General features: G+C 70.4%; 35 protein-coding genes (2 of these 35 cut by a window edge). 31 read left to right on the plus strand and 4 right to left on the minus strand.

Annotated features, from left to right (window positions below; genetic code table 11):
- A protein-coding gene (locus tag ACFY9N_RS02180; RefSeq protein ID WP_391476629.1) for an ECF transporter S component crosses the window boundary here: on the minus strand, window positions 1–177 show its start. Its footprint begins 369 nt before the window's first position; only the first 177 of its 546 coding nucleotides appear in the window; the start codon lies at window positions 175–177; its stop codon lies beyond the left edge, outside the window.
- 189 nt (window positions 178–366) lie between these two features.
- On the opposite strand from ACFY9N_RS02180, the gene ACFY9N_RS02185 reads away from it, so the two are divergent.
- The 6 genes from ACFY9N_RS02185 (at window position 367) to ACFY9N_RS02210 (ending at window position 6,842) form a co-directional block, all read left to right on the plus strand.
- A complete protein-coding gene (locus ACFY9N_RS02185) occupies window positions 367–2,649 on the plus strand; it encodes a carbon starvation CstA family protein (RefSeq protein WP_391476631.1) in 2,283 nt (760 codons plus the stop codon).
- Window position 2,650: 1 nt separating this feature from the next.
- Complete coding sequence (locus ACFY9N_RS02190) at window positions 2,651–2,890, plus strand: YbdD/YjiX family protein (protein WP_391476632.1); 240 nt, start codon at window positions 2,651–2,653, stop codon at window positions 2,888–2,890.
- 220 nt (window positions 2,891–3,110) lie between these two features.
- Window positions 3,111–4,301: a sensor histidine kinase gene (locus tag ACFY9N_RS02195; protein ID WP_391476634.1), complete on the plus strand. Its 1,191-nt coding sequence runs from the start codon at window positions 3,111–3,113 to the stop codon at window positions 4,299–4,301.
- Window positions 4,298–5,017 carry a LytR/AlgR family response regulator transcription factor gene (locus tag ACFY9N_RS02200; protein ID WP_391476635.1) on the plus strand — a complete coding sequence of 240 codons (720 nt, stop codon included), beginning with the start codon at window positions 4,298–4,300 and terminating at the stop codon, window positions 5,015–5,017. Before ACFY9N_RS02195 ends, ACFY9N_RS02200 begins: the two co-directional genes overlap by 4 nt.
- The gene (locus ACFY9N_RS02205) at window positions 5,014–5,388 is read left to right on the plus strand and encodes a heavy metal transporter (protein ID WP_391476637.1); all 375 of its coding nucleotides are present in this window, start codon (window positions 5,014–5,016) and stop codon (window positions 5,386–5,388) included. The genes ACFY9N_RS02200 and ACFY9N_RS02205 overlap by 4 nt, the downstream gene beginning before the upstream one ends.
- The gene (locus ACFY9N_RS02210; RefSeq protein ID WP_391476639.1) at window positions 5,385–6,842 is read left to right on the plus strand and encodes a cation acetate symporter; all 1,458 of its coding nucleotides are present in this window, start codon (window positions 5,385–5,387) and stop codon (window positions 6,840–6,842) included. Before ACFY9N_RS02205 ends, ACFY9N_RS02210 begins: the two co-directional genes overlap by 4 nt.
- Window positions 6,843–6,906: 64 nt before the next feature.
- Here the strand turns inward: ACFY9N_RS02210 and ACFY9N_RS02215 are convergent, their stop codons facing one another.
- Both ACFY9N_RS02215 and ACFY9N_RS02220 read right to left on the minus strand, forming a co-directional pair.
- Entirely contained in the window at window positions 6,907–7,824 is a 918-nt protein-coding gene (locus ACFY9N_RS02215) for a pirin family protein (RefSeq protein WP_391476640.1), read from the minus strand.
- Window positions 7,821–8,123, minus strand: coding sequence for a GNAT family N-acetyltransferase (locus ACFY9N_RS02220; RefSeq protein ID WP_391476641.1), 303 nt, complete (start codon window positions 8,121–8,123; stop codon window positions 7,821–7,823). The genes ACFY9N_RS02215 and ACFY9N_RS02220 overlap by 4 nt, the downstream gene beginning before the upstream one ends.
- Window positions 8,124–8,355: 232 nt before the next feature.
- Between ACFY9N_RS02220 and recQ the strand changes: the two genes are divergently transcribed.
- The 5 genes from recQ to ACFY9N_RS02245 all read left to right on the plus strand — a co-directional run bounded on the left by recQ (window position 8,356) and on the right by ACFY9N_RS02245 (window position 19,603).
- Entirely contained in the window at window positions 8,356–10,389 is a 2,034-nt protein-coding gene (recQ, locus tag ACFY9N_RS02225; protein WP_391476642.1) for a DNA helicase RecQ, read from the plus strand.
- 309 nt (window positions 10,390–10,698) lie between these two features.
- Window positions 10,699–15,546 carry a choice-of-anchor G family protein gene (locus tag ACFY9N_RS02230; protein ID WP_391476643.1) on the plus strand — a complete coding sequence of 1,616 codons (4,848 nt, stop codon included), beginning with the start codon at window positions 10,699–10,701 and terminating at the stop codon, window positions 15,544–15,546.
- 82 nt (window positions 15,547–15,628) lie between these two features.
- The gene (locus ACFY9N_RS02235) at window positions 15,629–16,441 is read left to right on the plus strand and encodes a DUF5819 family protein (RefSeq protein WP_391476644.1); all 813 of its coding nucleotides are present in this window, start codon (window positions 15,629–15,631) and stop codon (window positions 16,439–16,441) included.
- Window positions 16,438–17,508 carry an HTTM domain-containing protein gene (locus tag ACFY9N_RS02240; protein WP_391476645.1) on the plus strand — a complete coding sequence of 357 codons (1,071 nt, stop codon included), beginning with the start codon at window positions 16,438–16,440 and terminating at the stop codon, window positions 17,506–17,508. The genes ACFY9N_RS02235 and ACFY9N_RS02240 overlap by 4 nt, the downstream gene beginning before the upstream one ends.
- Window positions 17,509–17,542: 34 nt before the next feature.
- Window positions 17,543–19,603 carry an acyl-CoA dehydrogenase gene (locus tag ACFY9N_RS02245; protein ID WP_391476646.1) on the plus strand — a complete coding sequence of 687 codons (2,061 nt, stop codon included), beginning with the start codon at window positions 17,543–17,545 and terminating at the stop codon, window positions 19,601–19,603.
- A gap of 83 nt (window positions 19,604–19,686) precedes the next feature.
- Here the strand turns inward: ACFY9N_RS02245 and ACFY9N_RS02250 are convergent, their stop codons facing one another.
- Window positions 19,687–20,709, minus strand: a complete 1,023-nt coding sequence (locus ACFY9N_RS02250) for a hypothetical protein (RefSeq protein WP_391476647.1) — start codon at window positions 20,707–20,709, stop codon at window positions 19,687–19,689.
- Between the two features lie 117 nt (window positions 20,710–20,826).
- Between ACFY9N_RS02250 and ACFY9N_RS02255 the strand changes: the two genes are divergently transcribed.
- From ACFY9N_RS02255 to ACFY9N_RS02350, 20 genes are all read left to right on the plus strand, one after another.
- Complete coding sequence (locus ACFY9N_RS02255; RefSeq protein ID WP_391476648.1) at window positions 20,827–21,873, plus strand: NAD(P)-dependent alcohol dehydrogenase; 1,047 nt, start codon at window positions 20,827–20,829, stop codon at window positions 21,871–21,873.
- Window positions 21,874–22,031: 158 nt separating this feature from the next.
- Window positions 22,032–22,601 (plus strand): DNA-3-methyladenine glycosylase I, encoded by a 570-nt coding sequence (locus ACFY9N_RS02260; RefSeq protein ID WP_391476649.1) that lies wholly within the window; start codon window positions 22,032–22,034, stop codon window positions 22,599–22,601.
- A gap of 109 nt (window positions 22,602–22,710) precedes the next feature.
- Complete coding sequence (locus ACFY9N_RS02265) at window positions 22,711–23,844, plus strand: serine/threonine-protein kinase (RefSeq protein ID WP_391476650.1); 1,134 nt, start codon at window positions 22,711–22,713, stop codon at window positions 23,842–23,844.
- Window positions 23,844–29,804: an Ig-like domain-containing protein gene (locus ACFY9N_RS02270; protein WP_391476651.1), complete on the plus strand. Its 5,961-nt coding sequence runs from the start codon at window positions 23,844–23,846 to the stop codon at window positions 29,802–29,804. Before ACFY9N_RS02265 ends, ACFY9N_RS02270 begins: the two co-directional genes overlap by 1 nt.
- A gap of 37 nt (window positions 29,805–29,841) precedes the next feature.
- Window positions 29,842–30,831: an AAA family ATPase gene (locus ACFY9N_RS02275; RefSeq protein WP_391476652.1), complete on the plus strand. Its 990-nt coding sequence runs from the start codon at window positions 29,842–29,844 to the stop codon at window positions 30,829–30,831.
- The gene (locus tag ACFY9N_RS02280) at window positions 30,828–32,198 is read left to right on the plus strand and encodes a DUF58 domain-containing protein (protein WP_391476653.1); all 1,371 of its coding nucleotides are present in this window, start codon (window positions 30,828–30,830) and stop codon (window positions 32,196–32,198) included. The genes ACFY9N_RS02275 and ACFY9N_RS02280 overlap by 4 nt, the downstream gene beginning before the upstream one ends.
- Entirely contained in the window at window positions 32,195–34,744 is a 2,550-nt protein-coding gene (locus ACFY9N_RS02285; protein WP_391476654.1) for a transglutaminase domain-containing protein, read from the plus strand. Before ACFY9N_RS02280 ends, ACFY9N_RS02285 begins: the two co-directional genes overlap by 4 nt.
- On the plus strand, window positions 34,741–36,273 hold the full coding sequence (locus ACFY9N_RS02290; RefSeq protein WP_391476655.1) for a DUF5684 domain-containing protein: 1,533 nt from the start codon (window positions 34,741–34,743) through the stop codon (window positions 36,271–36,273). Before ACFY9N_RS02285 ends, ACFY9N_RS02290 begins: the two co-directional genes overlap by 4 nt.
- On the plus strand, window positions 36,270–37,097 hold the full coding sequence (locus ACFY9N_RS02295) for a PP2C family protein-serine/threonine phosphatase (protein WP_391476656.1): 828 nt from the start codon (window positions 36,270–36,272) through the stop codon (window positions 37,095–37,097). The genes ACFY9N_RS02290 and ACFY9N_RS02295 overlap by 4 nt, the downstream gene beginning before the upstream one ends.
- Window positions 37,094–37,819 (plus strand): hypothetical protein, encoded by a 726-nt coding sequence (locus ACFY9N_RS02300; protein WP_391476657.1) that lies wholly within the window; start codon window positions 37,094–37,096, stop codon window positions 37,817–37,819. The genes ACFY9N_RS02295 and ACFY9N_RS02300 overlap by 4 nt, the downstream gene beginning before the upstream one ends.
- Window positions 37,820–37,926: 107 nt before the next feature.
- Window positions 37,927–44,076, plus strand: a complete 6,150-nt coding sequence (locus tag ACFY9N_RS02305) for an Ig-like domain-containing protein (RefSeq protein WP_391476658.1) — start codon at window positions 37,927–37,929, stop codon at window positions 44,074–44,076.
- Between the two features lie 58 nt (window positions 44,077–44,134).
- A complete protein-coding gene (locus ACFY9N_RS02310) occupies window positions 44,135–45,106 on the plus strand; it encodes an AAA family ATPase (RefSeq protein ID WP_391476659.1) in 972 nt (323 codons plus the stop codon).
- A complete protein-coding gene (locus ACFY9N_RS02315; protein ID WP_391476660.1) occupies window positions 45,106–46,368 on the plus strand; it encodes a DUF58 domain-containing protein in 1,263 nt (420 codons plus the stop codon). The genes ACFY9N_RS02310 and ACFY9N_RS02315 overlap by 1 nt, the downstream gene beginning before the upstream one ends.
- Window positions 46,365–48,791, plus strand: a complete 2,427-nt coding sequence (locus ACFY9N_RS02320) for a transglutaminaseTgpA domain-containing protein (protein ID WP_391476661.1) — start codon at window positions 46,365–46,367, stop codon at window positions 48,789–48,791. The genes ACFY9N_RS02315 and ACFY9N_RS02320 overlap by 4 nt, the downstream gene beginning before the upstream one ends.
- Window positions 48,788–50,152, plus strand: a complete 1,365-nt coding sequence (locus ACFY9N_RS02325; protein ID WP_391476662.1) for an RDD family protein — start codon at window positions 48,788–48,790, stop codon at window positions 50,150–50,152. Before ACFY9N_RS02320 ends, ACFY9N_RS02325 begins: the two co-directional genes overlap by 4 nt.
- Entirely contained in the window at window positions 50,149–50,961 is an 813-nt protein-coding gene (locus ACFY9N_RS02330) for a PP2C family protein-serine/threonine phosphatase (RefSeq protein ID WP_391476663.1), read from the plus strand. The genes ACFY9N_RS02325 and ACFY9N_RS02330 overlap by 4 nt, the downstream gene beginning before the upstream one ends.
- Entirely contained in the window at window positions 50,961–52,460 is a 1,500-nt protein-coding gene (locus tag ACFY9N_RS02335; RefSeq protein WP_391476664.1) for an FHA domain-containing protein, read from the plus strand. Before ACFY9N_RS02330 ends, ACFY9N_RS02335 begins: the two co-directional genes overlap by 1 nt.
- On the plus strand, window positions 52,457–54,118 hold the full coding sequence (locus ACFY9N_RS02340) for a serine/threonine-protein kinase (RefSeq protein WP_391476665.1): 1,662 nt from the start codon (window positions 52,457–52,459) through the stop codon (window positions 54,116–54,118). Before ACFY9N_RS02335 ends, ACFY9N_RS02340 begins: the two co-directional genes overlap by 4 nt.
- Window positions 54,115–55,548, plus strand: a complete 1,434-nt coding sequence (locus ACFY9N_RS02345) for an RDD family protein (protein WP_391476666.1) — start codon at window positions 54,115–54,117, stop codon at window positions 55,546–55,548. Before ACFY9N_RS02340 ends, ACFY9N_RS02345 begins: the two co-directional genes overlap by 4 nt.
- A gap of 58 nt (window positions 55,549–55,606) precedes the next feature.
- Window positions 55,607–57,671, plus strand: the start of a protein-coding gene (locus tag ACFY9N_RS02350) for an FtsK/SpoIIIE domain-containing protein (RefSeq protein ID WP_391476667.1). Its footprint extends 2,450 nt past the window's final position; only the first 2,065 of its 4,515 coding nucleotides appear in the window; it begins with the start codon at window positions 55,607–55,609; its stop codon lies beyond the right edge, outside the window.

Here is a 57,671-nt window from a genome sequence, read left to right on the forward strand (position 1 = left end):
CGCGATGATGCCCGGCAGCACGTGCGAGCCGAGCACGAGGCCGTAGAGGAAGAGGAGGGGGCTCGCCAGCAGGATCGGCGTGACCCACCCGGCGATGCCGCCGATCAGACCGGTCGCGACGCCGATCGCGGCGCAGATGAGCAGCACGCGGGTCGGCAGGACAGGGTTTCGGGCCACGGTGCCAGCCTACTTGCGCCGGAGGGGCGGATGCCCCGCCCGCCAGCCGTGGATAACCCCCGCTGCTCCGGCATCCGTTCGTCGCATCGTCGATGCCGTTCGTCGCACCGACCCGCTCCGGCCCGCTGGCGACGGCGCCCGTTTCCTAGCGTGGGAAGACGCAATGACGCGCACCCCGAGGAGAACCCCATGACCGCACCTTCGTCGCGCCGCAGCGGCGCCGGAACCGTCGACGACGACCCCGTCATCGTCACCGACCCGAAACTCCCACCCGTCGCCCTCTCTGCCGAGCACGAGGAGAAGGCACGCCGCTGGACGCTCCCCAAGATCCTGATCTGGACGGCGATCGCGCTGCTCGGCGGCGTCGCCTGGGTGATGCTCGCCATCGTGCGCGGCGAGACCGTGAACGCGATCTGGTTCGTGTTCGCCGCGGTCTGCACGTACCTGATCGGCTACCGCTTCTACTCGAAGGTGATCGAGAAGTACATCACCCGCCCCGACGACCGTCGGGCCACCCCCGCCGAGGTCAAGCAGGACGGCAAGGACTACGTCCCCACCGACCGCCGCGTGCTCTACGGCCACCACTTCGCCGCCATCGCCGGTGCCGGCCCGCTCGTCGGACCGGTGCTCGCCGCGCAGATGGGCTACCTTCCCGGCACGATCTGGATCATCGTGGGCGTCGTGCTCGCGGGCGCCGTGCAGGACTACACGGTGCTCTTCTTCTCGATGCGCCGCGGCGGCCGCACGATCGGCCAGATGGCCCGCCAGGAGCTCGGCAAGATCGGTGGCACGGCGGCGATCATCGCCTCGCTGCTGATCATGCTGATCATCGTCGCGATCCTCGCGCTCGTCGTGGTCAACGCTCTCGGCGAGAGCCCCTGGGGTGTCTTCTCGGTGGCGATGACCATCCCGATCGCCATCTTCATGGGCATCTACCTGCGCTTCCTGCGACCGGGCAAGGTCACCGAGGTCTCGATCATCGGGTTCGTGCTGCTGATGGCCGCGATCATCGGCGGCGGCTGGGTCGCCGGCACCGACTGGGGGCAGGCGATCTTCCACCTCGACCGCACGACCATCGCGTGGGGCATCATCATCTACGGCTTCATCGCCGCCGTACTGCCGGTGTGGCTGCTGCTCGCGCCGCGCGACTACCTGTCGACGTTCATGAAGATCGGCGTCATCGTGATGCTCGCCGGCGCCATCATTCTCGTGCGCCCCGAGATCACCGTCCCCGCGATCAGCATCTTCGGTGAGAACGGCATGGGGCCGGTGTTCGCCGGTCCCCTCTTCCCGTTCCTGTTCGTGACGATCGCCTGCGGTGCCTTGTCGGGCTTCCACGCCCTGATCGCCTCCGGTACGACGCCCAAGCTCGTCGAGAAGGAGCGCCAGACGCGCTTCATCGGTTACGGCGGGATGCTCATGGAGTCGTTCGTCGCGATCATGGCGCTCGTCGCCGCGATCTCGATCGACCAGGGCATCTACTTCGCGATGAACGCACCATCGGCGGTGACGGGCGGCACGGTCGAGGGCGCGGTCGCCTTCGTGAACTCGCTGGGCCTGACGGGGGTGAACCTCACGCCCGAGATGCTCACCGGCACGGCCCAGGCGGTTGGCGAGGAATCGATCGTCTCGCGCACCGGTGGCGCCCCGACCCTCGCTCTCGGCCTCGCGCACATCATGCAGCAGGCTCTCGGCGGACAAGCGCTCATGGCGTTCTGGTACCACTTCGCGATCATGTTCGAGGCGCTGTTCATCCTCACGGCGGTGGATGCCGGCACCCGCGTCGCCCGCTTCATGCTGCAGGACTCGATCGGCGCGTGGTTCCCGAAGTTCCGCGATGTGTCGTGGCGGCCGGGCGTGTGGATCTGCACGGCGATCATGGTCGCCGGCTGGGGAGCGATCCTCATCCTCGGCGTCACCGACCCGCTCGGCGGCATCAACACGTTCTTCCCGCTGTTCGGCATCGCCAACCAGCTGCTCGCCGCGATCGCGCTCGCCGTGGTGATGGCGATCGTCGCGAAGCGCGGCCGCAGCTACGTCAAGTGGCTGTGGATCATCGGCCTGCCGCTCGCGTTCACCGCGGTCGTCACGGTCACCGCGTCGCTCTACAAGATCTTCTCGCCGGTGCCGGCGATCGGATACTGGGCGAACCACTTCCGCTACCTCGAGGCGCTGCACACGGGCGACACCTCGCTCGGTGAGCGCGAGGTGCTCGAGGCGGTCATCCGCAACACGGCGGTGCAGGGCACGCTCTCGATCATCTTCGTGACGCTCGCGCTGATCGTCATGATCGCCGCGGTCGTCGTCACCATCAAGGCGATCCGCAACGGCGGCGGAGAGAACACCGAAGACGCGCCGGTCGCCTCGCGACGGTTCGCTCCGGCGGGCTTCCTGCCCAACGCGGACGAGCGCCAGCTCGAGAAGCAGTGGGAGCCGATCCTGGCCGACGAGCGCAGGGGATCGAGCCACTGACATGGCGATCACACGGACGGATGCCGCGGCCTCGCCGCTGCGCACGGCGCTCGCCGCCGTCGCGCGGGTGGGCCGCGGCATCCGCTGGTACATGACGACGCTGATGGGCGACACGGCCTATGCGACCTACGTCGCCCATCACCGTCGCCATCATCCCGACGAGGAGCCGATGACCGAGCGCCGGTTCTGGCGCCAGCGGATGGACGACCAGGACCGCAACCCCGGCGCCCGCTGCTGCTGACCCTTGTGGGTTCGTCGAGACCCATCGTCCCCGTCGAAACCCACCGTCCCCGACGCTGGGGCTGATGGGTCTCGACGGGAGTGGTGGGTCTCGACGGTGCGTCACTGGATCGCTGAGCCGCCACTGGGTCGCTGAGCCGTCACTGGGTCGCTGAGCCGTCACTGGGTCGCTGAGCCTGTCGAAGCGTCCCCCCACAAGACACCCTGCCTAGGCTGATCCCATGACCGACGTCGTTCTCGCTGCCGTGCTGGGCGTGCTCGGCGGCATCGCCCTGACGGTGCTGCTGCTGCTCGCGCGGCGCCTCGCGCGCGGGGCGACCGATCTCGGCAGCGAGGGTGAGCAGGCGGCGCTCCGGGCGCTGCATCACGCCAGCCTCGCGGCGCCGCACCTGCGGGCCGGACTCTCCGCTCCCGAGGTCGTGAAGGCCGCGCGGCAGCTGCGCGTGCTGCTCGGCAGTGCCGCGGTCGCGATCGTCGCCGCCGACGACACCATCTCGTTCGACGGTGCCACCGAGGGGCTGGAGGCCGCGGCCCTGCGGATCGCGAGCCGGGTGCGCGAATCGGGCCGCCGGCAGGTCTTCCCTTCGCCGTCCGCCGACGACCATCTCGAGGGCGTCGGCGCGCCGATCACCGTTGACGGGCGGGTGATCGGCGTCGTCGTCGCGTTCGCCGCCCCGGTGCGCGCGGCGCTCGTTCGCGCCGCCGAAGAGGTCGCCGACTGGTGCGCGGCGCAGGTCGAGCTGGGCGGACTCGACGCCTCGCGCACCCAGCTCGCCGAGGCCGAGCTGCGCTCGCTCCGGGCGCAGATCTCGCCGCACTTCATCTACAACGCCCTCACGGCGATCGCGTCGTTCATCACGACCGATCCCGCCCGCGCCCGCGATCTCGTGCTCGAGTTCGCCGACTTCACCCGCTACTCGTTCCGGCGACAGGGTGAGTTCACGACCGTGGCCGACGAGCTCGAGAGCATCCGTTCGTATCTCGAGCTGGAACGCGCGCGCTTCGGCGAGCGTCTGCGCGTGACGCTGCAGATCGCGCCCGAGACGCTCGCGACGGTGATCCCGTTCCTGTCGGTGCAGCCGCTGGTCGAGAACGCGGTGCGCCACGGGCTCGAGCCGGGAGCCGACGGCGGCGAGATCCGCATCGTGTCGCGCGACGAGGGCACGCATACCGAGATCACCGTCGAGGACGACGGCATCGGCATGGATCCGGATGCTCTGCGCTCGACCCTCACGGCGGCCGACGACGGCCTGCACGTGGGGCTGCGCAACGTCGATACTCGCCTGCGCCAGCTCTACGGGGCGGACGGAGGTCTGGTCGTCGAGACGAACACCGGCGCCGGTACCCTGGTGCGCATGCGAGTGCCCAAGTCGCAGCCGCTCAACGACCCCGATGGAGAGGCGCGGTCATGATCGACGTGCTCGTCGCCGATGACGAGAGACCGGCGCTCGACGAACTCGTGCACCTGCTGCGCACCGACGAGCGTATTGGCGACATCCTCACCGCCACGACCGGCGCCGACGCGCTGCGGCAACTGTCCCAGCGTGCGGTGCGCATCGCCTTCCTCGACATCCACATGCCGGGGCTGCTCGGCACCGAACTCGCGCGCGGGTTGCTGTCGCTCGCCGAACCGCCCGCCGTCGTCTTCGTCACAGCCGACGACGCCCGCGCCGTCGAGGCCTTCGACCTGCGCGCGGCCGACTATCTGCTCAAGCCCGTGCGCGCCGCCCGCCTGCGGCAGGCCGTCGATCGGGTGATCGAGCGCGGCGATGCGCCCTCGGCCGGCGACGACGAGGTGCTGCCCGTCTCGGTCGGGTCGGCGGTGCGCTTCGTCCGTCGCAGCGACATCCGCTGGGTGCGGGCGCAGGGTGACTATTCCCGCCTGCACACCGACGGCGACGCCGGGCACCTCGTACGCATCCCGATCTCGGAGCTTGAGGCGCGATGGGCGGATGCTGGATTCCTGCGCATCCATCGCTCGACCCTGGTGCGGGCATCCGCTGTCACCGAGGCCCGGCTGTCGGGTGCCGATCCGTCGGTGTCGGTGGGGGAGACCGTGCTGCCGGTGAGCAGGCGTCTGGTGCCGACCGTGCGCGACGCGCTGATGCGCAGCGAGGGGATGACATGACCGAGGCGCCGAAGCGGGTGCGGGTGACGGCGGATGCCGTACCCCGACGCCCGACGACGGCGACGCGCGGGATCGCCCTGCCGGGCTCCCCGGTCGATGAAGCGGATGCCGTGTACGCCCGTGCGCTGATGCGCAGCCAGTTCCGGCTCGCGCTCGGCACGATCGCCGGGTTCGTGCTCGTGGTGCTGGCGATGGCGCTGACGATCGCGCTGATCCCCGAGATCGACCGGGTCGTGCTGTGGGGGCTGCCGCTGTCGTGGCTGCTGCAGGCGTTCGCGTTCTACCCGGTGATCCTTGCGTTCGCACTGTTGTACGTGCGCACCGCGGCGCGCAACGAGCGTCGGTACCGGGCGCTGCGGGACCGCGAGTGAACGCCGTCCTCGATCTCGTCGGTGTCGCGCTCGTCGTCGTCGCGACGCTGCTCATCGGTGTCTACGGTCTGCGGATCTCGCGCACCACGAGCGACTTCTTCGTCGCCTCGCGCACGGTGCGACCGGTGTGGAACGCCTCCGCGATCAGCGGCGAGTACCTGTCGGCGGGCACTTTCCTCGGTCTCTCGGGACTGGTGCTGCTCGACGGGGCGCGCGGGTTCTGGTTCCCGATCGGATACGCGGCGGGGTACCTGCTGGTGCTCGCGTTCGTGGCGGCGCCCCTGCGGCGCAGCGGTGCCTACACGATCCCCGACTTCGTCGAGGCGCGGCTCGAATCGACCGCCGCGCGACGCGTGACGAGCGCGGCCGTGCTCATCATCGGGTGGCTGTACATCGTGCCGCAGCTGCACGGGGCCGGCATCACACTCGTGGTCGTCGCGGGGCTGCCCGAGTGGGTCGGGGCGGTGACCGTGGCGGTGCTCGTGGCCGCGGCCGTCGCTGCCGGTGGCATGCGCGCGATCACCTACGTGCAGGCGTTCCAGTACTGGCTCAAGCTCACGGCCCTCCTCGTGCCGGTCATTCTCATCGCGTTCGCGCTCAGCGGCGGCCCGCACGACTTCGACCCCGCGCTCGTGTTCCCCGCCGAGGCCGGGCCCTCGGGATTCGACGCCTATGAGACGGCATCCCTCCTGCTCGCCCTGCTGCTGGGCACGATGGGCCTGCCGCACGTTCTGGTGCGCTTCTACACGAGCCCGACCGGGGTGTCGGCTCGGCGCACGACGGTGATCGTGATCGCGATGGTGAGTGCGTTCTACGCGGTGTCGAGCGGCATGGGACTGCTCGCCCGCATCGCCGCCCCCGACCTCGCGGAGCCGGGGCTCGCCGACACCGTCGTGCTGCAGTTGCCGTCGCGGGTGTTCCCGGGGCCGGTCGGTGAGCTGCTCACGGCACTCATCGTCGCGGGGGCGTTCGCGGCTTTCCTCGCGACCTCCGCGGGACTCGTCGTCTCGCTCGCGGGGGTGATCAGCCAGGACGTCTTCTCGGGTTCGGTTCGCTCGTTCCGTCTCTCGGCGCTGCTCTGCGCGCTGGTGCCGCTCGCGATCGCGTTGCTCACGGTGCCTGCGGGGCTGGTGGCGAGCGTCGGCGTGGTGTTCGTCGTCGCGGCATCCACGCTGTCGCCGGTCGTGCTGCTCGGGGTCTGGTGGCGTGGACTCACCGCGCGCGGAGCTGTGGCGGGCATGGTGAGCGGCGGGGTCGCGTGCGGGTTGGCGTTGGTCGTGCATGCGGCGATCGACGGTGTCGGCGTCGCTGCGCCGTATCTCGCGCAGCCCGCCGCCTGGACGATCCCGCTCGCCGTCGCCGTGACGGTCGTCGTCTCGGTGCTCGACCCGCGCGGTCCGTCGCCCCGCACCGATCGCTTCCTCGCCCGCGTGCACACGCCCGAGCGCGGGTGAGGGGTGGTGGGGTGAGCCGCCTGCTGGTCGCTGAGCCTGTCGAAGGGTCCCCGCCCGCGAGACCTCAGATCCTGCGGCTCCGCGGCATCAATCGAACCGGCGGCAGGGGAGGTGCAGGGATCCGTACGTCGTGCCCCTCGACCTCGCCGAAGCGGGCGGATGCCGCCTCCCACTCCTCGCGCGCCTCGGCGATCTCGTCGTGCGAGCGGCCGGCGAAGTTCCACCACATCACGATCTCGTCTTCGAACGGTTCGCCGCCGAGCACGAACAGCAGTGCGCCCTCGCAGCTCTCCACGGTCACCGCATCGCGGGAGTCGCCGAGATAGAGGGTGTCGTTGAGAGCGAGCGGATGCTCCGCCACCACCACGTCGCCCTCGACGAGCATCACGGCGTGCTCCCATTCGGGGCGCAGCGGCAGGCGCACGCGGGTGCCCGCGGGCACGACGATCTCGGCGCCGACGATCGGGGTGTGCACGGTGGCGGGTGAGCGGACGCCGGCGAACTCGCCGAGCACGACGGTGGCCGAGGCATCCGTCCCCTGCTCGGCGGGCAGAGCGAGGCCGGGCAGTGACGTGTGGCGCTCGAAGCCGGCGGCGCCGCGCCGCGCGGACTCCGGAAGCACCACCCAGAACTGCAGAGCGTCGAGGGGGATCGGGTCGTCGCCGATCGAGTACTCGGAGTGCGAGATGCCATTGCCCGCCGTCATGAGGTTGAGCTGGCCGCGGCGCAGGTCGGCGTCGCTGCCGAGCGAGTCGCGGTGTCGGATCTCGCCGACGAGCGGCCAGGTGACGGTCTGCAGTCCGATGTGCGGGTGCGGTTCGACGCGCATGCGGGTGTCGGCCGGGCCGAAGCGATCGAGGAAGCACCAGGCGCCGATCGTCGGAAGGTTGCGGTGCGGGAGGGCACGCAGCACGTTCATGCCGCGCACACCACCGAGCGGGACCTCGCGGGGCTCGAGGACGATCCGCCGTTCGCCGATCATTCGCCCGAGTGCTTCGGCCAGCGGATCTCGGCGCCCGCGATCTCGTGCGTCTCGAGGTACTTCGCGATGTAGGGGCACAGCGGCACGATCGCGTCGCCCGTGGCCGCGGCATCCGTCAGCGCCGCCTCGGCGAGCTTGCCGGCCAGGCCCTGCCCCTGGAAAGCGGGGTCGATCTCGGTGTGCGTGAAGCGGATCTGACCGTGCTTCGTCTCGAACGCGGCGAAGCCGGCGAGCTGATCGTCGGTGCGGATCTCGTAGCGCGAGGCGTCGTCGTTGCGGGTGACGTTGATGTCGGTCATCGGATGCTCCTTCGGGCGTCAAGTTCAAACCTACGCCCGCGCGAGCGGGCGGGCGGCTTCTGCTCTTCTTGCTCGGGCCTTCGGGAGGAGATCTCGCGCTCTGCAGGAGCAGATCCCCGAAACGGTCCTGCATTGCGTGAGATCTCCTCCGATACGGGGCGACTGCGACCGCCCGTGGCCGACCTGTGGAGAAGGGCGGGCCGCCGTCGGTGGGGGTCGTTACGCTGGAGGGATGCCGCAGACTCCCCGTGACCCGTACGCGGATCTGCCGTACGCCGACGAGCCCTTCGACGACGGGTGGGAGCCCGGAGAGCCGCCCGAGCCGATGGACTGGGAGCCGCAGGGCGCCGGCTTCGAGCCGCCCCTCGACTGGGGCCCCGGCCCGACGACCCCGGTCTCCCCGGCATCCGCCCCGCGGCCGAGCAACGCACCTGCCACCCGCCGCGCCACGCCGAGCCGCTACGCGACCGCGCGCGAAGCCCTGCACACGGTCTTCGGGTACGACGACTTCCGCGGTGATCAGGCCGAGATCGTCGATCAGGTGATCGCGGGCGGCGACGCCGTGGTGCTGATGCCCACCGGTGGCGGAAAGAGCATCACCTACCAGGTGCCCGCCCTCGTGCGCGAGGGCACGGGGCTTGTGGTCAGTCCGCTCATCGCCCTCATGCACGACCAGGTCGATGCGCTGCGCGCCAACGGCGTGAACGCCGCGTACCTCAACTCGACGCAGTCGCCGCAGGAGCGCGCAGAGGTCGAACGCTCGTACGTCGCGGGCGAACTCGACGTCATCTATGTCGCCCCCGAGCGCCTGTCGAACGCCCAGACCACGGCCCTGCTGCAACGCGGCACCCTCAGTGTGATCGCGATCGACGAGGCTCACTGCGTGTCGCAGTGGGGCCACGACTTCCGCCCCGACTACCTCGCGCTGGGCGACCTCGGCGAGCGGTTCCCCGGGGTGCCGCGCATGGCGCTCACCGCCACCGCCACCCGTGCCACGCATCAGGAGATCACCGAGCGCCTCCACCTCGATGCGGCGAAGCACTTCGTCGCGAGCTTCGATCGCCCGAACATTCAGTACCGGATCGTGCCGAAGGTCGACCCGCGCAAGCAGCTGGTCTCGTTCATCCGCTCGCAAGAGGCGGGTGCCGCCGGCATCGTCTACGCGCTCAGCCGCAAGTCGGTCGAGCAGACCGCCACCTATCTGGCCGCGCGGGGCCTCGATGCGCTGCCGTACCACGCGGGTCTTCCCGCCGAGGTGCGTGCCGCGAACCAGTCGCGCTTCCTCCGCGAAGACGGCGTCGTCATGGTCGCGACGATCGCCTTCGGCATGGGCATCGACAAGCCCGATGTGCGTTTCGTCGCGCACATCGACCTGCCCAAGTCGGTCGAGGGGTACTACCAGGAGACGGGCCGCGCCGGCCGAGACGGCGAACCGTCCGTCGCGTGGATGGCCTACGGGCTGGGCGACGTCGTGCAGCAGCGGCGCCTCATCGACCAGAGCCCCGGGGACCGCACCTTCAAGATGCGCATGGGGCAGCACCTCGACGCGATGCTCGCCCTGTGCGAGACCGTCGAGTGCCGTCGGCAGAACCTGCTCGGGTACTTCGGCCAGGAGTCGCAGCCCTGTGGCAACTGCGACACGTGCCTCGAAGACACCGCGACGTTCGATGGCCTCGTCCCTGCCCAGAAGCTGCTGTCGACGATCGTCCGTCTCAAGCGTGAACGCAATCAGGCGTTCGGGGCCGGACACCTGATCGACATCCTGCGGGGCGCGTCGACCGAACGCATCCGTCAGCAGGGCCACGAAGAACTCGCCACCTACGGCATCGGATCCGACCTCTCGGATCAGGATTGGCGCAGCGTCGTGCGGCAGCTTCTCGCCCGCGGGATTCTCATGGCGCAAGGGGAATATGGCACCCTCGCGCCCGGAGAGCAGGCTGCCGGAGTGCTGCGCGGAGAGACCGCGGTGCCGCTGCGCAAGGACACGATCGGGCGCGCGACGACCACGCGCGCCCGCAAGGCGACGGCCGCGGATTCGGTGGATGCCAGCAACAGGCCGCTCTTCGAAGCCCTTCGGGTGTGGCGTGCAGAAACATCACGTGAACTGGGAAGACCTGCGTACATGGTGTTCAGCGACGCCACGCTCCGCGCTCTCACCGAACGCCGCCCGACCACTCTCGCCGACCTCGACGGCATCAGCGGCATCGGCGCGAAGAAGCGCGAGGACTACGGCGACGCGGTGCTCTCCGTGATCGCCGCCAACTGACCTTCCTTCTCCGTCGCCGCATCCGATGACCTGCGGCGAAGGTGTTCTTCGCGACCCTTCATATTCTCGAAATGGAATTCACTGAACACCTAGACAACCATCCCAAACTCCCGTAGAAAATCTCTTACTTGCGCCTGACCGGTAAAGAAGCCGGTTCCTGGGGGGGCCTAGTGACGACGAACTTGGTTCGACATCACGGGAGGGCAAATGAGCGGTACACGAAGGAGGACTCTGCCCAAAAGCAGAATCCTCGCAGTAGCAGCAATCAGTGCAGTGGTGGTCGGGAGCGTCATCGCCCCGAGCGCGGCGGTGGCAGCTCCAGGGGACGAGTCTGCCTCCAGTTCGCGATTCCTCACGGGCAGTCTCCTGCTCGGTGGGCTACCGCTCGATGACGTCGTCGCCCTCCAGGGCGTGGAGACGACCAACGACGGGACGACAGGGGAGCCGACCGTTTCGACCGGGGCCCTGAACATCACGGCGTTGAACGCCCTGAGCATCGGCATCCCGGGCGGTCTCAGCGTTCCCGCGCTCTCGAACTTCCTGTCCCTCGGGGCGGTGAATCAATACTCCGTGTCGAATCCCGACGGATCGAGCCGCGCCGTGACCGGCGCTGTGGCCGACAACGGCGTGGTCGATACGACCGGCACCGGGGCCTACCCGGCGAATGCTTCCCTCAACCTGCAGGGGCTGCTCGGATCGACCGTCACCGGCGTGGTCGGCGACCTCGACGTCTCGCTCGGCGCGATCAGCGCCGAGGTGGCTCTCGCCGCCGATGGCGCTGTGACGCGTGACTACAACGTCGCGAGCGGCACCGTCACGCTGCAACTGCCCGCTGTGACCGGCCTGACGAACACGCTCGTCGGCACGAACGGCGTCGCCTCGACCGTCGATGCGGCCGTGGGCACGCTGACGGGGCCGAACGGTCTGCTGGCCGGCGCGATCGCAGGCCTCAACGCCGCGCTCGCGCCGATCCTCGGCAACCCGAACCTCAACATCACGATCACCACCCAGGTGAATCAGGCACTCAACACGCTCCTCGACACGCCCATCGGCGACGGGGTGGTGACGGTCAACCTGCGCACGGGAGTGGTCTCGGCGAACCTCGACGCGTTGCTCGCGAACACGACCGGGCGAGGCCTGAACAGTCTCAACGTCAACGAGGAAGTGCTCTCCGGTCCGGTTCTCACGAACCTGATCAATCGCGTCGGGACGGTGCTCAACACGGTTCCCAACCTCGTGCGGCAGACGCTCACCACCACGCTCAATGCGGCGGTGCTGAACATCTCGGGAACCGTCTGCGTCCTGGGCACTGGACCGAACTGCACCACCACGCCGATCGATGCCGGAACCGGCGTGACCATCGCGGTGACGAACCAGACTCTCGGCAGCATCACCGGTGCGCCGGGATCGCCGGCGCCGGCCGCAACGATCACGCTCAAGGTCGCCGGTCTGCCTGTCGCGGTGCCGCTCGGCACGCTCGTCGCGGCGCTCGCCGGCCCGATCAACAACGTGTTGCTCGGACCCGGTGGTGTGGTGAACACCGTGGTCCCCACCGTCACCACGGCGGTCGGGAACATCATCACGGCTATCGCCCCGGCGGTGAGCCTGCTCAACGGCGTCGTATCGCTGCGCGGAAACGTGCAGCCCGAGAGCGGCCCGATCTACAGCCAGGAGGCGTTCGTCCTGACGGTCGGAGCGATCGCCGGCGGAGGCGGAGTGGGCACGATCGTGCTTGCCCGAGCCGAAGCCGGGCCGAACGCGCTCGCTCCGTTGCTCGAGGCGACGAGTCCGGTCAAGCCGGGGCAGGCGACCACGCTGACGTCCAGCGGATGGCCGGCGAACACCGCCGTTTCCGTCCAGCTCGAAGATGCGGACGGCGCACCTGTCGGTGACCCGATCACGGTGACGGCCGATGGCGACGGCGCGTTCCCGGCGGGTACGACGCTCACGGTTCCGCCGACGGCGGCAGCCGGTGATTACACGGTCTCGGCATCCGCCGGTGACCAGACGGTCGAGGCGCCGTTGGTGGTCGAGGCCTACACGCCGACGGTGTCGGCGACCGGGCCGATCACTGTCGGTGAGTCCACGACGCTCACGTCCGGCGGCTGGCCCGCCGACGCCGAGGTCACGTTCGAGCTCGAGGACCCCACCGGTGCCGCTGTCGGCACCCCGGTGACGGTGACCACCGACGAGAACGGTGACATCCCCGCCGGCACGACGCTCACGGTTCCGGCCGGTTCTGCGATCGGCGACTACACGGTCGCGGGTGAGGACGAGTTCGGCAACACGGCCGAGGGCACCGTCACGGTGCTCGCCGTTCCTGGCACGCCGCAGTTGACGGCATCCGGTCCGGTGAATCCGGGCCAGACGACCACGATCGCGTCGGGTGGTTGGCCGGCCGAAGTCGACGTCACCTTCCAGATCGAGACCGAGACCGGCGATCCCGTCGGTGACCCGGTCACGGTGACGACGGATACCGACGGCAACATTCCGGCCGGCACCACGCTCACGGTTCCGATCGACACCGACCCCGGCGACTATGTCGTCGTCGGTGAGGACGAAGACGGCGCGACGGCCGACGGCCCGTTGGTCGTGGCGCCGTGGACGCCGACGATCGATGCGTCGGGTCCGGTGAAGCCGGGCCAGGCGACCGTGATCACCTCGGGCGGATGGCCGCCGGCGACGTCGGTGACGTTCCAGCTCGAGGATCCCGCCGGTGAGCCCGTCGGCACGCCGGTGACGGTCACAACGGATGCCGAGGGCAACGTGCCCGCGGGCACCGAGCTGACGGTTCCCGCGGACAGCGAGCCGGGCGACTACACCGTCGTCGGCACGGGCGTCGAGGGGATCACCGAGGAGGCGACGGTCACGGTCGAGCCGTGGACGCCGACGGTGTCGGCATCCGGTCCGGTGAATCCGGGCCAGGCGACGACGATCACGTCGGGTGGCTGGCCGCCGCTGGCGAGCATCACTTTCCAGCTGCAGGATGCCGCGGGCGACCCGGTCGGTGACCCGATCACGGTCGAGGCGGATGCCGAGGGCAACATTCCCGCAGACACGGTCCTGACCGTTCCGGTCGGCACCGAGCCCGGCACGCTGACGGTGGTCGGTGAGGATGGCGACGGCAACACCGGTGAGGGCGACGTGACGGTGGAGGCCTGGACTCCGACTGTTGAGCTCTCGGGGCCGGTGAAGCCGGGGCAGCCCACGACGATCACGTCGGGTGGGTGGCCGCCGCTGACCGAAGTCACGTTCCAGCTCGAGGACGAGAACGGCGACCCGGTGGGTGACCCGATCACGGTCACAGCGGATGAGGACGGCAACATCCCCGCGGGGACGACGCTGACGATCCCGGCCGACGCGGACCCCGGCACCTTCACGGTGGTCGGTGAGGATGCCGACGGCAACACGGGTGAGGGAGATGTCACGGTGGAGGCCTGGACCCCGACCGTCGAGCTCTCGGGTCCGGTGAAGCCGGGGCAGCCCACGACGATCACGTCGGGTGGGTGGCCGCCGCTGACCGAGGTCACGTTCCAGCTCGAGGACGAGAACGGCGACCCGGTGGGTGAGCCCGTCATCGTCACGACCGACGAGAACGGCGACGTTCCACCCGGAACGACGATCACGATTCCCGCCGATGCCGACCCCGGTACCTTCACGGTCGTCGGTACCGACGACAACGGCAACACGGGTGAGGGTGACGTGACGGTGGAGGCGTTCGCGCCGACGCTCGACGTGACCAGCCCGGTCGCGCCCGGCGCCGTGACCGACATCACCTCCGACGGGTGGCCGCCGCTGACCGAGGTCACGTTCCAGATCGAGGATGCCGCGGGCGACCCGGTGGGTGCTCCGGTGACCGTCGAGACCGACGAGAACGGTGTGGTGCCTGCGGGCACGCAGCTCACGGTTCCGGGAACGGCCGAGCCGGGCGACTACACGGTCGTCGGTGAAGACGTGAACGGCAACACTGTCGAGGCCGCCCTCGTGGTCGAGGCGACCGGTACCGACACCGATCCGGTGACGGACCCGGGAACCGACACGGACACCGATCCGGGTACGGACACGGACACGGGCACGGATACCGACACGGGCACGGATACCGATACGGGTACGGATACCGATACGGGTACGGATACCGACCCGGGGACGGACACGGATCCGGGTACGGATACGGACACTGATCCGGGTACGGACACGGACACCGGTACCGACACGGACACGGGTACGGATACCGACACCGGGACGGATACCGACACGGGTACGGATACCGACACGGGTACGGATACCGACTCGGGGACGGACACGGATCCGGGTACGGATACGGACACTGATCCGGGTACGGACACGGACACCGGTACCGACACGGACACGGGTACGGATACCGATACCGGGACGGATACCGACACGGGTACGGATACCGACACGGGGACGGACACGGATCCGGGTACGGACACGGACACCGGTACCGACACGGGTACGGATACCGATACCGGGACGGATACCGATACGGGTACGGATACCGACACGGGGACGGACACGGATCCGGGTACGGATACCGACACCGGGACGGACACGGATCCGGGAACGGATACGGACACTGATCCGGGTACGGACACGGACACCGGTACGGACACCGACACCGGGACGGATACCGATCCGGGAACCGACACCGACACGGACACGGGAACGGACACCGACACGGGTACCGACACCGGAACCGATACGGGCACGGACACCGGTACCGACACCGGAACCGATCCTGGTTCCGAGCTCGGGATCACGATCCTCTACCCGGAGCGCGCACAGGGCGAGTCCCAGTCCGCGACCGGAACCGGGTTCCGACCGGGTGAGGTGGTGACGGGCGTCATGCAGTCCGCACCGCTGAACCTCGGCTCGCAGGTCGCGAACGCGGCCGGCCAGGTGACCTTCACCTGGACGATCCCGGCCTCGCAGGATCTCGGCATCCACACCGTGACGCTCACCGGAGCGGAGTCCGGATCGGTCTCCATCCAGTTCCGAGTGACACAGTCGGGCCTGGCGATCACGGGTGCGGAATCCGGACCGTCGCTGGTCTGGGGCCTGGCGTTCCTGCTGGCCGGAGCAGCCCTCGCGGCCGGCGCACGCAGGAGGCGGATGTCGGTGACGTCGAAGACGTGACCGATCACCATCGGCGGCACCCGGGATCCCCGGGCCCGGGTGCCGCCGTACGTCTCCGCAGCACGCCGAGCAGAGGACGCAGATGACCCACACGTCGACGAGAGTGCAGCCGATTCCGAAGGCGGCGAAGGTCGCCAGCGCGGCTGCGCTTCTCCTGGCGGGGGCGCACATCGCTCTCACTGCCCTGTTCAACGTCCCGTCGACGGAGGTCAAGTACGAGGCGTTGCCGGGTGGGGCGGCGGATGCCTGGATCCGGCCGTACTTCGTGCAGGACTACCGCATCTTCGCCCCCGACCCGGCCAGCGCCGACCGCAACCTCTGGGTGCGGGCCTGGGTCGAGACGCCGGACGGCGAGCGGGTCGAGACGAAGTGGGTCGACGTCACGGCCATCGAACTCGCCGAACCGTATCGGCGCGTCCTCCGCAAGCAGCTCACGGTCATCGGCGCCGAACAGCTCATGACCTCATACGGAAAGCTCACCGAGGCGCAGAAGGCCGTCGTCGAGGAGAACTTCCACGCGAGTCCGGATCTGGCGGAGCTGAACGAGGCGCTGCTCGCGGCCGACGACGCGAACGCGGGTGACGTGCGCTCCTTCATCCGCGCCACGAACTACACGACCTCGTATGCCACGCAAGCGGCGCGGGCGCTCTGGGGCGACGACGGCGAGATCCTCGCGGTGCAGACCCGCTCGGTCTACAGCCCGGTGATCCGGTGGGACGATCGAAACGACCCGGATGCCGTACGCCCCGACTCCTCTTATACGCAGCTCGGCTGGCGGCCCGTGCTCGATTGGTCGCAGCAGAGTGAAGAGGCGTTCGCCCGCACGTTCCTGCACTGGGCCGAGGCGGCCGGCGTGACCGGCTCGCTCACGGGCGACGAGGAGGACGCCGGATGACTACTGTGACCCGCCTCTGGGACTCGCTGCTGCACTGGCTGCTCGACCGCCGCCATGCCACCTACGGCCTCGCCGTGATGCGCATCGGATTCGCGGGACTCACGATCGTCAGCATCCTGCTCTATCTCCCCGACTACTCCTATACGTTCGGCGAGGGTTCCCGCTGGGGGGAGTCGCTGTACCGGCCGAGCGGGGTGAACACCTACATCTGGCCGATCTCGATCCTCTTCTCGCGCAGTGACCCCGACTGGTTCACCTACATCAAGCTCGCCGTGCTCCTCGCGGTCGCCGTCGCGTACCTGCTCGGATGGCGGATGCGGATCATCGCCCCGCTCTTCGTGGTGCTGTGGCTCGGGTACGCGTCGACGAATCCGCTCGTGCTCAACACCGGGCACTACCAGACGTTCCGGGTGATGCTCCTCTTCCTCCTGCTCGCCGACACGTCGCGGCGCTGGTCGCTCGATGCGCGCCGTCGACGGATCACCCGCGACGAGCATCCGCTGTCAGTCCGCGGCCATGCGCTGCCGAGCTGGGTGCCCGTGCTGTCGAACAACGTCGCCGTCATCCTCATCGGCGCCCAGCTGTGCATCGTCTACATCACCAGTGCCCTCTGGAAGCTGCAGGGATCGATGTGGACCGAGGGCATCGCCGCCTACTACCCGCTGCGTCTCGAGCAGTTCATCCTCTTCCCCTGGCTGAACGAGATCGCATGGCACGTCACTCCGGCCATCTTCATCGCGTCGTGGCTGAGCGTCTACATGCAGCTGCTGTTCCCGCTGACGCTCCTCAACCGCTGGACGCGCATCTTCGGACTCATCGCCATCACCGGCATGCACGCCGGCATCGGCATCCTGATGTCGCTGCCGTTCTTCTCGCTCGTGATGATCTTCAGCGACATGATCTTCGTGCGCGACGTCACCTGGCGAAAGGTGCAGCTCTGGGTCGTGCGGAAGTGGAAGCGGCGTCGGACTGTGAGCAACCGACAACAGGATGAGGGCACGCCCCGAGAACCTATTGGAGAAGAGACACAGGTGACTTCGCCCGAAGTTGTCGGAGTCCTACGATAAGAGCACTCCACCTTCTTCTCCGAGAGGAATGCTCATGGTCGACGCCGCCGTCCGCACCACGAAGACCCCGATCGTCGAGGCCACCAGCCCCGCCATCGATGTCGCCCGCGTCAACGATCTCCTGCTGGGGACCTGGGGCGACACCCGCCGCGAAGCCCGCGAGATGATCAAGGACTCCGCCTTCTGGCGCGACGACGAGCTGGGCAAGGACGAACACCGCGAGCGTGTGCTTGGCCAACTGCACCTGCTCGTCGAGAAGAAGGCCGTGCACCGCGCGTTCCCGAAGTCGCTCGGCGGCGAGGAGAACAACGGCGCCAATATCGCCAGCTTCGAGGAGCTGGTGGTCGCCGACCCCAGCCTGCAGATCAAGTCGGGCGTGCAGTGGGGGCTCTTCGGATCGGCCGTGCTGCAGCTCGGCACCCAGGAGCACCACGAGAAGTGGCTGCCCGGCATCATGGACCTCTCGATCCCCGGCGCCTTCGCGATGACCGAGATCGGTCACGGCTCGGATGTCGCCGCGGTCGGCACCACCGCCACCTACGACGCCGCGACCGAGGAGTTCGTCATCCACACCCCGTTCCGCGGGGCGACGAAGGAGTATCTCGGCAACGCCGGCCTGCACGGCATCGCCGCGACCGTGTTCGCGCAGCTCATCACGAACGGCGTGAACCACGGTGTGCACTGCTTCTACGTACCGCTGCGCGGCGACGACGGCGTCGACCTTCCCGGCATCGGCCGCGAGGACGACGGCCTCAAGGGCGGTCTCAATGGCATCGACAACGGCCGCCTGAGCTTCGATCAGGTGCGCATCCCGCGCACCAACCTGCTCAACAAGTACGGCGACGTCGCCGCCGACGGCACCTACACCAGCGCCATCGACAGCCCCGGTCGCCGCTTCTTCACGATGCTCGGCACTCTCGTGCAGGGCCGCGTCTCGCTCGACGGCGCGGCATCCTGGGCCTCCGCCCTCGGCCTGCATATCGCGATCACCTATGCGACCCAGCGCCGCCAGTTCGACGGCGTCGACGGGCAGGAGGTCGTGCTGCTCGACTACGGAAAGCACCAGCGCCGCCTGCTGCCGCGCCTCGCCACGACCTACGCGCAGATCTTCGCGCACGACGAATTCCTGCGGAAGTTCGACGGGGTCTTCTCGGGCCGCACCGATACCCCCGACGACCGCGAGGATCTCGAGACGCTCGCCGCGGCCCTCAAGCCGCTGTCGACCTGGCATGCGCTCGACACGCTGCAGGAGGCGCGCGAAGCCTGCGGCGGCGCCGGGTTCATGTTCGAGAACCGTCTCGTCGGGTTGCGCGCCGACCTCGACATCTACGTCACCTTCGAGGGTGACAACAACGTGCTACTGCAGCTCGTCGGCAAGCGTCTGCTCACCGACTACGCGAAGCAGTTCACGGGCAAGGATGCCGCGGCCCTCGCCAAGTACGCGGTCGGGATGACCGCTGGCAAGCTCTTCCACGGTGCGGGACTGCGCCAGTTCGGGCAGTCGGTCGCCGACCTCGGGCAGGTCTCCCGCTCGGTCGAGAACGGCCTGCGCGAGGAGCAGCAGCACCAGTTGCTCGCCGACCGAGTGCAGCAGATGGTCGCCGACATCGCGAACCGGCTGCGTCCCGGCGCGAAGGACAAGGCGCTCGGTGCCCGGCTGTTCAACGAGAACCAGGTCGAGCTGATCGAAGCCGCGCGCGCACACGGCGAGCTGCTGCAGTGGGAGGCGTTCACGGATGCCGTGCACAGCGTCGACGATGAGCAGACCAAGGCCGTGCTCACGTGGCTGCGCGACCTCTTCGGCCTGCAGCTCATCGAGAAGCACCTCGCCTGGCACCTGATCAACGGGCGTCTGTCGATGCAGCGCGCCGCAGCGGTGTCGAGCTACATCGACCGGCTCTGCGCCCGCCTGCGGCCGCACGCGCTCGACCTCGTGAACGCGTTCGGCTACGAGCCCGAGCACGTGCGTGCGCCGATCGCCTCGGGTGCCGAGAAGGACCGACAGGACGAGGCCCGCGCGTACTACGCCGACCTCGCGACGTCCGGCGAGGCGCCGATCCAGGAGAAGGCGCTGCGCGCCGCGAAGAAGCACTGAGTCGCCGTTCATAACTCCTCAGAAATCCTGCGAAAAGGGCCCGATCGTCACGATCGGGCCCTTTTCGTGTGAGATCTCCGGAGTTATGAACCGGTCGGACCCGTGCCCGGGGTCGGCGGGTACAGAGGGACGGCCGGTGCGTGCATGCCGGGGCCGACGCCCGTGCCGGGGAAATACTGTGCCGGGGACGGCGGAGAGGTCGGGTGCGCGGAGAACGGATGCTGGCCGAACTGCGGCGTCGCGATCGAGGTCGCGCGGGCCTGCTGAGCGCGCGAGCGCACCCGCAGCAGCACGAACGTATAAGAGAGGTACAGGAACGCGGTCGCCGTGCCCGTGCCGAAGATCACCAGCGGCGGCAGCGCGCTCGTGATCTCCCGCGGCAGCTGGAAGAGCACGGGGAACAGCACGTCGGGGAGGAGCACCAGCGCGTTGATGACGAGCAGGAACAGTGCGGGCAGCAGCAGCGCGAACGACGACCAGCGCGTGACGCCGACGCCGGCGACGATGAGGATCACCCCGCCGAGCACGGCGAGCACGGTGACAGGCTGCACGGTCCAATCGGCCAGCTGATACGCGTACTGCATGCCGGTGCTGAGGCCCCAGACGGTCAGCAGCACACCGGCCGACAGCAGAACAGGGGAGAGGACGCCGCCGACGAGGCCGAGCGCGGCACCCTTCGGCTCGGGCCGACGACGCACCATCGCGAGCACCACGCCCATCGTGCCGAGCACGGGCAGGATCACGAGCGGAACACCGTAGACGAAGCCATCTGTCCATTCCAGGGGCATGCGGATCGCTCGCTGGAAGGCGATGAATACCACCGGGAACATCGCGAAGATCACGGGCGCGAGCGACAGCACCCCCACGGCGATCAGCCCGGCGGAGCTCCAGATGCCGGTGATCACGACCGCCACGAGGAGCAGGATGCCGAGTGCCTGCAGCGCGGTCGGCCCGGCCAGCGTGCCGAGGTCGATCTCGCGGGCGTACTGGAAGACCGTGTACATCCAGACCCGGCCCCCGCCGGTGAGGAGCCCGACGCCGAGCGTCGCGAGCACGACGGCAATGATGACGGTGATGATGCGCGCGAGCGCGGACGATCGATGCATGGGACTTCCCCTCCAGAGCCTCGTGCCCACCGTAGCGACTCGGGGCGAGAGCGGGAAAGAGCGTCGCGCGAACGGTGCCGCGCGGCCGGTGGACGCCGAGCGGGTAACGTCGCATCCATGACCCTCGTGAACGCCTACGCCGCACCTGCCGAAGCCGCCCCCCTCGAGAAGACGACCATCGAGCGCCGCGCGCTCGGGCCGCTCGACGTGCTCATCGACATCGCCTACGCCGGCATCTGCCACTCCGACATCCACACCGTGCGCGGCGACTGGGGTGCGCGCCAGTACCCCCTCGCGCCCGGACACGAGATCACCGGAACGGTCAGCGCGGTCGGCTCGCAGGTCAGCCGCCACACGGTGGGCGACCGCGTCGGCGTCGGCTGCATGGTGAACTCCTGCGGCGAGTGCCGGCAGTGCCTTCGCGGTGACGAGCAGTTCTGCGCGCAGGGCGCCGTCTTCACCTACGGCAGCACCGATCGCGACGGCACCGTCACTCAGGGCGGGTACTCCGAGCAGGTCGTGGTCACCGAGTCGTTCGTCGTGAAGGTGCCGGATGCGTTGGCGCTCGATGTCGCCGCGCCCCTGCTCTGCGCCGGAATCACGACGTACTCGCCGCTCAGCCGTGCGCAGGTGGGCCCCGGCACCCGCGTCGCCGTGGTCGGTCTCGGTGGGCTGGGTCACATGGGCGTGCAGATCGCGCACGCCCTCGGTGCCGAGGTCACGGTGCTCTCGCAGACCCTGAGCAAGAAGGACGACGGGCTGCGGCTCGGCGCCGACCACTACTTCGCGACGAGCGATCCGGAGACCTTCCGGAACCTGCGCGGGTCGTTCGATGTGATCCTCAACACCGTCAGCGCGACGATCGACCTCCGCGCCTACCTCGGCCTGCTCGACATCGGCGGCTCGATGGTCTGCGTCGGGCTCCCCTCCGAGCCGCTTCCGGTGAACCTCGGCTCGCTCATCGGCGGACGCAAGTCGCTGTCGGGATCGAACATCGGGGGCATCCGCGAGACGCAGGAGATGCTCGACTTCTGCGCCGAGAAGGGCATCGCCGCCGAGATCGAGGTGATCCCGGCATCCGACATCAACGCGGCGTACGACCGCGTGCTGGCGTCGGACGTGCGGTACCGCTTCGTGATCGACGCCGCCACCTTCGCCGACTGACGTTCTCGGGGTGGGCCCTTCGACAGGCTCAGGGCCCCAGTCTCGGGCTCAGGGACCCAGCCTCCTGGGTCCCTGAGCCTGCTCCTCCTGGGTCGCTGAGCCTGTCGAAGCGCCCCACCGCGAAGGACGTGTCGGTGGCCCCCGCTAGCGTTGGAAATATGAGCTCGTTGATCACCGGTCCCGACGAACGCGCGCGCTGCGGTTGGGTGGGTGACGACGCCGAGTACCGCCGCTACCACGACGAGGAGTGGGGGGTTCCACTGCACGGCAACCGGGCCCTGTTCGAGAAGATGGCGCTCGAAGGGTTCCAGGCCGGGCTCTCGTGGATCACGATCCTGCGCAAGCGTCCGCGGTTCCGCGAGGTGTTCGCGGGGTTCGACCCGGAGGCCGTCGCGGAGTTCGGCGACGACGACGTCGAACGGCTGATGGGCGACGCCGGGATCATCCGCAATCGCGCGAAGATCCTGGCGACGATCGGCAACGCGCAGCTCGTGCGCGGCATGGCCGAGGGCGAGCTCGACGAGCTGATGTGGTCGTTCGCGCCCCCGGCGTCCGGCATCCGTCCGGTGTCGTTCGCCGACGTGCCGGCGGTGACCGCCGAGTCGACGGCCATGAGCAAGGAGCTGCGCAAACGGGGGTTCCGTTTCGTCGGCGCGACGACAATGTACGCCCTGATGCAGTCGGCCGGAATGGTCGACGACCATATCGAGGGATGCTGGCGCGTCTGAGCGTGTCGCCGGTCGCGGTTATACTCGTGCGCGGGGGAACCCGCGGCGCGCTCGTGCCGCGGCGCTTTCGATGCGACCCCCGTCGATGACAATTCCCGGGGGAGGGTGAGTGGCGAAGCGGATTGCCTCCACGCCCCCTGTGCTGGCCGGTTACAGCTATGTGCGCCCGCTGGGCTCCGGTGGGTTCGCCGATGTCTTCCTCTACGAGCAGGACATGCCGCGTCGCGTCGCAGCCGTCAAGGTACTGCTGGCGGATGCCGTGAACTCCGAGGTCCTGCGCGCTTTCAACGTCGAGGCCGACATCTCGGCACGCCTCAGTGCGCACCCGTCGATCGTCACGATCTATCAGGCGTCGATCTCGTCGGATGGCCGCCCGTACTTCGCGATGGAGTACTGCCCCGACACGATGAGCGCCCGCTACAAGAAAGCGCCGCTCCCGCTCGCCGAGGTGCTCGACATCGGTGTGCGCATCGCCGGTGCGCTCGAGACCGTGCACCGGGCGGGACTCCTGCACCGAGACATCAAGCCCTCGAACGTGCTCATCAACTCGCTCGGGGCGCCGGTGCTCGCCGACTTCGGTATCGCCGCCGCCGTGCTCGACGAGGGCGACCCCGAGACCATCGCGATGTCGATTCCGTGGAGCGCCCCCGAGGTGCTGCAGGAGAAGGTGTCGGGTTCAGTGCCCAGCGAGGTCTGGAGCTTCGGCGCGACGCTCTACACGCTGCTCTCCAGCCGCAGCCCGTTCGAGCGCGAGGACCGCGCATCGAACACCCGCGATCAGCTCACGCAGCGCATCGTGAAGGCCAAGTACACGCCGCTTCCGGTCGCGGGCATCCCCCCGGTCGTCGATTCGATCCTCGCCACGGCGATGGAGAAGGACCCGGCGCGCCGGTTCCCCAGCATGGCCGCGTTCGCGGACCGGCTGCGGCACGCGCAGTACGAGCTCGGCATCGCGCCGACCGCCTTCGAGGCGGCCTCGGCCGAGTGGGCCGCGGCGTCGCCCGTGAGTTTCTCGGATGCCGCACCGCGCGGTCCCGTCGTCACCACCGTCGCCCCGAACTCCCGCCGTGCCGTCCGCGCGGCGAAGCAGCAGGGTGCCGCTCGCGATCGCGATGACCTTCCCGTCGCGACCCGCACGCCCACGCGCTCGCCGCTCGTCGCCGGAGTGATCGGTGCGCTCGTCGGCGCCGTGGTCATCGCGGGTGCGGGCGTCGGCATCCTCCTCCTCACCGGGATTCTGTGATGGCGATCGGCGACCGCGACCGCACCGCGACGACGCCCCGTTCTCGCGGGCGCCTCATCGCCGCGATCTCGGGCGTCGCAGCACTCGCCGTGGTCGTCACCCTGGCCGTCACGGCGCAGGGATACCAGTCCCAGGAGGTGCCGCGTCTCGAGTCGGCCGTCTGGGTGATGCGCGACAGCGGACAGTACGCGCGCGTCAACACCGACCTCGCCGAGATCGATACGGTGCGCAACGTCGACGATCCCGAAGCGGTGTGGCAGAGCGGGTCCTCGGCCGTGCTCTACGCGCAGGGCAACCGCCAGCGCTGGGACCTCGATCCCGCGAGCCCCGGGGACTTGGTGGCGGATGCCGGTGACGAGGGCACGCCGCTCGCCTCCGAGCCGACTCCGGCGGGTACCCGCGAGATCGTGTCGGCCGGGCCGTACGTGGCGTACCGCACCGACACCGGACAGGTGTCCGTGACCACGGTCGACGCGGGAGCGGGAACGGCACTGGTCGATCCCTTCGCCGCCGTCGAGGTCGAGGAGGGCGAGGCCCCTCCTTCGTACACGGCCGACGCGATCGGGCTCTCTCCCGAGGGAGTGCTCGCTCTGTACTCGGCCGAAGAGGGCGCGGTGCGCCGGTTCGACATCGACGAGTACCGCTTCCTGGGCGACGGTGCGGAGGTGGCCGAGGCCCCCGAGGGCGGCGACGGCCTCGAGCTCACCGTCGTCGGCGATCGCTGGGCGATGCTCGAGGCCGCGGAGGGTCGGCTCTGGACCTCCGATGTCGACGCCCCGATCGACCTCGACGTCGCCGAGGGCGCGCGACTGCAGGCGGGTGCGGCTTCCGGTGACGACGTCGTCGTCGCGGATGCCGACGGACTCGTCTCCGTCGCGCTCGCCTCCGGCGACGCGGAACGCATCGCCGAGGCATCCGGAGTTCCTGCGCGTCCCGTGGTCGTCGGCACGACGACGTATGCCGCCTGGCTCGACACCGGGTCGGGAACCCTGTGGGCCGGCGGGGAGACCACGCCGCTGTCCGTCCCCGATGACGCCCTCGAGTCCTCGGCCATCGAGCCGGTGTTCCAGGGCAACGGCGACCGCGTGGTGCTCAGCGAGATCGGCACCGGCCTGCTCTGGACCGCGCCGGACGGCGTGCTCATCCCGCTCGAGCAGTGGGCGATCGAAGACGACACCGAGCAGCAGGAGGGCACGATCATCGTCGAGGACGTGGCGGAGCAGATGCCGCCCGTCGCCGTCGACGACTCCTTCGGCGTCCGGGCCGGTGAGCAGGTCATCCTGCCCGTGCTGCTCAACGATCACGACCCGAACAAGAAGGATGTGCTGACGATCGACCCCGAGTCGGTGTCGGCCGGGCTCGGCGACTCCGGATTCGGGGAGCTTTCGCTCGTGTCGGACGGGCAGGCGCTGGTGGTCGACGTGACCGCGACGAGCGGGCAGGCCTCGTTCACCTATGCGGTGACCGACGGCGCCGCCGTCTCGCCGCCCGCGACCGTGACGCTCACCATCGTCGATCCCGAGGTCAACTCCGCCCCGGTCTGGTGCGGCGTCGACGCGTGCCAGCAGGACTGGCCGACGCCCCAGTTGCTCCCCGGCGGGAGCACGGTCGTCTCGGCGCTGTCGGGCTGGGTCGATCCCGAGGGCGACCCCTTCGTGCTCGTCGACGCCTTCGAGACCGACTCGGCGGCCCCGGTCATGGTCGTTCCGATGGCCGACGGTCGCGTCGCGATCCGCCACACCGATCCGAACGCTTCGGATGCCGTCATCCCCGTGACCGTCGTCGTCGAAGACGTGCACGGTGCGCGAGCAGAGAAGACCCTCGACGTGCAGGTCACGGGCAGCCCCGCTCTGATCGCCGCCCCGGTCGCGCTGACGGCGCGGGTGGGGGAGGCCCAGTCGATCCGCATCTCGGATCATCTCTCGGGCGGCTCCGGGTCGTACCGTCTGGTCGATGCCGTGCAGACCGCTGCGACGGCGGCGGGCCTCGAAGTCGCCCCGAACCTCGCCTCCGGTGACGTCGAGCTCACGGTCGCCGAACCCGGTCAGTACGTCGTGACGTACACCGCGCAGGACGTCACGACACAGGCCGAGCAGTCGGCGGTGATCCGCATCACCGCGGTCGACGGGGCGGCGCCGCTCACGATGGCACCGCTCACCGCTTTCGTGCGCGAGGGCGAGGACACGACGGTCGACGTGCTCAGCGCCGTGCAGAACACCACGGGCCGGGTGCTCATGCTCTCGGGCGCCGAGAGTTCGTCGCCCCAGTTGAGCGTGCGCGTCGTGAACAACGAGAGCATCCGCGTCAACGGCACGACCGACGATGGCGAGCCCGGCGTGATCGGCCGTGCGCGCGTGACGGTCGCTGACGGATCCGGCGCCGCCGTGCGAGGCACGGTGACCGTGTTCCTCACGCCGCCGTCGACCGTCACCCGACCGATCGTCTTCCCCGACGCGATCACCGTGCGCGCCGGCTCGCTCACCCGTATCAACGTGACCGCGAACGACGTGGCGCCGCGCGGTGAGCCGCTCGTCGTGCAGCCAGAGGTGACCGGTTCGGGCGAAGAGGGAGAGCTCGTCTTCGCCGACGGCAACGCACTCCGCTATCTCGCGCCGACGACGCCCGGCACGTACCGACTGACGTACTCGGTCTCGCTCGAGCGCAACCCCGCCCTCTCCGACGACGGCGCCGTGACGGTGACCGTCGTGCCGCCGGGTACCAACCGCGCGCCCACGCCGACCACGCTCACGGGGCGGGTTCTGAGCGGACAGACCGTCTCGCTGCCGGTGCCCGCGACCGGCATGGACAGCGACGGCGACCGCGTCGTGCTCGCGGGCATCGAGCAGCCCGGCAAGGGTGCGGGCACCGCGACCATCTCGGCGCGCGGTGACGCGATCGTCTACCGCGCCCCGGCGGGTGGAGTCGACGGTGGCCAGGCGACGTTCCGCTACACGGTGCGCGATCCGCAGGGCGAGACGGGCACGGGGCTCGTGCGCATCGGCGTGCTCGACGCCGACATCGACGACGCGGCCCCCGTGACCTTCAGCGACTACGTGCGTGTCGAGGCCGGGTCGTCGACGCCGATCGTGCTCGACCCCCGCGCCAACGACCTCGACCCGGCGCAGGGCGATCTCGAGATCACCGAGCTCGTGCCCAATGCCCCGCCGGTCGCCGGCAACCCGCTGTACGAGCGGCTGAAGTCGCTGATTGACTCCGACACGTCGCTCGAGGACGGACGCGTCGTGCTGCGCGCAGGCGATGTCGCCGGCACGAACTCCTACTTCTACACGGTGACGTCGAGCCGCACGCAGAGCACCGCGCAGGGCCTCATCGTGGTCTCGGTGACCGACGGTGCAGTGACCGATCAGCCCACGGTCTCCGACACGGTGCTGACCGCCCGAGACCGGGGAGACCTCGCCGACCGCGGCATCGACGTCGTCACCGATCGGGTGAGCTGGCCCTCGGGCGACGCGAGTGCGCTGAAGCTCAGCCTGTGGGGCGATCAGCCCGGGTTCACGGTGCAGGGCGACCGCATCGTCGGCGAGGCGCCGACCGACGGGGCGCTCGTGCCCTTCCAGCTGACGGGTACCGCGGCCGGGGGACGCGATGTCGTCGCCTACGGCTTCCTCCACATCCCCGCCTTCGACGACATGCAGGTGCAGATCACGCCGGGCGCGACCCCGGTGGTCGTCGACGAGGATGCCGAGAAGTCGTTCGTCGTGTCCGACTTCGTCGATCTCGCGGCCGACGACGCGGTCGAGATCGGCACGGGCGAGTTCACCACGCAGCGCGCCGCTGCCGTCTGCCTCCCGTCCGGCGGGGGCGAGGCGACCTATCGCGCCGGCCGCGAAGCGCCATGGTCCGACACCTGCCTCGTGCCGGTCCGACTCCAGGGCCAGGAGCGCTGGTCGTACATCGACGTGCCCATCAGCATCCGCCCCGCCGAGCCGCAGCTGCTGCTGTCGTCGATCGCGCACACGGTCGCGCCGGGCGCGAGCGCCGACTTCGACCTCTACGCGAACATGGCGAGTTGGGAGGGCGGTCGCGAGGGCGATGCCGGCTCGCTGGATTTCCGTACCGTCTACCGCGGGGCGTCGTTCACCGTCACTCAGAACGGGCCGTCGCTCACGGTCGAGGCGCACGCCGACGCGCGCCCCGGCACGTCCGAGACGGTCGACGTCACCGTCGCGCAGTTCGGCGAGGCGGCGGCATCCGTGCGCCTGGTCGTCGGGGCGGCACCTCCGGATGCTCCGCGCGGTGCGACCTTCACGAAGCAGTGCGTTGTGACGAGCCCGAGCTGCTCGATCGACGTCGTCGACATCGCCGGGGAATACGACCCGTTCGCGGGCAAGACAGGTGCGGGGCTGAAGCTCGTGTCGCTCGGCTCGGGCGCGCGCTGCGACGTCGCCTCGCTCGCCGCCTCCGGGGAGCGCGCGATCACCGCGAGCTGGCCCGGCGGCGGGCAGGCCCCCGGCGGTCAGTGCGTGGTGCCGTTCGTCGTGGCGGATGCTCAGGGGCGCACCGGTACCGGAACTCTCACCCTCGATCTGCAGGGCTACCCGCAGGCGCCGGCGAGCGTGACGACCGTCGGGTACACGCGCTCGACCGTCGTGCTGGAGGTGCCGCTGGGCGAGGCCGGACGCGCGCACCCCTCGGTCACCGGCGTGACGATCCAGCAGGACGGCGCCGCCGCGAACGCTTCGTGCGCGCCGGCCGGTGGTGGCCTGTACCGCTGCACGGTGAACGGCCTGGTCAACGGTGAACCGCATGCGTTCACTGCATCCGCGGTCAACGCCGTCGGCGCCTCGGCGCCGACCTCCGCGCACACGAGTTGGGCGTATGCGGCCCCGACCGTGTCGAATGCACAGGCGGCGCCGATCTACGTCGCCGGAACGACCGAGCGCAATCGCGGGGTCGTGAAGCTGTCGATCGATGCGCCCGATGACGCCCGCTCGTTCCGCGTGGAGGAGACGGGGCAGGTCATCGACCGCACCGGAGGCACGACGACCGCGCAGCTCACGCTCGCGCCGGGTGCGCAAACTCTCACGATCGTGCCGATCAGTCAGTTCCAGCCGCCCACCGGCGACGGGGGTAATGAGGGTGGGGCGTTCCGCACCCAGGTGACCGCGGCCGGCACGGTGTACTTCGAACCTTCGAACACGAGCGCGGGCGCATCGTCGAACACCTCGATCAGCATCTCCTCGCCCGGCGCCGGGGCTGCGCAGGCAAACGGCAGCGACCGCGGCGTGGACATCAGGTACGTCGCCTGGCGCTCGGGCAGTGTGTCTTGCACGGCGAGCCCCACGGGCGAGCTCCAGGTCTCGGGCGCGGAGGCATCGTCATCGTCACCCTCTCTGACGGGCCTGGTCGAGTACCAGCTCTACAACGTCAAGGCCTGCGCGTCGAACGGCTACGGGGTCAGCGAGAGCTCGACGATCCAGGTCTTCACCTTCACCTCGGTCGAGGGGCCGGGCGGCGACGCGAGTTACCGCGTCGCGACGACTCCGAACAAGAGCGACGGCTTTTACGCATATCCGCTCGAGCGTGGTCCGTCGATCTCGGTGCGCAACGGTTTCGTCGTCTGGTACAACATGTACGGCGCGAGGACGCAGGAGTTCGATCTCAGCCGTGACAACGCGCCAGGTCAGATCACCGCTCAGGGCTGCCACTCCGTGGTCACCGTCCACTGCTCGGCGGCCGTGCAGGTCACCGCTGAGACTGCTCCGACCATCGTCGATGCGCAGTTCCAGCCGTGTCTCACCGAGAATCCCGCAGACGTCGTCAGCGTCTCGGGCGCCGCTCGCGGCTCCTACGTTCTCGGCACCCCGGTGGAGATCCCGGGTGCGACCGCGGAGGACCCGCCCTCCTACGACATCACCCTCACGTGGACCGGGGCATACGCCTCGCTCGCACCGATCACGCATCACCTGCCCGCCGCCTGCAACCCGACGACCCCCTGACCCGTCCGAGACCATCGAGAAGAATACTGTTGCTCCTATGCCTGCTTCCTCCGCTGCACCCGTGACCATCGCCCCCGAACAGGCCGCCTGGTTCGCCGAGACGTTCTCGATCCTCACCGGCAACGTCGAGCAGGTCGTGCTCGGCAAGCGTCACGTCGTCGAGCTCGTGCTCGCGGCGGGCATCAGCGGCGGGCACGTGCTGCTCGAGGACTACCCTGGCACCGGCAAGACGGCTCTCGCCCGCGCGATCGGCCAGACCATCTCGGGCACGAGTACGCGCATCCAGTTCACCCCCGACCTGCTCCCCGGCGACGTCACCGGTATCACCGTGTACGACCAGAAGGCGGGCACGTTCGAGTTCCACGCGGGTCCGGTGTTCGCGAACATCGTGCTCGCCGACGAGATCAACCGCGCGAGCCCCAAGACGCAGTCGGCTCTGCTCGAGGTCATGGAGGAGGGCACCGTCACGGTCGACGGCGTCACCCGTTCGGTCGGCTCGCCGTTCCTCGTGATGGCCACGCAGAACCCGATCGAGCAGGGCGGCACGTACCGTCTGCCCGAGGCGCAGCTCGACCGCTTCATGATCAAGACGTCGATCGGCTACCCCGACGACGCGGCGACCATGCGCATCCTGCAGGGAGCGGCGCAGCCCACTCGCGTGCTCGACGGCATCGTCGGCACCGACACCATCCTCACCATGACCGAAATGGCCCGCGGCGTGTACGTGAACCCGCTGGTCTCCGACTACATCATGCGGATCGTCGACGCCACGCGCCGGGCATCCGAGGTGCGTCTCGGTGCCAGCGTGCGCGGCGCGATCGCGCTCTCGCGCCTCGTGATGACGTGGGCGGCGAAGAACGGCCGCACCTACGCGACCCCCGACGACGTGCGTGAACTCGCCGTCGTCGCGCTGGCGCACCGCCTCGTGCTCGAGCCCGAGGCCGAGTTCGACGGCGTGACCGCTGTGGCCGTGGTCGGCCAGATCCTTCTCGACGTCGAACCCCCGCGCGAGAACGGCACTGCGTGAGCTTCAACACCGAATCGCGCCTGACCCGCACCACCGCCGGCACGTCGACCTCGACGCGCACGGCGACGGTGACGCGATACTCGCGCACGCGCCGCGGCCCCGTGCGCGGGGCGGTGTTCGGCATGCGCCGGGCCGGGCGCTCGATCGGCCGAGCCGCGCACCGTACGGCCGGATGGGTGCGCGAGACGGTGACGGCCGCGGGGCTGCTCGTCGCTGCGGCCCTGGTGCTCGGCGTCGTCGCCGGTCTGCTGTTCGGGTGGGTCGAGGCATGGGCAGTGGCGGCGATCGCGCTGGTGCTGCTGATCGTCTGCATCCCCTTCGTGCTCGGGGCGCACGACTACCGCATCCACCTCACGCTCGACCGCGACCGGGTGGTCGCGGGCGCCGAGATCGGCGCGGTGCTCGACGTGCGCAACAACGGCACCCGCCTGTCGCTCCCCGGCGTGGTCGACGTGCCGGTCGGCGAGGGACTCGTCGAGGCGCACGTCCCGCTGCTGCGCCCCGACGGGCATCACCGTGAGGAGCTCACGATCGCGGCCCACCGGCGCGGAGTGATCGACGTCGGACCGATGACGATCACGCGCGGCGATCCGATCGGCATCCTGCGCCGCGAGATGCGCTGGCCCGAAGTGCAGCGCATCCACGTGCACCCCGTCACCGTGCGCATCCCGAGCACGAGCGCCGGTCTCATCCGCGACCTCGACGGCACCCCGAGCACGACGCTCGTCGACGCCGACCTGTCGTTCCACGCCGTGCGCGAATACGTCGTGGGCGACTCGCAGCGCCACGTGCACTGGAAGTCGACGGCCAAGACAGGCACGCTCATGGTGCGCCAGTACGAGGAGTCGCGGCACGCCCGCATCGCGATCATCCTCGACCTCGACGCCGAGTCGTACGACAGCGACGACGAGTTCGAGAACACCGTGAGCGCCGCGGCATCCCTCGCCCTGCAGGGGGTGCGCGACGGGCGCGACGTGCTGTTCTCGGTGAGCAACGAGATTCCCGAGCACAGCCGCACCGAGGTGCTGTCGATCCGCACCCTGCCGACCGTCACCCCGAAGGCGATGCTCGATGCGACCTCGATGCTCGACGCCTCCGATCGGGTCATGCGCCTCGAGGCCGTGGCCGCGCTGACCGTGCAGTCGTATCCCGACCTGTCGATCGGCTTCCTGCTCACCGGGTCGCGCACACCGCTCGACCGCCTTCGGCACGCCGCGGTGAAACTTCCCGCACAGGTCGACGCCGTCGCCATCCGCAGCGAACTGGGGGAGCAGCCGACGATGCGCACCGCCCGCGAACTGTCGGTGATGACCCTCGGAGCGCTCGGCGACCTCCCGCAGATGCTGGCCCGCGGAGCCCTCCGTTGAGCGGCACGCGCGCGACGCGCCGCGGCATCACCGGCACCGCGCTCCGCTTCTCGGCCCTCACGTTCTGGGCGCTCGGCTTCGTGGTCGTCGGCATCGCCCTCGCGACCGCCGCCGCCTGGCCCGTCTACGAATCACCGCGCGCGCTCGTCGTCGGCATCGTCGGCGGTCTGCTCGGCATGGGTGTGGCCGTGCTCGCGCGGGTACTGCGTTGGGGTGCGCTCCTTGCGGCGCTCGCCGCGGTGGCTGTGTATCTGATCGTCTCGGTGCCCCTCGCGATCCCGTCGGCGCTGTCGTCCGTGCCCGCGTTCCTCGGCGGCCTGCGCGACGCCGTGCTCGGCGTCGTGCTGGGGTGGAAGCAGATGCTGACGCTCGCCCCGCCGCTCGGCGAGTATCAGGCGGTGCTCGTCCCGTTCCTGGTCGTGATGCTGTTCGGCGGGTTCCTCGCCGCTTTCCTCGCTCTGCACCCCGGGCGGCGCGCGCTGGCCGCGGTCCCCGTCGTCGTCGCGATGAGCGTCTTCGGAATCGCCTTCGGACTGAGCGCGACGAGTTCGCCGATCGTCGTGCTCGGCATCGAGATCCCGGCCCCGCGCGAGTGGCTCATCGGGGTCGGCGTGTTCGCGGCCGCCCTGGTCTGGGTGATCGGTCGTGCGCGCATAGAGCGGGCGCAGGCACTCCGCATCGTCGCGGCGACCGGCATCTCGCGCCGATCGGCACCGGTGTGGCTCAGCATCCGTCGGCACCTGCTCGCGGGCGCGCTCGTCGTCGTCGCTCTCGTCGCGGGACTTGCGGCGGCCCCGGTCGCCGCCGGGTGGACAGACCGCTCGGTGCTCCGCGACGAGGTCGAGCCGATGATCGTCGTGCAGCAGCAGACGAGCCCGCTCGGCTCCTACCGCTCGTGGTTCACGGGCGACCGCCTCGATGAGACCGTGTTCGGCGTGCAGGGCGATCCCGGCGCCGTCGACCGCATCCGTCTCGTGACGCTCGACGCCTATGACGGCAACGACTTCCACATCGCGGAGGACGACCGGTTCAGCCGCCTCCCGCGCACGGCCGGCCCCGGGGACGGGCGCGTCGCCCTCGACCTCACTATCGGTGATGCCTATCGCGGTATCTGGGTTCCGGCGCCGGCCGGACTCGCCGAAGCGCCGGCGTTCGCCGGAGCGCGGGCGGATGCTCTCGCCGACGGGTTCCACATCGACGCCGACGGCGACACGGCGATCACGATCGCGGATGCTCCCGGCGGCGGGAGCGGCCTGGTGCCCGGCGATCGTTACTCGGTGCTCGTCGACGCTCCGGATGCCGGTGACGGGATCGCGGCGCTGCAGGGCGGTGACTCGACGCTCGATGCCGACGCGTTCCCCGCGCTGGTCGAGTGGGCCGAGATGCAGGAGCAGCCGCGCACGGGCGCCGGTTACGTCGAACTGATCGACCGCCTGCGGGCGCGGGGGTACCTCAGCCACGCCGTGCTCGACGATGCGGCGTCGGCCGGCTGGATCGCCGCGCTCGAGGAGGCCGAGGGATACGGCTTCGCGTCGAGCTACGCCGGACATTCGGCCGCCCGCATCGAAGAGGTCTTCACCGCGATGGTCGAGCAGGAGCGCCGGGCGGGATCGGATGCCGCGCCCGAGCTGCTTGTGTCGGCGATCGGTGACGACGAGCAGTTCTCGACGGCCGCCGCGCTGCTCGCCGAGCACTGGGGACTGGAGTCGCGCGTGGTCATCGGAGCGCGTCTCGCGGGCGCCGAAGAGGTGCCGGGGATTCCGGCCTGCACCGAGGTCTGCACGGGCGAGAGCATGAGCGCCTGGGTGGAGGTGCGCTCTCCCGGCGGCGAATGGATGCCGATCGACGTCACGCCGCAGTACGCGATGCTGCCGAGCGCGATCACCGAGGGCGAGCAGCTGCCCGAGCATCCGACCGTTCCGGAGCAGCCCCGCTCGGAGGCGCTCGACCCGCCGCAGGCGCAGAGCGATTCCAACGACGACGCTCCTCCGCTCGAGGCCCCCGAGTCGGAGTTCCTGGCCGCTCTGCTGCCGATCCTGCGCGCCACAGGCCTCGGTGTGCTCGCCCTCGTGCTCCTGACGCTTCCGCTCCTGGTGCTGCTCGTCGCGAAGCGTCGCCGGTCGCGCGCACGGCGCGACGCCGGCGACCCGGAGGTACGCCTCGCCGGCGCCTGGGAGGAGCTCGTCGATCTCTACACCGATCACGATGTCGTGATGCAGGCGCAGGGCACACGCGTGCAGCGCGCCCGCTCGACCGACCGTTCGGCGGCCGTGCGGCTCGCGGTGCTTGTCGATCAGGGCATCTTCGCGGGGCATCCGCCCACCGACGCGGATGCCGTCGCCGCCTGGCAGATCGTCGACGACGAACGGGCCGCACTGTCCGCGGCCGACAGCCGCTGGCGACGGCTGGTCGCGCGGCTGCGTCTGACCTCGTTGCTCAACCGTGCGAGGCCGACGAACGGCGTCGGTTTCTCGGGTCGTCGTCCGGTGATCGGTACGCTCGCAGTAGCCGAATCGCCCCACGACCGGCAGAAGGAGACCCCATGACACCGTCAGCAGAGTCCGGACTGCTCTCGATGATCCTCATCGGATGGGGTGTCGGCCTGCTCGTCGGCATCGGCATCTACGTCTGGTACGCGGTGGCGCTGTCGCGCCTGTTCCCGCGGCTCGGTGGAGAGGCGTGGAAGGGGTGGGTGCCCATCCTCAACGAGGCGGAGATCCTCGCCCGCGGTGGGGTGGCGGCCTGGAAGGTCATCTTCTCCCTGATCCCGATCCTGCAGATCTACGGCATCTATCTCAAGGTGATCGCGACACACCGCATCAACCAGCAGTTCGATCGCGGCGCCGGGTCGACCGTGCTCGCCATCCTGCTGCCGCCCGTGTGGGCCTCGATCCTCGCCGCCGGGGCGCCGCCGTACCCGGAGGGCGACCGCCTCGCGGCCCTGCAGCCGGGGCCGCGCCGCTCGCCTCAGCCGCTCCTGGCCCCCACGACGGGCGACACCCGTGACTACGCGCTCCCTGCCTTCGCTCCGCAGCGCCCCGCCTCGACGCACGCGAACGCGGCGCCGGCGGGTGGCTTCGTCCCGGCTCCCCGCCCGACGAACGGGCGAGCCGAGGCATCCGCTCCGTCCGCCGCCGGTAACACTGGGATGCCCGCCGAATGGCAGGCGTTCGCCCCCGCCCCGCAGGCTCCGGCTTCTGCGCCGCAGCCTCCGGCTCCGCAGCTCTCGACGCCGCAGCCACCGGCGCCATCCTTCGCGCCACCGGCGGCTTCCCTTGCTCCGCAGTCGCCGGCAGATCCTGCACCGGCCGCGCCTCCGGCCGCACCGCCGGCCGCACCGCCGGCAGCCCCGCCCGCCCCACCGGCAGCCCCGCCCGCACGGCCGGCCGCCTCGCCGGGGGAGTACCCGCTGCCGGAAGCATTCGCTCCGCGGCCGCCGGCCCACACTCCCGCAGCGCCCCCAGCCCCGCCCGCACCGCCGGCCGCCGCACCCGATGCCCCGGCATCGGTCGTTCCGCCGGTGCCGCTCATCGCGACTCCGCCGCCCGCCGCCCCGGCGACGCCTCCGGTGACCCGCCCCGCGCCCGACGCACCCCGGCCTGAAGCGGTCACGCCCGAAGCGATCACGCCCGCGGCCGAAGCCGAGGACTTCCTCGACGACGACCTCGCGCAGACCATCATCAAGCCGCGACAGGTCGCGGTCGAAGACGACCTCGAGGCGACCGTCGTCGTGGCCCGCAAGCGCGGGGTGCGCCGGTCGCTCGTGCTCGACGACGGTCGCACCTTCGCGCTCTCGGGCGCGAGCGTGGTGATCGGACGCAACCCCACCGGCGACCCGGGCGAGCAGCGTCTGTCGATCACCGACGCGACCCGCACCCTCTCGAAGACGCACGCGCGTCTCGTCGTCACGGACGACGAGTGGCGACTGACCGATCTGCACGCGACCAATGGCGTCGTCGTGGTGGCCGAGGACGGAACCGAGATCCTGCTCGACCCGGGCGAGAGCGTCGTCGGAACCGGGCGCTTCATCCTCGGCGAGGTCGGGATGCACGTGATCGCGGAGCGCGATTCGTGACCGTCGATCAGGTGGTCCTCAACGTCGCGTCGCTGACCGACACCGGTCTCAAGCGCGCCGCGAACGAGGACTCCCTGCTCACCGCCTCGCCCGTGTTCCTCGTGGCCGACGGCATGGGCGGGCACGAGGCGGGCGATCGGGCGAGTGCGGCGGTCGTCGCGGCGTTCGAGCCGCTCCGGGGCACCGCGGTCACGATCGACGACGTGCGCCTGGCGCTCGGGCGTGCGACGGCCGTGGTCGAATCGATCGCCGCCGCGCACAAGCAGGGCGCCGGCAGCACGGTCTCGGGAGTGGCCCTGGTCGAGCACGAGGGGCTGCCGCACTGGCTCGTCTTCAACGTCGGCGACTCCCGGGTGTACCGCCATCACGCGAACGATCTCGTGCAGTTGACGATCGATCACTCGCTCGGTCAGGAGATGGTCGACGCCGGCGAGCTGCGTCCCGAGGACCTCGCGACCTTCGCCCAGCGCAACATCATCACGCGCGCGATCGGAGCCGCCGACAGCGAGGCCGACAGCTGGCTGCTCCCCGTGATCGACGGCGAACGCCTGCTGCTCTGCTCCGACGGTCTCAGCGGCGAGGTGAGCGACGAGGCGATCCGCGCGACCTTGACGATGTGCGGGCGCCCGGAGACGGCGGCATCCGCCCTCGTCCGCCGCGCGCTGCAGGCGGGCGGTCGCGACAACGTCTCGGTCGTCGTGATCGACGTCGTCACCGGCGGCCTGCGCGCCGGACGCGACGACGACACGGCCGGACGCATGGCGGTCTCGGTCGGCACCGACTCGATGCTCGAGGGCACGACGATCCCGGTGCGCGCCCGATGACCGACGAGAGCATCGACGAGGAGACCGTCATCGTCACCCGCCGCGACCGTCGTCGGGCGGCAGCGCACGCGGATGCCGGAGCCCAAGCGGATGCCGCGCAGGCGGATGCGGCGCAGGTGGACGCGGCGCTGGCGGATGCCGAGGCGCACGTCGAGGACAACGAGGCGACCGTGGTGGTCGGGCGCTCCCGCCCCGCGGCATCCGATGTCGACGAGGCCACGATCGTCGTCGATCGCTCTCGGCCCGCGTCGGCGCCGGAGGGCCACGAGGAGACCGTCGTGATCGACCGCGCGCGCCCCGCGGCATTCGAGATGGACGAATCGACGGTCGTCGTCGATCGCTCGGGCGGCGCCGCCGTCGCACCGTCGGGCCTCGAGGAGACGATCGTGCGTCCGCGGCGTGGACGGCGTCGCCAGCGGAACACGGTTTTCGACGAGCCGTCCCCGCTCGACGACACGATCCCGCGGAGCGCGCTCTCGTTCGAGCGTCCGACCGCACCCGAGCCACCCGCCATCTACAAGCCCCGGCCCGCTCCCCTCGTGCCGACGGCACCGCCCGTGGTCGGCGGTGGCCCGGCGCCGACGCGCGTCGAGAACCCGGCGCTTCCGTCGGTGACGCGTCAGGCGATGCGTCGCAGTCGCGCGGCGCTCCTCGCGTTCCTCGGTGCCTGCGCGGTGTCGGTCGCGGGCCTGGTGACGCTCGGGTTCGTCGTCTCCGGCTGAATCGCGGCGTTCTCCGCCTCGACGAATCGCGCCGCCGGCGAGACGGCGAACTGCATGGGGAACTCTCCCCATGCGTTGGTATTCCGGCACGCGGTTAGGATGTTCAGGTGCGCCGCGCGGCCGAGGCCGCCCGGCAAGAGTCGAGCACGGACCTGTGGGGGGAGCACGGAATGAAGGCGCTGTCGTGGATGCGGGCACGACCGAAGACGCTGGCGTCCGCCGCCGGGGTCACCGTCGGCGTGATCGCGATCACCACGATGGCCTTCACCTACGAGGGCTTCCCGACCACGAAGGTCGACCTGAACGACGGCGGTGTCTGGATCACCAAGACGTCGAGCCTGCTGGTCGGCCACTTCAACCACGAGTCCACGGTGCTCGACGGCGGCCTGCGCACCACGGGTGAGAACTACGACATCCTGCAGGACGCCACGAACATCCTCGTCGTCGACGAGAGCGCCTCCACGATGACCGCGGTCGATCCCGCCCGCGTAGCCCTCGGCGACTCGGCCGCGATCCCCGCCGCCTCCAAGGTCGCCCTCGGCAACCGCACCACGGCGATCCTCGACCAGAAGACCGGCGAACTCTGGGTCGTGCCCGTGCAGGGCGTACCCGGCTTCGAGCCCGAGGTGCAGGACCCGGTCGCCGAGCTCGGCGCCGACGCCGACGTCGTGGTCGCCACCGACGGCACCGTCTTCGGGCTCTCGGCCGAGCGCGGCGAGGTCGTCACGATCCCGGTCGACGCCGAGGGCGAGGCGGGCGACCCCTCGGCCGCCTCCGTCGGCGAGATCGACACCTCCGCGCGCCCCACGATCACCGCGGTCGGTCGCACACCCGTCGTGCTCGACGCCGCAGCCGGCGTCGTGACGTCGCCCGGCGGCTTCCGCGCCGAACTCCCCGGGGCGAACGAGGCGGTGCTGCAGCAGGCATCCGCCGAGACGGATGCCGTCGCCATCGCCACCCCGGACGCCCTGGTGAGCCTGCCCCTCGACGGCAGCGAGGCCACCACGACCGCCGCGGGCGGCACCGGCATCCCGACCGCCCCGGTCTGGCTCCGCGGCTGCACCTACGGCGCGTGGGCGGGAACGGCGACGTTCATCCGCGAGTGCCCGGGCAGCACGAACGACGTCAACGCGACGGTCGAGGGCGCCGAGGAGTCGCAGAGCCTCGTGTTCCGCGTGAATCGCGACGTCATCATCCTCAACGACGCCGTCGGCGGCGCGGCCTGGCTGGCCGACGAGAGTCTGCAGCGCGTCGACAACTGGAACGACCTGACGCCGCCCGAGGGCGAGACCGAGAACGAGGACGACTCCACCGAGGAGACCGTCGAGACGACCCTGCCCGAGCGCAAGGAGGAGAACACCCCTCCGATCGCCGAGGACGACACGTTCGGCGTGCGTCCGGGCGTGACGACCATGCTCCCGGTGCTCGACAACGACAACGACCCCGACGGCGACGTGCTGGTCGCGACGCTGGCCGAGGCGCAACCGTCGATCGGTGAGATCCAGCAGGTGCAGAACGGCGGATCGCTGCAGATCGCCGTCGCGGAGGACGCGAAGGGCTCGACGACCTTCACCTACGAGGCCGACGACGGCCGCGGCGGCAAGGACACCGCGAACGTCACGCTCACGGTGTACGACGAGAGCATCAACACCGCGCCGGCGCCCAAGCGCAAGACGAGCCTCACGATCGAGACCGGCGGCACGGTTTCGTACAACATCCTCCCGGACTGGATCGATCCCGAGGGCGACGACGTCTACCTGAAGGACGTCGTTCCCGCTCCGGGTGACGAGGTCGACTTCAGCACCGACGGCCAGATCACCTACAAGGCGACCGCGAGCCTGCAGGGCCGCAAGGAGGTGCAGGTCACCGTCGCCGACGGATACGGCGAGAGCGCGACGGCATCCCTCACCCTCGACGTGCGCCCCGAGGGATCGACGAAGCCGAAGACCAACGCCGACCACGTCGTGACCCGCGTGGGCGAGCAGGTAACGGTCGCCCCGCTCGCGAACGACACGAGTTCGGGCCGCGAGCCGCTGCGTCTCGGACGCGTGAGCGAGGTGCCCGGCGCCACCGTGCTGCCCGACGCCCCGAACAAGACCTTCACCTTCTCGGCCGACAACCCGGGTACCTACTACGTGCTGTACCTCGCTACCGCCGGTCCCGAGAACGGCGAGGGCATCGTGCGCGTCGACGTGCTCGAGGCCACCGAGACCGATCTGCCGCCGGTCGCCGTGCGCGACGTGGCACTGCTGCCGACCGGTGGCGACGTGCTCGTCGGTGTGCTGGCGAACGACGTCGATCCCGCCGGCGGCATCCTCGTGGTGCAGTCGGTGTCGATCGAGGAGGACTCCGGCATCTCGGTGTCGGTGATCAACCACGAGACCCTGCGCATCACCGATCAGGGAGCGCTCACCGACCAGGCGCGCATCACCTATCGCATCTCGAACGGCTCGAAGTCGGCCGAGGGCGAGGTCGTGGTGATCCCGATCCCGGCACCCGACAAGCTGCTCCAGCCCGTGGTGAACGACGACACCGCGACCGTCCGTGCCGGCGACGTCGTCACGATCCCGGTGCTCGACAACGACACGCACCCGAACGACGACGTGCTGCACCTCGAGCCCGAGCTCGTCGAGCCGCTCGTCGACCCCGAGGACGGCGAGGCGTTCGTGTCGCAGGACACGGTGCGTTTCAAGGCGGGTCCGGTCGCGAAGACCGTCTACCTCACCTACGAGGCCGTCGATTCGCGTCAGCAGAAGGATGCCGGGTACGTCACGATCCAGATCCTGCCGATCGACGAGGAGACCAACGCCGCCCCGCGCCCGCAGGACCTCGTCGCACGCGTGCTCGCCGGATCGAGTGCGAACATCGCGGTGCCGCTCGACGGCATCGATGCCGACGGCGACTCGGTCGAGCTGATCGACATCGCGTCGAACCCCACGAAGGGGCGTATCACCGAGACCGCGCAGAACTACTTCACCTACGAGGCCTTCGACGGCTCGGCCGGGGTCGACGTGTTCAAGTACCGCGTGCGCGATCGTCTCGGCAAGGAGGGCATCGCCACGATCCGCGTCGGCATCGCACCGGCGGAGAAGGTGAACCAGGCGCCGTACGCGGTGAAGGATGCCGTCGTCGTGCGCCCCGGTCGTGAGATCGCGGTGCCGGTGATGGAGAACGACTCCGATCCCGAGGGCGACAAGATCACACTCGTCGAGGACGGCCTCGAGGTCCCGACCGACACCGGCATCGAGGCGCGCGTCTCGGGCGACCGCGTGCTCGTGCAGGCTCCCGACCGCGCGCTCGAGACTTCGTTGCAGTACACGATCCGCGACTCCCGCGGCGCGACCGCGAGCGCAGCGCTGCAGATCACGGTCGACGACGACGTGCCCCTGCAGGCGCCGATCGCGCGCGATGACCGCGTGCGGCCGACCGACCTCACCGACGGCACGATGGATGCCGACATCGATATCCTCGCGAACGACGAAGACCCCGACGGCACCACCGATCGGCTCGAGGTGACGCTCGGCGAGGGAGCCACGCAGCTCGAGAACGGCATGGTGCGGGTCACCGTGACGGAGGAGCTCCAGCTCATCCGCTACACCCTCACCGACCAGGACGGTCTCGCGGCATCCGCCTTCATCTTCGTGCCGGCCGAATCCGATTTGCGCCCGATCCTCGACTCCACCGAGCCGCTCGAGGTCATGAGCGGCGAGACGAAGGAAGTGCCGCTCGCGGACTACGTGACGGTCGCCGGCGGTGGCACCGCCCGCATCACCGAGCACGCCCGCGTGAGCGCCGTGCACGCGAACGGCGACGACCTCGTGCAGGACGAGACCACGCTGGTCTACACCTCGGCCGACGGCTACTTCGGCCAGGATGCGCTCACCTTCGAGGTCACCGACGGCACGGGGCCCGACGATCCCGAGGGGCGCAAGGCCACCCTCAGCATCCCGATCAACGTGCTGCCGCCCGACAACCAGCAGCCGGAGTTCATCGGCACCGAGATGGTCGTCGCGGCCGGCGAGGACGCCACGAGCCTCGACCTCGTGCCGCTGACGACCGACCCCGATCCCGAAGACGCCGGCGTGCACACGTACCGGTACGTGAGTGGCGCGGGCGACGGCATCAGCGCGCGCATCGACGGCCAGGAGCTGCTCGTCGAAGCGGGATCCGACGTCGCCAAGGGCACGGTCGCCTCGCTGAAGCTCGAGATCTCCGACGGTACGACGGAGCCCGTCGAGGGCACCGTCACGGTGCGCGTCGGGGCCTCGACTCGACCGCTTCCCGCCGCCAACACCGACACGATCTCGGAAGCCGACCAGGGCAAGAGCATCACGGTTCCCGTGCTCGCGAACGACTACAACCCGTTCCCGGAGACGCCGCTCAAGCTCATGAACGCCGCGACCGAGTCCGGGTCGGGCGGCGCCGAGGTGCAGGGCGACGAGGTCGTCGTGACCCCCGCCGCCGACTTCGTCGGAACGATGGTCGTGCGCTACCGCATTCAGGACGCCACGAAGGATCCCGATCGAGAGGCCAACGGCCAGATCATCGTGACCGTGCAGGGCGTGCCGGATGCCCCGGGCACCCCGACCGTGTCGAGCGTGCAGGACCGCACCGTCGTCGTCTCGTATTCGGCGCCGTCGAACAACGGTGCCGAGATCACCAAGTACACGGTGCGCTCGGTGACCGGCAACCCGTACTCGAAGGAGTGCTCGTCGACGACCTGCACCCTCGACGGCCTCACGAACAACGTGGAGTACTCGTTCCAGGTCACCGCGACCAACCGCGTCGGCGAGTCCGAGCCCTCGGGAGGCTCGGCGCTCGCGCGCCCGGACGCGCGCCCCGACACCCCGAACCCCCCGACCCTCGTGTTCGGCGACAAGTCGCTCGACGTGAGCTGGCAGACGCCCACCACCCCGGGATCGCCGGTCGAGAGCTACACGCTCGAGATCTCGCCCGCGCCGCCGTCCGGCGTGACGCAGAAGCAGGTCACGGGCAACTCGATGACCTGGGAGGGCCTCGAGAACGGCGGCAATTACCAGGTGCGCGTCCAGGCGCACAACCGCGCGCCCGAGCCGTCGAGCTGGAGCGGGTGGTCGGCATCCGAGATCCCGGCCGGGCCTCCGCTGCCCGCCGCCGCGCCCACGACCGCCGAGATCCAGGGCGTCGGCAACCAGGCGCAGATGCAGGTCTCGTGGGAGCCGGGCAGCGCCAACGGCGATGCGATCGACTCCTTCCAGCTCGAGGTGTGGGAGGGGAACACGCTCCGCAACACCCTCACCCCGAATGCCGGAGCGCGCACCCAGGCGGTGACCGTCGCGACCTCCGAGACGCCCTACACGTACCGCATCCGCGCGATCAACAAGGCAGGCTGGGGCGAGTGGAGCCCGATGTCGGCCCCGCGCCGCGGCGTGAACAAGCCCAGCGCACCGTCGTTCTCGTCGGTCGCCGATGGCGATCGCGCGCTCACGCTCTCGTGGACCGCTGGGGCGCTCAACGGCGCGAAGAGCAGCGAGGTGCAGCACCAGTACTCGCTCAACGGCGGCGGCAGTTGGGCGGCGATCCCGGGCAACAACGTGATCACCGGGCTGAACAACGGCACGACCTACAACGTGGTCCTGCGCTCGGTCTCGACCGTCGACGGCACCACCTACGCCAGCGACGGCTCCGCCACCCGCTCGGGTCGGCCGTACGGACCGCTCAGCCAGCCGGGACTCTCGTCGCGTCAGAACGCGACGAGCGTCACATTCGAGTGGAACGGCAACCAGTCGATGAACGGGCGAGATCTGCGATCCGTCGAGATCAACGTCGGCAACGGCTGGGAGGGCGTCGGCGCGACGGGTTCGCGCACGGTGGGCAACGGGTACAGCCAGACGCACTCCATCACCGTGCGCGTGACCGACAGCGCGGGGCAGACGATCTCGCGCTCGACCAGCGAGACCTCCGGGCCCAAGCCCGACCCCCGTGCCTGGGTCACCTCGACCGGCAACGCCAACGGACAGGACAACTGCAACGACGGCACCTGCGCGTACTTCTACGTCACGGGCCGGGACTTCCCGGCCAACAAGACCATGTACCTGCAGTGCGCCAGCAACGCCCCGGCACCGTACGGCGGCACGTTCGGCGGCCGGAATATCACGACCGACGGCAACGGCAACATCGACCAGCAGATCGGCTGCTACCTCGGCATGCGCCGCGGCACGATCGACGCGTGGGTGGTGCTCGACGGCAAAGCCTACGAACGCCGCACCTGGCAATGACCCCGCACGACACCCCCGCAGGCGAAGCACCCCCACGAGAACAGGGAACGACACACTCATGACCATGACTCCCGAACAGGCCACCTGGTTCCAGGGCACCTTCCACCGTCTCGTCGAGAACGTCGACAAGGCCGTGCAGGGCAAGCAGGAGGTCGTCGGTCTGGTGCTCTCGGCGATGCTCGCCGAAGGCCACGTTCTGCTGGAGGACGCCCCGGGCACCGGCAAGACGAGCCTTGCGAAGGCGCTCGCCGCCACCGTGCAGGGCACCAGCACGCGCATCCAGTTCACGCCCGACCTGCTGCCGTCCGACGTGACCGGCGTGACGATCTACGACCAGCAGCAGCACAAGTTCGAGTTCCACAAGGGCCCGATCTTCGCGTCGATCGTGCTCGCCGACGAGATCAACCGTGCCTCGCCGAAGACGCAGTCCGCGCTGCTCGAGGTCATGGAGGAGTCGCGAGTCACGGTCGACGGCGTCACGCACGAGACCGGGCGTCCGTTCCTCGTGATCGCGACGCAGAACCCGATCGAGCAGGCCGGAACCTACAAGCTGCCCGAGGCGCAGCTAGACCGCTTCCTCATCAAGACGTCGATCGGCTACCCAGACCTCGCCGTCACCGAGAGCATCCTGGCCGGGGCATCCGACCGCAATCCGTCCGCCGGCCTCGCCGCGATCATCACCACCAGCGCCGTCGCCGACATGGCCGACCTCGCCGCCACGGTGCACGTGGAGCCCGCCGTGCTGCGCTACACCGCCGAGCTCGCCGAGGCGACCCGCACCGACCAGGCGACGCGCCTCGGCGTCTCGGTGCGGGGTGCGATCGCCATGATCCGCATCGCGAAGGTCTGGGCCGCCGCCCACGGCCGCCACTTCGTGCTGCCCGACGACATCAAGGCCCTCGCCCGTCCCGTCTGGCAGCACCGGATGCTGCTCGACGCCGAGGCCGAGTTCGCCGGCACGTCGAGCGAGACCGTGATCGCCCGCGTCCTCGACGCCGTCGCGGCCCCGCAGGCGCGAACGGCGGCCTGATGACCACGGAGGCCCTGCAGAGCACGCAGCCCACGATCGACCGCGACGCCGGATGGCGTGACATCGCGGCGGTCGTCGGTGTGCGGATGCTCGCGCGCCTCCGTCTCATCGCGCAGGCGGTGCGTCCGCTCGCGTGGGTGCTCATCGGCCTCGCGATCGGGTTCTGGGTCCTCGGGCAGATCGCCGGGTGGGCGGAGTTCACGATCGCGGCCCTCGTGATCGCGATCGTGCTCGTGCTCTGCGCCCTGTTCCTCATCGGACGCACCGCGTACGACGTCTCGCTCGATCTCGCTCGCACGCGCGTCGTGGTGGGGGAGCGCGCGATCGGCGCCCTCAAGCTCGCGAACCTCGGGACCCGCGCCATCCTGCCCTCGCGTGTCGTGCTGCCGGTCGGGTCGGGCCGTGGTGAGTTCGGCATCCAGCGCCTCGCTCCGGGCGCCGAGGCCGAGGAGCTCTTCGCCATCCCCACCCAGAAGCGCGGGGTCGTGAAGGTCGGGCCGGTGAGCGTCGTGCGCGGCGATCCGCTCGGCCTCTTCGAGCGCGCTCGCCGCAGCGACGAGCCCGTCGACCTGTTCGTGCACCCGCGCACCATCCTGTTCGACGGTCAGTCGCTCGGTTTCCTTCGCGACCTCGAGGGGATGCCGGCGGCCGACCTGTCGCGCGACGACGTGTCGTTCCACGCCCTGCTCGAGTACCAGCCGGGCGACGACCTGCGCCACGTGCACTGGAAGTCGACCGCGCGCACCGGCACGATGATGGTGCGCCAGTACGAGGAGACGCGGCGCTCGCACTTCGTGATCGGCCTGTCGCGCTCGACCGGCGATTACGCGAGCGACGAGGACTTCGAGCTGGCGGTGTCGGCGGCCGGCTCGATCGGCCTGCGGGCGCTGCGCGACTCACAGCGCGTTGACATGCGGGTGCAGGGCAGGGAACTGCCGTCGAGCACGGGTAAGCAGCTGCTCGACTCGCTCTCGGCCGTCGAGAACTCCAGGCCCCGCGACGGCGGCATCGCCGACCTCGCCGGCGTGCTCGCCACGAGCATGCCGCTCGCCAGCATCGTCGTGCTCGTGTGCGGCTCGAAGGTGCGCACCGAGGACCTCCGGCTGGCCTGCTCGCGCCTGCCCTTCGGAGCGCGCGCGCTCGCCATCGTCACCGACTCCACGCTCGCCTCGCCTGAACTGCGGCGCATCGGCGAGGCCGACGTCGTCACGATCGGTGCCCTCGAGCAGATCCCCCTCGCCTTGCAGAAGGTGCTCGCATGACCGCCCCCGCGATCCCCACGGCTCCGGCGACGCTGCCGCTGCGCCGCTGGATCCTCGATCTCGTCGCCACGGCACTGCTCGTCGGCGCGATCCTCCTCGGGTTCTGGCCGACGTTCGCGGGCGGCTCGTTCCTTCCCGCCGCGATCGGGGGTCTCCTGCTCGGTCTCGCGGTCGCCGCGGTCTCGGCCTGGCGTCGCTGGGGCATTCTGATCATCGCCGGCCTCACGGTTGCCGTGTACTTCGTGTTCGGCGGTGCGCTCGCCCTGCCCGCCACGACGATCGCCGGCTTCGTGCCGACCCTCGAGACCCTCCAGCAGCTCGCGCTGGGCGTGGTGACGTCGTGGAAGCAGATGCTCACGACCGTCGCCCCGGTGTCGGCGGCCGACGGTCACCTGATCGTGCCGTTCCTGCTCGCGCTCGTGGCCTCGGCCGTGACGGCCTCGCTGGCGCTGAAACTGTCGAACGTCGCGTGGGCGCTGATCCCCGCGGGCACGTTGCTCGTGCTCGTGATCGCGCTCGGTACTCCCGAGCCCGCGTTCCCCGTCGTGCAGGGACTCGTCTTCGCGGTCGTGGCCATCGCCTGGCTGGCGCTGCGTCAACTGTGGGCTCCGCAGAACTCGGCGGTGTCGGTGAGCGAGGTCGACCCGTCGCGCGCGGCGCACATGCGCCTGCGCCGGTTGTTGGCCGGTGCAGCGGTGCTCGCCATCGCCGCGGGAGCGGGCATCGCGTCGTCGGCCATCGCCGCTCCGGCCGAGACGCGCCACGTGTTCCGCGACGTGATCATCCCGCCGTTCGACATCCGCGACTATCCGAGCCCGTTGCAGGCGTTCCGCAAGAACGTGCGCGACGAGAAGGTGAAGACGCTCTTCACCGTGCGGGGGCTGCCCGAGAACGCGCGCATCCGCATCGCCGTCATGGACCAGTTCGACGGCATGGTCTACAACGTCACCGATGGTGGACCGGGGTCGTCGAGCGCGTTCACGCCGCTGCGCTCCGACATGTCGCCCGAGGCCGAGGGCATCCCGGTCACGCTGCAGGTCGAGATCGCCGAGTACAGCGGGGTGTGGGTGCCGGATGCCGGTGCCGTCTCCGAGATCGAGTACACGGGCGACCGCGCCGAAGAGCTACGTCGGGGCACGTTCTACAACACCGAGACCGGCACTGCGGTGGCGACGTCGCGGCTCACCGCCGGTGACACGTACACGGTCGACACCGTGATCCCGAACGAGGTCGACGACGACCGGCTCGCGGAGGTCGCGTTCGGCAACGTGAACCAGCCGAAGCAGAGCAACGTGCCCGAGGAGCTCACCTCGCTCGCGGCCGAGACGGTCGCGGATGCCGAGTCGCCGATCGAGCAGGTGCGTGCACTCGAGACGATGCTCGCGGATGGCGGGTTCTTCAGCCACGGCCTCGAGGGCGAGGTCATCTCGCGCGCGGGCCACACGGCGGAGCGCATCTCGACGCTCGTGGGCGGCGACCAGATGATCGGCGACGACGAGCAGTACGCGGTCGCGATGGCGCTGCTCGCCCGTGAGGTCGGCATCCCCGCCCGTGTCGTGATGGGGTACTACCCCGACGAGGAGGACGCGAAGGCGGCGGAGTTCGCCGCGACCGGCGACGACGTGCACGCCTGGGTCGAGGTGAACTTCGAGGGGCTCGGGTGGCTGCCGTTCAACCCGACCCCGCCCGAGGACCAGGTGCCGAACGATCAGAACACCAAGCCGCGGGTCGACCCGAAGCCGCAGGTGCTGCAGCCGCCGCCCCCGCCGCAGGAGCCGGTCGACCTGCCCCCGACGCTGCCCGACGACCGCAAGTCCGAGGACGAGACCCTCAACATCCTCGGCATCCTGGGCGCGATCCTCGCGATCGGCGGAATCACGCTCGCGATCCTCGCGATCCTCGCCTCGCCGTTCATCGTGATCGGGGCGTGGAAGGCGGCGAAGCGCCGTGCGCGTCGCACCGCTGCGCGCACCTCCGACCGCATCAGCGGCGGCTGGGACGAACTCACCGATCGCGCTACCGACTACGGCGCCCGGATCGCGCCGGGCGGAACGCGCGTCGAGGAGGCCGCGACCGTCGTCGCGACGCTCGACGTGCCGAACGCGGCCGTACTGGCGCAGCGAGCGGATGCCGAGATCTTCGGTCCGACCGAGCCCACGCCCGCCGACGTCGAGGCGTTCTGGAGCGAGGTCGACGACATCGTGGGCGGTCTGGGCAAGGAAGCCGGGTTCTGGAGACGCTGGAAGGCGCGGGCGAATCTGCGCTCGCTGCTCGGCGGAACGGCCCTGTCGCACGGGTTCCAGAGCCTGAAGGATGCCGCCGCCGCCCGTGTCGCGGACTCCTCGAACGCGCGAGCGGGCCGGGAACCTGGCACGATCGAGAACAACGACCGCACCACCGCCTCCGAGAGCGAGACCCCATGACCCAGCTCCCCTTCGGTCAGATCGCCCCGATCTCCCGGCGCGCGGTCGCGTACCTCATCGACGCGCTGATCGCCGGCGGCCTGGCGATCGTGCTGAGCGTCGTGCTCGGCGTCGCCACCGCTCTCTCGGGCGGGCTCGAGGCATCGCTGATGACGGTGACCATCGGGGGGCCTCTCGTCAGCCTCGTGCTGCTGGGCTGGTTCGTCGTCTACACGAACATGCAGGCAGGTGCAGGGTCGATCGGTATGCGGGCCCAGGGCGTGCGACTCGTGTCGGAGACCGACGGATCGCCGATCGGGTTCGGCCGGGCGCTCCTGCGCAACATCATCTTCGGTCTTTCCGCCGGCATCGTCGTGGGCTACTTCACGCCGCTGTTCGACGGGTCGGGTCGCTTCCAGGGCTGGCACGACAAGGTCGGCCGTTCGCTCATGCTCGATGCGCGTGCCCCGGGCGGGATCACCCCGATCACGGCCCCGGCGACCACCGCGGTGCCGACGGTCTCGGCCCCGACCGGCGCGTTCCCGGCGTATCCTGCGCCGGTGGCCCCGTCGCAGCCGCCCGCGATCCCGGGTCTTCCGCACCCCGGGTCGTACGGTGCTCCGGCTCCGCAGGCTCCCGCGCACACCCCGGTCTCGCCGTATGCGCCTCCGGTCGCCCCCGGGCAGACGCCGTCCGCTCCTCCCGCGGCAGCGGTTCCACAGGCTCCGCCCGTTCCGACAGGCGCTTACTCGCCGTCGGCACCCGTGTTCCCGGCTCCTGCGACCCCCGCGGCGCCGGCCGCGCCGATCGGCGAGGGCGGCGACTTGATCGCCTTCGTCCCCGGTGTGACGCAGGATGCTCCGCCGCAACCGCCGCAGACCGCGGCTCCGGCCCCGGCGGCGGCAGAGCCCACCGCAGAAGCGCCCGCCGCTCCCGAGCCGGTCGCCCCGACCGCGGCGCCCGCAGCTCCGTCGGCTGTGCCCGTCGCCTCGGCGCCCGCTCCCGCCCCGGCACCGGTCGAGGACCCCGACGTCGAGTCGACCCGCATCAGCATCCCCGGGCACCGCCTCATCTTCACGTGGGACGACGGCACGCGCGTCTCGGTCTCGCGCCGCACGATCTTCGGTCGCAACCCCGCCGCGGAGGAGGGTGCGGCGACCGTCGCCGTGCGCGACGAGACGCTCTCGCTCTCGAGGACGCACTTCGAGGCCGCCGCCGAGACCTCGGGTGGCTGGGTGCTCGACCGGCACTCCACCAACGGCACCACGATCGTGCGTGAAGGTCAGCGCATCGCCTGCCCGCCGGGGCAGCGCGTGCCGGTTCGGCTCGGCGACGCCATCGAGATCGGCGACCGCATCGTCACGGTCGGAGGCTACGCATGAGGCCCGGGCTCGTCGTCACGTCGGGTGCGGCGACGCACGCGGGGCTGCGCCGACCGCTCAACGAGGACGCCTACCTCGCGACGTCGCCCGTCTTCGTCGTCGCCGACGGCATGGGCGGGCACGAGGCGGGGGAGCGCGCGAGCGCGGCCGTGATCGCCGAGTTCGCCTCCTCGATCGGGCGCACGGCGCTCGCGCTCGATGATGTGCGCCGGGCGCTCGCGACAGCCCGGGAGCGGGTCGAGGAACTGTCGACCACGGGCAACGGCCGCGCGGGCACGACCCTGAGCGGCGTCGTGATCGCCGACGTCGACGGCATGGGCTATTGGCTCGCGGTGAACATCGGCGACTCGCGCACCTATCGCTTCGCCGACCGCGAGCTCGAGCAGATCACGGTCGACCACTCGGTCGTGCAGGAGCTCATCGAGGCAGGGGAGCTCACACCGCAGGATGCTCTCACCGACCGCCGCCGCAACATCATCACTCGCGCGATCGGGGCCTCCAGCACCGGCGACGCGGACTACTGGATGTTCCCGGCCGAGCTCGGCGATCGCATGCTCGTGTGCTCCGACGGGCTCACCTCGGAGGTGTCGGATGCCCGCATCCGCGACATCCTCGGCACGACGCCCGACCCGCAGCGCGCAGCCGACGCGCTCATCGAGGCGGCCGTCGCCGCCGGCGGGCGCGACAACATCACCGTCATCGTCGCCGACGCCGTCTCGGTCGCCTCGCGGCCGGGCACGCTGCTCGCGACCGACGACGACATCGACATGAACACGCGTCCGCGTGAAGCCGCAGGAGGGGGTCGCTGATGCAGACCATCTATCGCCCGGGCCACTGGAATCTGCTCGTCATCCCCGGCGCGCTCGTCGCGCTGCCGCCGGATGCTCCGACCGAGGTCGTGTCCACCCTCTGGGAGCGCCTTCCGGCGCACAAGACGCTGGCGACGGTGGTCGACGTGCTCACGACGCAGGCAGGCGGGTCGTTCACCGCACTGCCGCCGTTCGTCGCGGCGGTCGCGGAGGGTGCCGATGTGCGTATCGCACTGCGCGGCGGCGTCGCTGCCCGCGTCACCGCGGCCGACGGCGCGCACGAGCTCTCCGGCGCCGAGGTGACGACGTGGAGCGAGCGCTTCGTCGGCGGAGCCACGCGTATCGAGATCACGGTCGAGTCCGTCGAGGGCGAGGCCGGCCTGCCAGTGCATACCGGTATCGTGCGGGCGGCCGCAGTAAGCGCCGATCTCGAATCCGCCGACGCCGCCCCGCTGACGGGAGCGCTCGGCCCCGCGCCGGTCGTCGTCGCGACGGACGATGGTGCCTCGGCGTCGGCGCTCGCAGCCGCCGCCGTGCCGCTCGCCCTGTTCGGGGGAGCCGCGCTCGGAACGGATGCCGCGATCAGCGCCCCGCTCGTCGGTACCGTGCCAGTGCCCCCGCAGGTCACGCCTCCCCCGGTCGTCGCCCCTCCGGTGGCGGCCGCACCGCCGGTCGTCACGCCCCCTCCGGTGGTCGCACCGCCGGTGGCGCCGGGAACGGCGCTGCCCGAGGCGATCGCGCCAGAGGCGATCGCGCCCGAGCCTGCCGAACCCGAGCCCGCCGAACCGGCGCCCGTCGATTCGGCGTCCCCAGAACCCGCGCCCGAAGCGTCGCCGGTGACCGAGGAGATCCCCGAACAGTCGGCGGAGTCGGGTCCGGTCTCGGTCATAGATGGGCATACTCTCGTGCCCACGGAGACGATCACGCCGGACGACGACGACCTCTTCGACCAGCTCTTCGGCGAGACGGTGCACACCGCTCCGGAGCGCGGCGTGCCGGAGCCCGCCGCCCCACCGGTGCCGCCACTCCCCGCTCAGGGCGACCACGACGGGGCGACGATCTCGGCCGCCGAACTGCGCGCCCTGCGCCAGCAGCCGGCTTCGGCCGACGAGACGCCGACCGCGGTGCTGCCCGTCGCCGGGGCATCCGACGGCTCGACCACCGGCCGCTTGCGGGTGTCGAGCGGACAGGTCGTCGAACTCGACCGCACCGTGATCATCGGACGACGTCCGCGTTCCACGCGGGCCAGCGGGGCGAGCCTCCCGCACCTGATCGCGGTCGAAAGCCCGCAGCAGGACATCTCTCGCAGCCACCTCGAGGTGCGCCCCGAGGGTGACACCGTCGTCGTGATCGACCTGCACACGACCAACGGATCGACGCTGCTGCGCCCCGGCGCCGACCCCGTGCGCCTGCACCCGGGGGAGCAGACGCTCGTGCTCACCGGTGACGTGGTGGATCTCGGCGACGGGATCACCGTCGCCTTCGAGGATCTGCCGTGAATCGGCGCCCGTCCGCGCCTCCCGTCCTCCCCGGTTTCACCTATGTCGAACCGCTCGGCACGGGCGGGTTCGCCGACGTCTTCCTCTACGAGCAGGAGATGCCGCGACGCCGAGTCGCGGTGAAGGTGCTCCTCGCCGACCGCATCTCGAGCGCGTCCGCCCAGGAGTTCGCCGACGAGGCCAACGTCATGGCGATGCTCTCGACGCACCCCGCGATCGTCACGATCTACCAGGCCGGCGTCGCGGGCGACGGCCGCCCGTATCTCGTGATGGAGTACTGCCCGCGTCCGAACCTGCAACTGCGGGCGCGCAAGGAATCGTTCTCGGTGGCCGAAGCGCTGCGCGTCGGCGTGCAGGTCGCCGGAGCGGTCGAGACGGCGCACCGCGCCGGTGTGCTGCACCGCGACATCAAGCCCGCGAACATCCTCGTCACCGAGTACAACCGGCCGGCTCTCACCGACTTCGGCATCGCGTCCACCACCGGAGCGACGACCGAGGCATCCGGAATGTCGATCCCGTGGTCTCCGCCCGAATCGTTCGCCGAGCCGCCCACGAGCGGTCCGCGCACCGACGTCTGGGCACTCGGGGCGACGCTGTTCACGCTGCTCGCCGGACGGTCGCCGTTCGAGCGCCCGGGCGAGCGCAACTCCAGTGCCGACCTCATCGAGCGCATCGAACGAGCGGCGCTCCCGCGCCTCGGCCGCCCGGATTCGCCCGAGAGCCTGCAGCGGGTGCTCGAGCGCGCCATGTCGAAGAATCCCGACGACCGCTACCCGAGCGCGGTGGCGTTCGCGCGGGCGCTGCAGAAGGTGCAGATCGAGCTGTCGCACTCGGTCACCCCGATCGACATCGTCGACGAGCATCCGTCACCGGAAGAACTCGAAGACGACGACGACGGCCTGACCCGCGTGCGCGAGGTCGTCAGCATCGATCCGGATGTCGCGACCTCGACGCGCCCGTCGGCCACGACGCAGCGCCACACCCCGTACCCCGCACCCGACGTGCCGCGATTCGATGCGCCGGTCGCACCGGCGGCGTTCGAGCAGACCCAACTGCGTCCCTCGGCCGCACCCGCGACGCCGCCCGTGTACGACGACGAGCCCACACTGCTGCGTCCGCCCCAGGTCGTGGCCCCCCAGGGGGCTCCGTTCCACCCCGCCCCTCCGGCTCCGGGAGCCGCTCCGTCCCCGGGCGTCCCGCAGGCGCCGGGCGCCCCGTCGGCACCGGCCGCCGCGGAACCGCGACGTTCGCGCACGGGTCTCTGGGTCGGTCTCGCCGCCGCGGCCGTGGTGCTCGTGATCGGTGGGATCGTCGGACTCAACCTCCTCGTCGCAGGTCTCGAACCAGAGCCCGCGCCCCAGGCATCCGAAGACGCGCAGCCGCAGGACGTCGTGCCGGATGTGGTGCCGACGCTCGCCGCGCCCACCGGCACGCGCGAGGGAGCGACCGTCACCTTCACCTGGACGAATCCGTCTCCGCAGGAGGGCGACACGTATCTCTGGCACCAGGTGCGCCTCGACGACACGGGCGAGCAGAAGCAGATCGAGGAGTCGACGGTGCAGATCGAGAGCCCTCCGGGCGAGACCGTGTGCATCGAAGTGATGCTGCGGCGTGACGACGGACGAGCCTCGGAGCCGGTGCGGGGGTGCGTGGAGTGATCTGGGAGATCGACGAGAAGACGGAGACGATCGAAGGACTCGACGCGGCGGGCCGGCCGGATCCGGCCTACGCCACGGCGCTCGGGTTGCTGAGGGCTCCGTTCGGACGCCGTTCGCTGGCGTTCGTGGTCGACATCGCGATCTGGGTGCTGCTCCAGTTGCCGTTGTGGATCGGCGCCGTGCCGTTGCTCCTCAAGCTGGCGACCGGAGCGATCTCGCCGTACGGCTTCCTCAACCACCCCGACTTCGTGCTCGCCGTGGTGATGGCCTCGATCTCGACCGTGCTGAGCCTCGTGCTACTGGTCGTGCAGTTGGTGCTGCACGGGCGTCGGGGCGTGACGATCGGCAAGGCTGTGGCGGGCATCCGTTCGGTGAACGTGCGCACGCTGGAACGGCCCAAGGTCGCCCCCGTCCTGCTGCGCTATCTCGTGGTCGCGGCCGCGGGGATCGTGCCGGTGCTCGGCTCCGCGCTGATGCTGGCGTCGCCGACGTTCGACCCCGACGGCCGCGGCCGGGGGCTGCATGACAAGGCGGCGGGCATATGGCTCGTCGACGTGCGCAAGGGGTTGAACCCCTACGACGAGAAGCGGATGCGCGTCGCCCGCAAGATGGTGAAGGCCGACCCGCGGCCGGAGCGCTCGGCGCTACCGTCGCTGGCGACGCCCGTCGACCCCTCGGTGCGCCCCGAGTACCGCCCCGGTGGGCGCGTCAGCGCCGGCGTTCTGGGCGTCGCCCGGCCGCACGAGTCGCACGACCGGCCGGCAGTGGGACTCTCGCTCGCGACCCCGACAGCGGATGCCGACGCCGTGCCCGGTGAGGCTGGGAAGCCGATTCTCGGGGGCTACCGCGCCCCGGATGCCGAGCGCCCGTCGGCGCCGGCAATGCCGGTCGTGCCGGCCGCGCCGGTCGTGCAGGTCCCGCCCGCACCCGCCGCACCGGCACCTGTCGCACCCGCACCGGCCGTTCCCGTGCCGGTGGTTCCTGCGCCGGTCGCTCCGGCCCCTGCCGCGCCAGCCGCCGAATCGGCGCCCACCCCTCCTCCTGCCGCCCCCGCGCCTGCGGCGGCTCCCGCGCCCGCGGCGGCTCCCGCGCCTGCAGCCCGACCCGCGCGCTTCGCCCTTCACCTCGACACGGGCGAGACCCTCGTCATCGAGGCTCCGGTGCTGCTCGGTCGCAACCCCGATGCGGCACCGCATCCGGGTGCGCACGCGGTGCCGCTCCACGATGACACGCGCTCCCTGTCGAAGACGCACATGCTCGTGCGCCCGGTCGACGGCGGGCTCGAGGTCATCGATCTGCATTCGACCAACGGGTCCGCGCTGATCCGCGGGGGTATCGACCTGGCCATGCCCGCGGGCACCGTGGTCGCCACGACGGAGGGCGACAGCATCCGCCTCGGCGACCGCGTGTTCGCCGTGGTGCGCGCATGAAGCACCGTGACCGAGAGATGACCGCCGCCGACGTGCGCGGCGAGACCGGGGGAGAACGATGAGGCTCAAACTGACTCTGCACCGGCAGGGCGGTGACCCCGTCGACATCGTCGTCAAGACCGACTCGACGGCGACGGCGGGCGACGTCGCGCGGCACATCGCCGCCGCGGACCCGACGCGCGCGATCCCGTACTCCGAGGGTGACGTGCTCAGCCTCGCCGTGGCTCCGCCCACCGGTGAGCGTCTCGCTCCGCTGCAACCGGACGTGCCGATCGGCGAAGCCGCCATCGGCTCGGGGTTCGCGGCATCCATCATCAACCACGGCCCGAACTACTCCTTCTCGGGTCAGCGCGATGTCGTCGGCGTGCTCGTCGCCGCGAGCGGACCCCTCGCGGGGCAGGAGTTCCCGATCGCCGCCGGCCACGTGTTCATCGGGCGCGATTCTGCCAGCGATGTCGTGCTCGCCGACCCGATGGTGTCGAAGCGCCATGCGCGCCTCGAGGTCGGCGCACACATCGAGGTCGTCGACCTCAACTCCGCCAACGGTGTGCTCGTCGACGGTCTCGCCGTGCAGCGCGTGCGCATCGAGGAGGGCGAGCCGTTCGTGATCGGCGGCACGACGCTGGTACTGCGCCTGGTGCGCTCGTTCGACGGAACGGCGACGGACGACCCGATCATCGAGCGCGGCGGCGGACTCATGTTCAACCGCAGCCCGCGCGTCGAGGTGCGCTATCCGGGAACGCTGTTCAAGGTGCCGCGCCTGCCCACCGAGAAGATCGGCCGCATGTTCCCGTGGCCGATCCTGATCGCGCCGATCCTCATGGGAATGGCGCTCTACGCGCTCAACGGCAACCCGCGTTCGCTGCTGATGATCGTGATGACGCCGCTCATGGCGTTCGGAAACATCATCAACCAGGCCGCGCAGAGCAAGAAGGGCGAGAACCACGAGTTCCTCCTCTTCGAGCGGCAGTACGAACAGCTCGAAGAGGACTTCTTCCGCGGAAAGCCCGAGGAGGAGGCGGCCCGCAACGCCGAGGCCCCGCCCGTCGCCGAGGTGTTCGACCACGCGATGCGCCTCGGGCCGCTGCTGTGGACCCGCCGGCCCGAGCACTGGAACTATCTGGGGCTGCGGCTGGGAAGCTGTCGGCTCCCCGCGCGCAACAGCATCGACGACGCCGAATCCCCGGAGGGCCTACCCGATTTCATCGATCGGGTGGACCGGCTGCGGGAGCGGTACGAGTTCGTCGACGACGTGCCCGTGTTCGAGACCCTCGCGGATGCCGGATCGGTCGGCATCGCGGGTGCGCCGGGCCCCGTCGCCGACACGATGCGCGGGATCGCGGTGCAGCTGTTCGGTCTGCACGCGCCGAACGACGTCGTCGCGGTGGCCTTCGCCGATTCGGCGTGGACGCCCGAGTTGGACTGGCTCAAGTGGATGCCGCACACCTCCAGCGAGCGCAGTCCGTTCCGCGACATCTCGCTGGCCGACTCGGCGCCCACGGCATCCGCTCTGCTGAGCACGCTCGAGGGCCACGTCTCGCGCGCGGCCGACGCAGCCGGTGGCGGGGAGCCTCGCGGCCCGTTCAAGGAAGACTGGAACCCGCTCCTCTACGGCACCGACGTCTCGCGTGCCGCGGCCGAGCACAAGAGCACGCCGCCGATCTCGGTGATCGTCTTCGTCACGAGCGACGCCCCGGTCGACCGCGGTCGACTGACCGAGGTGCTCGAGCGCGGCGCCGACCACGGTGTGCACGCGGTGTTCGTCTCGCCGACCGTCGAGTCGCTGCCCGCGGTGTGCCGCAGCTACATCGACGTGACGACCGGGCTCGACGACGCCCGGGTCGGCCTGGTGCGCAACGGCGAGAACTTCGAGCACGTGCGGGTCGAGGGCGTCTCGAACGCCTACATGCAGATGCTCGCCCGACGGCTCTCCCCGGTGGTCGATGCGAGTACCGCGATGCACGACTCGTCCGACATCCCGGGTTCCGTGATGTTCCTGCAGCTGGTCGACCCGGCGATCGCCGAGGACCCCCAGGTGGTGATCGAGCGCTGGCGGCAGAACAACACGATCGTCGACCGGTCGACGGCACCGCGCCCGCGCCTGAAGAAGTCGGGAACACTGC

It is taken from the genome of Microbacterium sp. NPDC008134, from assembly GCF_042957055.1.
Lineage (GTDB): Bacteria > Actinomycetota > Actinomycetes > Actinomycetales > Microbacteriaceae > Microbacterium.

What these genes read in the sequence shown, in the direction of transcription:
- ACFY9N_RS02320 (WP_391476661.1), top strand. Translation starts at nt 46,365, where the DNA reads ATGACCGCCCCCGCGATCCCCACGGCTCCGGCGACGCTGCCGCTGCGC.
- ACFY9N_RS02310 (WP_391476659.1), top strand. Translation starts at nt 44,135, where the DNA reads ATGACCATGACTCCCGAACAGGCCACCTGGTTCCAGGGCACCTTCCAC.
- ACFY9N_RS02260 (WP_391476649.1), top strand. Translation starts at nt 22,032, where the DNA reads ATGAGCTCGTTGATCACCGGTCCCGACGAACGCGCGCGCTGCGGTTGG.
- ACFY9N_RS02300 (WP_391476657.1), top strand. Translation starts at nt 37,094, where the DNA reads ATGACCGACGAGAGCATCGACGAGGAGACCGTCATCGTCACCCGCCGC.
- ACFY9N_RS02255 (WP_391476648.1), top strand. Translation starts at nt 20,827, where the DNA reads ATGACCCTCGTGAACGCCTACGCCGCACCTGCCGAAGCCGCCCCCCTC.
- ACFY9N_RS02215 (WP_391476640.1), bottom strand. Translation starts at nt 7,824, where the DNA reads ATGATCGGCGAACGGCGGATCGTCCTCGAGCCCCGCGAGGTCCCGCTC.
- recQ (WP_391476642.1), top strand. Translation starts at nt 8,356, where the DNA reads ATGCCGCAGACTCCCCGTGACCCGTACGCGGATCTGCCGTACGCCGAC.
- ACFY9N_RS02270 (WP_391476651.1), top strand. Translation starts at nt 23,844, where the DNA reads ATGGCGATCGGCGACCGCGACCGCACCGCGACGACGCCCCGTTCTCGC.
- ACFY9N_RS02190 (WP_391476632.1), top strand. Translation starts at nt 2,651, where the DNA reads ATGGCGATCACACGGACGGATGCCGCGGCCTCGCCGCTGCGCACGGCG.
- ACFY9N_RS02235 (WP_391476644.1), top strand. Translation starts at nt 15,629, where the DNA reads ATGACCCACACGTCGACGAGAGTGCAGCCGATTCCGAAGGCGGCGAAG.
- ACFY9N_RS02275 (WP_391476652.1), top strand. Translation starts at nt 29,842, where the DNA reads ATGCCTGCTTCCTCCGCTGCACCCGTGACCATCGCCCCCGAACAGGCC.
- ACFY9N_RS02220 (WP_391476641.1), bottom strand. Translation starts at nt 8,123, where the DNA reads ATGACCGACATCAACGTCACCCGCAACGACGACGCCTCGCGCTACGAG.
- ACFY9N_RS02325 (WP_391476662.1), top strand. Translation starts at nt 48,788, where the DNA reads ATGACCCAGCTCCCCTTCGGTCAGATCGCCCCGATCTCCCGGCGCGCG.
- ACFY9N_RS02185 (WP_391476631.1), top strand. Translation starts at nt 367, where the DNA reads ATGACCGCACCTTCGTCGCGCCGCAGCGGCGCCGGAACCGTCGACGAC.
- ACFY9N_RS02240 (WP_391476645.1), top strand. Translation starts at nt 16,438, where the DNA reads ATGACTACTGTGACCCGCCTCTGGGACTCGCTGCTGCACTGGCTGCTC.
- ACFY9N_RS02250 (WP_391476647.1), bottom strand. Translation starts at nt 20,709, where the DNA reads ATGCATCGATCGTCCGCGCTCGCGCGCATCATCACCGTCATCATTGCC.
- ACFY9N_RS02330 (WP_391476663.1), top strand. Translation starts at nt 50,149, where the DNA reads ATGAGGCCCGGGCTCGTCGTCACGTCGGGTGCGGCGACGCACGCGGGG.
- ACFY9N_RS02200 (WP_391476635.1), top strand. Translation starts at nt 4,298, where the DNA reads ATGATCGACGTGCTCGTCGCCGATGACGAGAGACCGGCGCTCGACGAA.
- ACFY9N_RS02290 (WP_391476655.1), top strand. Translation starts at nt 34,741, where the DNA reads ATGACACCGTCAGCAGAGTCCGGACTGCTCTCGATGATCCTCATCGGA.
- ACFY9N_RS02245 (WP_391476646.1), top strand. Translation starts at nt 17,543, where the DNA reads ATGGTCGACGCCGCCGTCCGCACCACGAAGACCCCGATCGTCGAGGCC.
- ACFY9N_RS02195 (WP_391476634.1), top strand. Translation starts at nt 3,111, where the DNA reads ATGACCGACGTCGTTCTCGCTGCCGTGCTGGGCGTGCTCGGCGGCATC.
- ACFY9N_RS02205 (WP_391476637.1), top strand. Translation starts at nt 5,014, where the DNA reads ATGACCGAGGCGCCGAAGCGGGTGCGGGTGACGGCGGATGCCGTACCC.
- ACFY9N_RS02335 (WP_391476664.1), top strand. Translation starts at nt 50,961, where the DNA reads ATGCAGACCATCTATCGCCCGGGCCACTGGAATCTGCTCGTCATCCCC.
- ACFY9N_RS02315 (WP_391476660.1), top strand. Translation starts at nt 45,106, where the DNA reads ATGACCACGGAGGCCCTGCAGAGCACGCAGCCCACGATCGACCGCGAC.